Origin of the sequence: Streptomyces sp. NPDC006733, from assembly GCF_040636125.1 — a bacterium.
GTDB lineage: Bacteria > Actinomycetota > Actinomycetes > Streptomycetales > Streptomycetaceae > Actinacidiphila.
Window position 1 is genome coordinate 113,432 of the sequence record NZ_JBEYJD010000014.1, and the last position, 55,062, is coordinate 168,493.

Annotated in this window: 53 protein-coding genes and 2 pseudogenes (2 of these 55 only partly in view); 32 read left to right on the forward strand and 23 right to left on the reverse strand. The window is 71.7% G+C overall.

The window, feature by feature from the left end; all coding sequences use genetic code 11:
* Positions 1-1,082 carry the 5' portion of a glycosyltransferase gene (locus ABZ721_RS15000; RefSeq protein WP_358789034.1) on the reverse strand. It extends 979 nt beyond the left edge of the window, so only the first 1,082 of its 2,061 coding nucleotides appear in the window; the start codon lies at positions 1,080-1,082; its stop codon lies off the left edge, out of view.
* Between the two features lie 217 nt (positions 1,083-1,299).
* Between ABZ721_RS15000 and ABZ721_RS15005 the strand changes: the two genes are divergently transcribed.
* From ABZ721_RS15005 to ABZ721_RS15025, 5 genes are all read left to right on the forward strand, one after another.
* Positions 1,300-2,640, forward strand: a complete 1,341-nt coding sequence (locus tag ABZ721_RS15005) for a glycosyltransferase (protein ID WP_358789035.1) — start codon at positions 1,300-1,302, stop codon at positions 2,638-2,640.
* A gap of 274 nt (positions 2,641-2,914) precedes the next feature.
* A complete protein-coding gene (locus ABZ721_RS15010) occupies positions 2,915-4,180 on the forward strand; it encodes a polyprenyl synthetase family protein (protein ID WP_358789036.1) in 1,266 nt (421 codons plus the stop codon).
* The gene (locus ABZ721_RS15015; RefSeq protein ID WP_358789037.1) at positions 4,177-5,715 is read left to right on the forward strand and encodes a phytoene desaturase; all 1,539 of its coding nucleotides are present in this window, start codon (positions 4,177-4,179) and stop codon (positions 5,713-5,715) included. Before ABZ721_RS15010 ends, ABZ721_RS15015 begins: the two co-directional genes overlap by 4 nt.
* Positions 5,712-6,752 carry a phytoene/squalene synthase family protein gene (locus ABZ721_RS15020; RefSeq protein ID WP_358789038.1) on the forward strand — a complete coding sequence of 347 codons (1,041 nt, stop codon included), beginning with the start codon at positions 5,712-5,714 and terminating at the stop codon, positions 6,750-6,752. The genes ABZ721_RS15015 and ABZ721_RS15020 overlap by 4 nt, the downstream gene beginning before the upstream one ends.
* A complete protein-coding gene (locus ABZ721_RS15025) occupies positions 6,749-7,756 on the forward strand; it encodes a DUF5914 domain-containing protein (RefSeq protein ID WP_358789039.1) in 1,008 nt (335 codons plus the stop codon). The genes ABZ721_RS15020 and ABZ721_RS15025 overlap by 4 nt, the downstream gene beginning before the upstream one ends.
* A 12-nt stretch (positions 7,757-7,768) precedes the next feature.
* Here the strand turns inward: ABZ721_RS15025 and ABZ721_RS15030 are convergent, their stop codons facing one another.
* The 3 genes from ABZ721_RS15030 to ABZ721_RS15040 form a co-directional block, all read right to left on the reverse strand.
* The gene (locus ABZ721_RS15030) at positions 7,769-9,406 is read right to left on the reverse strand and encodes an FAD-dependent oxidoreductase (RefSeq protein ID WP_358789040.1); all 1,638 of its coding nucleotides are present in this window, start codon (positions 9,404-9,406) and stop codon (positions 7,769-7,771) included.
* Positions 9,407-9,453: 47 nt separating this feature from the next.
* Positions 9,454-10,713: a lycopene cyclase family protein gene (locus ABZ721_RS15035; RefSeq protein ID WP_358789041.1), complete on the reverse strand. Its 1,260-nt coding sequence runs from the start codon at positions 10,711-10,713 to the stop codon at positions 9,454-9,456.
* A gap of 121 nt (positions 10,714-10,834) precedes the next feature.
* Positions 10,835-11,830: an alpha/beta hydrolase gene (locus ABZ721_RS15040; RefSeq protein ID WP_358789042.1), complete on the reverse strand. Its 996-nt coding sequence runs from the start codon at positions 11,828-11,830 to the stop codon at positions 10,835-10,837.
* 226 nt (positions 11,831-12,056) lie between these two features.
* Between ABZ721_RS15040 and ABZ721_RS15045 the strand changes: the two genes are divergently transcribed.
* From ABZ721_RS15045 to ABZ721_RS15065, 5 genes are all read left to right on the forward strand, one after another.
* The gene (locus ABZ721_RS15045; protein ID WP_358789043.1) at positions 12,057-12,653 is read left to right on the forward strand and encodes a TetR/AcrR family transcriptional regulator; all 597 of its coding nucleotides are present in this window, start codon (positions 12,057-12,059) and stop codon (positions 12,651-12,653) included.
* A 231-nt stretch (positions 12,654-12,884) separates the two neighbouring features.
* Complete coding sequence (locus ABZ721_RS15050; protein ID WP_358789044.1) at positions 12,885-13,838, forward strand: C45 family peptidase; 954 nt, start codon at positions 12,885-12,887, stop codon at positions 13,836-13,838.
* Positions 13,839-14,078: 240 nt separating this feature from the next.
* The gene (locus tag ABZ721_RS15055) at positions 14,079-14,639 is read left to right on the forward strand and encodes an NAD(P)/FAD-dependent oxidoreductase (protein ID WP_358789045.1); all 561 of its coding nucleotides are present in this window, start codon (positions 14,079-14,081) and stop codon (positions 14,637-14,639) included.
* 111 nt (positions 14,640-14,750) lie between these two features.
* On the forward strand, positions 14,751-15,599 hold the full coding sequence (locus ABZ721_RS15060) for a hypothetical protein (RefSeq protein WP_358789046.1): 849 nt from the start codon (positions 14,751-14,753) through the stop codon (positions 15,597-15,599).
* Between the two features lie 32 nt (positions 15,600-15,631).
* Complete coding sequence (locus ABZ721_RS15065) at positions 15,632-15,937, forward strand: hypothetical protein (RefSeq protein ID WP_358789047.1); 306 nt, start codon at positions 15,632-15,634, stop codon at positions 15,935-15,937.
* A gap of 34 nt (positions 15,938-15,971) precedes the next feature.
* On the opposite strand, the gene ABZ721_RS15070 is transcribed toward ABZ721_RS15065, so the two are convergent.
* Complete coding sequence (locus ABZ721_RS15070; RefSeq protein ID WP_358789048.1) at positions 15,972-16,772, reverse strand: alpha/beta hydrolase; 801 nt, start codon at positions 16,770-16,772, stop codon at positions 15,972-15,974.
* Positions 16,773-16,818: 46 nt separating this feature from the next.
* Here ABZ721_RS15070 and ABZ721_RS15075 point away from each other — a divergent pair, with 46 nt between their 5' ends.
* Positions 16,819-17,709 (forward strand): helix-turn-helix transcriptional regulator, encoded by an 891-nt coding sequence (locus ABZ721_RS15075; protein ID WP_358789049.1) that lies wholly within the window; start codon positions 16,819-16,821, stop codon positions 17,707-17,709.
* 178 nt (positions 17,710-17,887) lie between these two features.
* On the opposite strand, the gene ABZ721_RS15080 is transcribed toward ABZ721_RS15075, so the two are convergent.
* Positions 17,888-18,619 (reverse strand): SDR family oxidoreductase, encoded by a 732-nt coding sequence (locus tag ABZ721_RS15080; RefSeq protein WP_358789087.1) that lies wholly within the window; start codon positions 18,617-18,619, stop codon positions 17,888-17,890.
* 95 nt (positions 18,620-18,714) lie between these two features.
* Here ABZ721_RS15080 and ABZ721_RS15085 point away from each other — a divergent pair, with 95 nt between their 5' ends.
* Entirely contained in the window at positions 18,715-19,566 is an 852-nt protein-coding gene (locus ABZ721_RS15085) for a LysR family transcriptional regulator (protein ID WP_358789050.1), read from the forward strand.
* A gap of 332 nt (positions 19,567-19,898) precedes the next feature.
* Here the strand turns inward: ABZ721_RS15085 and ABZ721_RS15090 are convergent, their stop codons facing one another.
* Positions 19,899-20,393 (reverse strand): helix-turn-helix domain-containing protein, encoded by a 495-nt coding sequence (locus tag ABZ721_RS15090; RefSeq protein ID WP_358789051.1) that lies wholly within the window; start codon positions 20,391-20,393, stop codon positions 19,899-19,901.
* A gap of 1,080 nt (positions 20,394-21,473) precedes the next feature.
* On the opposite strand from ABZ721_RS15090, the gene ABZ721_RS15095 reads away from it, so the two are divergent.
* The 4 genes from ABZ721_RS15095 to ABZ721_RS15110 all read left to right on the forward strand — a co-directional run bounded on the left by ABZ721_RS15095 (position 21,474) and on the right by ABZ721_RS15110 (position 25,851).
* Positions 21,474-23,138 (forward strand): FAD-dependent oxidoreductase, encoded by a 1,665-nt coding sequence (locus ABZ721_RS15095; protein WP_358789052.1) that lies wholly within the window; start codon positions 21,474-21,476, stop codon positions 23,136-23,138.
* A 94-nt stretch (positions 23,139-23,232) separates the two neighbouring features.
* Complete coding sequence (locus tag ABZ721_RS15100; protein WP_358789053.1) at positions 23,233-24,036, forward strand: alpha/beta hydrolase; 804 nt, start codon at positions 23,233-23,235, stop codon at positions 24,034-24,036.
* A gap of 54 nt (positions 24,037-24,090) precedes the next feature.
* Positions 24,091-24,930 (forward strand): enoyl-CoA hydratase/isomerase family protein, encoded by an 840-nt coding sequence (locus ABZ721_RS15105; protein ID WP_358789054.1) that lies wholly within the window; start codon positions 24,091-24,093, stop codon positions 24,928-24,930.
* A 213-nt stretch (positions 24,931-25,143) separates the two neighbouring features.
* Entirely contained in the window at positions 25,144-25,851 is a 708-nt protein-coding gene (locus ABZ721_RS15110; RefSeq protein WP_358789055.1) for an alpha/beta hydrolase, read from the forward strand.
* A 39-nt stretch (positions 25,852-25,890) separates the two neighbouring features.
* Here the strand turns inward: ABZ721_RS15110 and ABZ721_RS15115 are convergent, their stop codons facing one another.
* Positions 25,891-26,499: a helix-turn-helix domain-containing protein gene (locus tag ABZ721_RS15115; RefSeq protein WP_358789056.1), complete on the reverse strand. Its 609-nt coding sequence runs from the start codon at positions 26,497-26,499 to the stop codon at positions 25,891-25,893.
* Between the two features lie 186 nt (positions 26,500-26,685).
* Between ABZ721_RS15115 and ABZ721_RS15120 the strand changes: the two genes are divergently transcribed.
* The 3 genes from ABZ721_RS15120 to ABZ721_RS15130 all read left to right on the forward strand — a co-directional run bounded on the left by ABZ721_RS15120 (position 26,686) and on the right by ABZ721_RS15130 (position 28,914).
* Entirely contained in the window at positions 26,686-27,315 is a 630-nt protein-coding gene (locus tag ABZ721_RS15120; RefSeq protein WP_358789057.1) for a cysteine hydrolase, read from the forward strand.
* 241 nt (positions 27,316-27,556) lie between these two features.
* On the forward strand, positions 27,557-27,982 hold the full coding sequence (locus ABZ721_RS15125; protein WP_358789058.1) for an OsmC family peroxiredoxin: 426 nt from the start codon (positions 27,557-27,559) through the stop codon (positions 27,980-27,982).
* A 71-nt stretch (positions 27,983-28,053) separates the two neighbouring features.
* A complete protein-coding gene (locus ABZ721_RS15130) occupies positions 28,054-28,914 on the forward strand; it encodes an enoyl-CoA hydratase/isomerase family protein (RefSeq protein ID WP_358789059.1) in 861 nt (286 codons plus the stop codon).
* Positions 28,915-29,497: 583 nt separating this feature from the next.
* Here the strand turns inward: ABZ721_RS15130 and map are convergent.
* Positions 29,498-30,280, reverse strand: coding sequence for a type I methionyl aminopeptidase (gene map / locus ABZ721_RS15135; RefSeq protein WP_358789060.1), 783 nt, complete (start codon positions 30,278-30,280; stop codon positions 29,498-29,500).
* 449 nt (positions 30,281-30,729) lie between these two features.
* On the reverse strand, positions 30,730-31,770 hold the full coding sequence (locus ABZ721_RS15140) for an NAD(P)-dependent alcohol dehydrogenase (RefSeq protein ID WP_358789088.1): 1,041 nt from the start codon (positions 31,768-31,770) through the stop codon (positions 30,730-30,732).
* Between the two features lie 519 nt (positions 31,771-32,289).
* On the opposite strand from ABZ721_RS15140, the gene ABZ721_RS15145 reads away from it, so the two are divergent.
* From ABZ721_RS15145 to ABZ721_RS15155, 3 genes are read left to right on the forward strand one after another with little or no spacing between them, the layout of a single operon-like run.
* Positions 32,290-33,966, forward strand: coding sequence for an FAD-dependent oxidoreductase (locus ABZ721_RS15145; RefSeq protein ID WP_358789061.1), 1,677 nt, complete (start codon positions 32,290-32,292; stop codon positions 33,964-33,966).
* A complete protein-coding gene (locus tag ABZ721_RS15150; RefSeq protein WP_358789062.1) occupies positions 33,963-35,474 on the forward strand; it encodes an ATP-binding protein in 1,512 nt (503 codons plus the stop codon). Before ABZ721_RS15145 ends, ABZ721_RS15150 begins: the two co-directional genes overlap by 4 nt.
* Positions 35,471-35,824 carry a UBP-type zinc finger domain-containing protein gene (locus ABZ721_RS15155; RefSeq protein WP_358789063.1) on the forward strand — a complete coding sequence of 118 codons (354 nt, stop codon included), beginning with the start codon at positions 35,471-35,473 and terminating at the stop codon, positions 35,822-35,824. The genes ABZ721_RS15150 and ABZ721_RS15155 overlap by 4 nt, the downstream gene beginning before the upstream one ends.
* Positions 35,825-35,912: 88 nt before the next feature.
* Here the strand turns inward: ABZ721_RS15155 and ABZ721_RS15160 are convergent, their stop codons facing one another.
* The 3 genes and pseudogenes from ABZ721_RS15160 to ABZ721_RS15170 form a co-directional block, all read right to left on the reverse strand.
* A complete protein-coding gene (locus tag ABZ721_RS15160; protein ID WP_358789089.1) occupies positions 35,913-36,491 on the reverse strand; it encodes a hypothetical protein in 579 nt (192 codons plus the stop codon).
* 355 nt (positions 36,492-36,846) lie between these two features.
* Positions 36,847-37,389, reverse strand: a complete 543-nt coding sequence (locus ABZ721_RS15165) for a Scr1 family TA system antitoxin-like transcriptional regulator (RefSeq protein WP_358789064.1) — start codon at positions 37,387-37,389, stop codon at positions 36,847-36,849.
* A 110-nt stretch (positions 37,390-37,499) separates the two neighbouring features.
* Positions 37,500-37,652, reverse strand: a pseudogene (locus ABZ721_RS15170) (helix-turn-helix domain-containing protein); the annotation flags it as partial.
* A gap of 844 nt (positions 37,653-38,496) precedes the next feature.
* Between ABZ721_RS15170 and ABZ721_RS15175 the strand changes: the two are divergent.
* Positions 38,497-38,825 (forward strand): annotated as a pseudogene (locus ABZ721_RS15175) (MerR family transcriptional regulator).
* A gap of 97 nt (positions 38,826-38,922) precedes the next feature.
* Here the strand turns inward: ABZ721_RS15175 and ABZ721_RS15180 are convergent.
* Complete coding sequence (locus tag ABZ721_RS15180; RefSeq protein ID WP_358789065.1) at positions 38,923-39,267, reverse strand: STAS domain-containing protein; 345 nt, start codon at positions 39,265-39,267, stop codon at positions 38,923-38,925.
* A 203-nt stretch (positions 39,268-39,470) separates the two neighbouring features.
* Positions 39,471-39,701, reverse strand: a complete 231-nt coding sequence (locus ABZ721_RS15185; protein ID WP_358789090.1) for a transposase — start codon at positions 39,699-39,701, stop codon at positions 39,471-39,473.
* Positions 39,702-40,638: 937 nt separating this feature from the next.
* Here ABZ721_RS15185 and ABZ721_RS15190 point away from each other — a divergent pair.
* The 4 genes from ABZ721_RS15190 to ABZ721_RS15205 all read left to right on the forward strand — a co-directional run bounded on the left by ABZ721_RS15190 (position 40,639) and on the right by ABZ721_RS15205 (position 43,842).
* Positions 40,639-41,538 carry a GNAT family N-acetyltransferase gene (locus ABZ721_RS15190; RefSeq protein ID WP_358789066.1) on the forward strand — a complete coding sequence of 300 codons (900 nt, stop codon included), beginning with the start codon at positions 40,639-40,641 and terminating at the stop codon, positions 41,536-41,538.
* A 462-nt stretch (positions 41,539-42,000) separates the two neighbouring features.
* On the forward strand, positions 42,001-42,252 hold the full coding sequence (locus ABZ721_RS15195) for a hypothetical protein (RefSeq protein WP_358789067.1): 252 nt from the start codon (positions 42,001-42,003) through the stop codon (positions 42,250-42,252).
* Between the two features lie 406 nt (positions 42,253-42,658).
* A complete protein-coding gene (locus tag ABZ721_RS15200; RefSeq protein ID WP_358789068.1) occupies positions 42,659-43,453 on the forward strand; it encodes a hypothetical protein in 795 nt (264 codons plus the stop codon).
* 113 nt (positions 43,454-43,566) lie between these two features.
* The gene (locus ABZ721_RS15205; RefSeq protein WP_358789069.1) at positions 43,567-43,842 is read left to right on the forward strand and encodes a hypothetical protein; all 276 of its coding nucleotides are present in this window, start codon (positions 43,567-43,569) and stop codon (positions 43,840-43,842) included.
* Here the strand turns inward: ABZ721_RS15205 and ABZ721_RS15210 are convergent.
* From ABZ721_RS15210 to ABZ721_RS15220, 3 genes are all read right to left on the reverse strand, one after another.
* Positions 43,809-44,411: a response regulator transcription factor gene (locus ABZ721_RS15210; protein ID WP_358789091.1), complete on the reverse strand. Its 603-nt coding sequence runs from the start codon at positions 44,409-44,411 to the stop codon at positions 43,809-43,811. The genes ABZ721_RS15205 and ABZ721_RS15210 overlap by 34 nt on opposite strands.
* Complete coding sequence (locus tag ABZ721_RS15215; RefSeq protein ID WP_358789092.1) at positions 44,303-44,851, reverse strand: hypothetical protein; 549 nt, start codon at positions 44,849-44,851, stop codon at positions 44,303-44,305. Before ABZ721_RS15215 ends, ABZ721_RS15210 begins: the two co-directional genes overlap by 109 nt.
* Before the next feature lie 1,345 nt (positions 44,852-46,196).
* Positions 46,197-46,550 (reverse strand): VOC family protein, encoded by a 354-nt coding sequence (locus tag ABZ721_RS15220; RefSeq protein WP_358789070.1) that lies wholly within the window; start codon positions 46,548-46,550, stop codon positions 46,197-46,199.
* Positions 46,551-47,260: 710 nt separating this feature from the next.
* On the opposite strand from ABZ721_RS15220, the gene ABZ721_RS15225 reads away from it, so the two are divergent.
* Both ABZ721_RS15225 and ABZ721_RS15230 read left to right on the forward strand, forming a co-directional pair.
* A complete protein-coding gene (locus ABZ721_RS15225; RefSeq protein ID WP_358789071.1) occupies positions 47,261-48,283 on the forward strand; it encodes an AI-2E family transporter in 1,023 nt (340 codons plus the stop codon).
* A gap of 440 nt (positions 48,284-48,723) precedes the next feature.
* On the forward strand, positions 48,724-49,014 hold the full coding sequence (locus ABZ721_RS15230; RefSeq protein WP_358789072.1) for a hypothetical protein: 291 nt from the start codon (positions 48,724-48,726) through the stop codon (positions 49,012-49,014).
* A 185-nt stretch (positions 49,015-49,199) separates the two neighbouring features.
* On the opposite strand, the gene ABZ721_RS15235 is transcribed toward ABZ721_RS15230, so the two are convergent.
* A complete protein-coding gene (locus tag ABZ721_RS15235; RefSeq protein ID WP_358789073.1) occupies positions 49,200-49,427 on the reverse strand; it encodes a hypothetical protein in 228 nt (75 codons plus the stop codon).
* 94 nt (positions 49,428-49,521) lie between these two features.
* Between ABZ721_RS15235 and ABZ721_RS15240 the strand changes: the two genes are divergently transcribed.
* The gene (locus tag ABZ721_RS15240; RefSeq protein ID WP_358789074.1) at positions 49,522-50,643 is read left to right on the forward strand and encodes a GAF domain-containing SpoIIE family protein phosphatase; all 1,122 of its coding nucleotides are present in this window, start codon (positions 49,522-49,524) and stop codon (positions 50,641-50,643) included.
* Positions 50,644-50,937: 294 nt separating this feature from the next.
* Here the strand turns inward: ABZ721_RS15240 and ABZ721_RS15245 are convergent, their stop codons facing one another.
* Positions 50,938-51,252 carry a hypothetical protein gene (locus ABZ721_RS15245; RefSeq protein WP_358789075.1) on the reverse strand — a complete coding sequence of 105 codons (315 nt, stop codon included), beginning with the start codon at positions 51,250-51,252 and terminating at the stop codon, positions 50,938-50,940.
* A 70-nt stretch (positions 51,253-51,322) separates the two neighbouring features.
* Between ABZ721_RS15245 and ABZ721_RS15250 the strand changes: the two genes are divergently transcribed.
* A complete protein-coding gene (locus ABZ721_RS15250) occupies positions 51,323-51,871 on the forward strand; it encodes a VOC family protein (RefSeq protein ID WP_358789076.1) in 549 nt (182 codons plus the stop codon).
* A gap of 115 nt (positions 51,872-51,986) precedes the next feature.
* Positions 51,987-52,427, forward strand: coding sequence for an SSI family serine proteinase inhibitor (locus tag ABZ721_RS15255; protein ID WP_358789077.1), 441 nt, complete (start codon positions 51,987-51,989; stop codon positions 52,425-52,427).
* 255 nt (positions 52,428-52,682) lie between these two features.
* On the opposite strand, the gene ABZ721_RS15260 is transcribed toward ABZ721_RS15255, so the two are convergent.
* The 3 genes in view from ABZ721_RS15260 to ABZ721_RS15270 are tightly spaced (at most 46 nt apart) and all read right to left on the reverse strand, a layout consistent with a single transcriptional unit that may run on beyond the window.
* Positions 52,683-53,000: a hypothetical protein gene (locus ABZ721_RS15260; RefSeq protein ID WP_358789078.1), complete on the reverse strand. Its 318-nt coding sequence runs from the start codon at positions 52,998-53,000 to the stop codon at positions 52,683-52,685.
* Between the two features lie 46 nt (positions 53,001-53,046).
* Positions 53,047-54,792 carry a nickel transporter gene (locus tag ABZ721_RS15265; protein WP_358789079.1) on the reverse strand — a complete coding sequence of 582 codons (1,746 nt, stop codon included), beginning with the start codon at positions 54,790-54,792 and terminating at the stop codon, positions 53,047-53,049.
* Positions 54,789-55,062, reverse strand: the final stretch of a protein-coding gene (locus ABZ721_RS15270) for a tetratricopeptide repeat protein (RefSeq protein ID WP_358789080.1). The gene runs 1,040 nt beyond the window's last position; 274 of the gene's 1,314 nt are visible here — the last part of the coding sequence; its start codon lies beyond the right edge, outside the window; its stop codon occupies positions 54,789-54,791. Before ABZ721_RS15270 ends, ABZ721_RS15265 begins: the two co-directional genes overlap by 4 nt.

Sequence of the window (55,062 nt, forward strand, 5' to 3'; positions counted from 1 at the left end):
TCCGCGGCCTGGGCCATGGCCAGCGAGCCGTCGTCGGCGTACCGGGCGTGCACGATGTCCAGCGGTGTCCCGAGGCCGCCCAGCAGCCGTGCCGCCCACCAGGCCAGCGCCTGGCGGTGGGCGCCCATCTCGTCCTGGGCGAGCGGTCGATCGGCGTCCACGGGCAGGCGCAGCACCCAGTGACCGGGCCCCCGGGCGGTCAACAGCCCCTCCTCGCGGGCCAGGTCCTGCCGGCAGGCCGTGACCACGGTGACCACGGCTGCGACCTTGCCGGTGGCGGCCAGGGCGTCACCCAGTCCGCTGAGCAGCACGCTCAGCCCGCCGCTCAGCCCCTCTCCGGGACGGTCCAGGGCGCCGAGCAGCATCGACTGGGCGACGAGCAGGCCCGGGCGGTGCGCCGCGGCCGGCAGCACCGGGCCGGCGTCCCTGTCCAGCAGCAGCCGCTCGTAGGGATCGCGCGCCCGGGCGGCGGGGGGCAGGAAGTGCGCGCCGTGCGGCAGGCCGGCCAGGTAGCGCCAGGACGCGTGCCGGGTGGCGCGATCACCGTGCTGTGCCAGGTCGACCGCCTCGTGGGGCTGCAGGGGTTGCAGCTGGAGCGCGGCGGCGAGGTCCAGCAGTTCCGCCTGCCCGCCCGCGGGCGGGCAGCGCAGCAGAGCCTCGCGCAGGGCGGCGCGCCCGCGGTCCGCGCCGTGCACGCGCACCGCGTCGGGCCATGCCTCGGCCACCGCGGTGCGCACCCGGTCCGGGCCGCCGTTATGGCGGACCAGCGCCTCGGGACGGTGGGCCAGCCCCATCCGGCAGACCCGGCGCAGCCGGGCCAGCAGCAGGTCCTGCGCCTCCCAGCGCACCCCGTGCGGGAACGACCAGCCGTACTCCGCCTGGGTCAGGTGCAGCAGTCCGCCCGCGCCGGGGCCCGCGGTCGCCGGCCGGATGCGGCCGGTCCAGAACGCCGACCGCCAAGCGGCGAAGGCGTCGTCCGGTGGCGGCCCCCAGGGCTCTTGCGGCCGCGCGCACGGGGGGTGGTCGGCGGCCTGCTCGGCCGCGGGCCCCGGTGGCTGGTCGATCGGCGGTGCGTCGTTCATGGCGGACTCTCCCGGGCGCAGGGGCTGCAGGTGGGGCACAGTCATCGCTTCGGCTCCGTGGGCCGCGGTGGATGCACCGCCGGCACCGGATCTGCGTCACGGCGCGAACGGCGCTCGGCTGGCAGGATCGGTCGTCCCCGTCGTGCACCGGCCGTCGGGCGCGCCCGGGCCGGCCGGCCCGGGCGCCGCACAGCACCGCCTGCCGTGAAGGAGTCCCATGGCCCGGATCGTGGTGGTCAGTCCGCCGTTCCAGTCCCATGCCCAGCCGCTGTCCGTCCTGGCGGGGGCCCTGCGGCGGGCCGGCGACGCGGTGCACTTCGCGTGCGCGCCGCCGTTCGCGGCGCTGGCGCGCGAGGCAGGCTGCGCGTTCGTGCCGCTGACCGTGACGCGCAACGCCAACACCGGGATCGCGGAGACGACCGAGCAGGAACACCAGGAAGCGGCGCGCCTGCGGGAGTTCCTCGACGCCACCCGGGCCGGCCCGGTGCCCGCGCTGCTGGCGCAGGCCCGGCACCGGGGTGCCGATCTGCTCGCCGACCCGGAGGGGATCTTGACGGCGGTGCGCGACCTGCACGCTTCGCTGCGGCCGGACTGGTACCTGGTGGACCAGCTCAGCTACCCGGTCACGCTCGCCCTGCACGTGCTCGGGCTGCCGTACGCCACGTACTGTCCTGGCCATCCGGGGTACCTGCCGGCGGGTCCCGACGCCTACTTCGGGGAACCCGCCACCTGGCCCCGCGGGATCCAGCCGGACCCGGCCGCCCGGCAGCAGCTGCGCGCGGCCGTCCGCGCGAACGATGCGGCCTTCACCGCCCTGTTCGCGGACTTCGCCGCACGCCACGCCCCGCACCGGCCACCGCCCGGCCGGGCCTTCGCCCTGACCTCCCCCCACGCGGTCGTCTTCTGCTACCCGCCGCTGGAGGAGCTGCCCGTACCGCCGCCCGGGCCGCACGCCCTGTACGCGGGGCACTGCACGGACCCGGCCCCGCCCGTCCTGGACCGGCACTGGCGCGGTGTGCTCGAGCGGCTGCGGCGCGGCGCGGACCGCGTGGTGCTGGTGGCCTTCGGGACGTTTTTGTCCGCCCGCGACGACGTGCTGCGGATCGTCGCCCGCGGCGTGCGGGCGCACAGCCCCGGCACGGCGGTCATCGTGGCGGCCGGGGACCGCACGGCGGCCCTCGCGGACCTCATCGGCCCCCAGGTGTGCGTCGCGGCCTCCGTGCCGCAGCGCGCGCTGCTGAGCGAGATGGACGCGATGGTGCACCACGGCGGCAACAACTCCTTCACCGAGTGCCTGGCGGCCGGCGTCCCCGCGCTCGTGCTGCCGTTCTGCAGCGACCAGTTCGCCATCGCGCACGATGCGGAGCGCGCGGGGGCCGGTGTCGTGCTGGATCCGGCGGATCTGACCGAGCAGGCGGTGGGACACGCCGTGAGCGGGCTGTTCACCGCGCCGCCGGCGGGCCTGGCGCACCTGACCGCCGGCGTGCGGCAGCGCGGGCCGCAGTGGGCGGCGGCGCGGTTGCGGGCCGCGATGGCACCGGGCGGGCGCCGGCCGTAACGGTAGCCGCGTCCGGCGCGCGGCCGGGCTCTGCTGCCGCGCGCCAGGACCCGCCGCCCGCTCGCCGCGGGTGCCGCCGCCCCGGTCGGCGCTCGCGGCGCGCGGCCGGCCGCCGACCCCGGCGCCCGAAGCCCCCGGCGTCCCAAGCCCCCTGGGAGCGGGCGCCGATCGCGGGCCGGCCCGATTGCGGTGGACCAGGTGCATCCGCGGGCCGGTCTTCTACAGAAGGACAGGAGACACCAGCCGAACGACGCGAGGAGAGTGGCAGCACCCGATGAGGCGCATCGCCAACGAGTACCCCTCCACCGGTGAGCAGGCGCCCTGGGCGTCCGCGGACGGCAGCGCGCCGTGCGGCTGTGGCACCGATCCGTTGGATCCGGCGGCCGTGGACGCCGACGTGGCGGCCGCGGTCGGGCGGGTGCTGGGCCAGGAACTGCGCGAGCGGGTCTTCGCCGCCGCGGCGATCGATCCGGTGTTCGCCCAGGACATCGCCGAACGGGTGGCCCGCTTCACCCTCGACGGCGGCAAGCGCACCCGCTCCCAATTCCTGTGGTGGGGCCTGCGGGCCGCCGGCGGCGGGCGGCGTGCGGAGCAGACCCACGCCGCGCTGCGGATCGCCGGAGCGGTGGAACTCCTGCAGACCTGCGCCCTGGTGCACGACGACGTCATGGACGGCTCCGCGCTGCGGCGCGGCCTGCCGGCCGTCCACTGCGCCCTGGACGCCCAGTACGCGTCACCGCCGTCCCCCGGCGCGGCCGAACCCTTCGGCCGTGCGGCGGCCATCTTGGCCGGCGACCTCGCGCTGGCCTGGGCCGACGACATGGTCGCCAACACCATCCTGCCCGCGAACGCCTACCGCCGGGTGCGGGGCGTCTGGCAGGCCATGCGCACCGAGATGGTGGCCGGGCAGTATCTGGACCTGCACGGGCAGGCCACCGGCTCGCGGTCCGCCGCGCGGGCGCTGCGCACCGCGTGCCTCAAGAGCGCGCTGTACTCCGTCGAGCGCCCGCTGGCGCTCGGCGCCGCACTGGCCGAGGCGGATCCGGCCACCACCCAGGCCCTGTGCGCGGCGGGCCGGCAGACCGGCATCGCCTTTCAACTCCGCGACGACCTGCACGGGGTGTTCGGCGACCCCGCGCACACCGGCAAGCCCTCGGGCGAGGACATCCGCGACGGGAAACCCACGTACCTGTTCGCGGTGGCCCGCGACCGCGTCGAGGCGGCGGGCGATCAGCGCGCCGCCCGGTTCCTGGATGCGTCGTTGGGCCGGGCGGACCTGTCGGCGAGCGATCTGGACCGGGTGCGGGACCTGCTGGTCGCCACCGGTGCGCGCGAGGCCGTCGAGGCCCGGATCGCGCAGTTGGCCGACGACAGCGGCCAATACCTGGCGGGCGCGCCCCGCATCGGCCCGGCCGCCCGCGGCCGGCTGCTGGCGCTGTTCCAGCAGGCCGCGGGCACCCACCCGCCCGCCCCGCAGCCGGCGGCGGGCGGGCCGGCCGCACCGGGCCTGCAGGACGCCCCCTTGGGAGGAGACCGATGAGAACCGTCCCTGGACGCACCGACCACGTCGTGGTGGTCGGCGCCGGCCTGGCCGGACTGTCCGCCGCGCTGCACCTGCTGGGCGCCGGCCGGCGGGTGACGGTCGTCGAGCGCGCCGCCCTGCCCGGCGGCCGGGCCGGGAAGATCGAGCGCGGCGGCTACCGGATGGACACCGGCCCGACCGTGCTCACCATGCCCGACCTGGTGGCGGAGGCGTTCGACGCGGTCGGCGAGACCATGACGGACCGCCTGGACCTCATCGCGCTGCACCCCGCTTACCGGGCCCAGTTCGCCGACGGCAGCCAACTCGACGTGCACACCGGCGCCGAGGCGATGGAAGCGGAGATCGAACGCTTCGCGGGACCGGCCGACGCGGCGGGCTACCGGCGGCTGCGCCAGTGGCTCACCGCGCTCTACGCCGTGCAGATGCGACGCTTCATCGACACCAACTTCGACTCACCGCTGCAGCTGCTGCACCCGGACCTGGCCCGGCTGGCGGCCCTGGGCGGCTTCGGCCGGCTCGACAGCCGCATCGGCGCCTTCGTCGCCGACGAGCGCCTGCGCCGGGTCTTCACCTTCCAGTCGCTGTACGCGGGCGTGCCACCGGCCCGCGCGCTGGCCGCCTACGCGGTGATCGCCTATATGGACACCGTCGCCGGCGTGTACTTCCCGCGCGGCGGCATGCACGCCCTCCCGCAGGCCATGGCGGACGCGGCAGCCGCTGCCGGGGCCACATTCCACTACGGGCAGGACGTCACCCGCCTCGAGCGCTCCGGCGGGCGGATCACAGCCGTGGTCACCGATCACGACCGCATCGCCTGCGACGCGGTGGTCCTGACCCCGGACCTGCCGGTGGCCTACCGGCTGCTGGGCCGCACCCCGCGCCGCGCCCCCCGGCTGACGCATTCCCCCTCAGCCGTGGTCCTGCACGCGGGCACCGACCGCACCTGGCCGCAGCTGGCGCACCACACGATCTCCTTCGGCGCCGCGTGGAAGAGCACCTTCCACGAACTGACCCGTACCGGAAGCCTGATGTCCGACCCCTCCTTGCTGATCACCCAGCCCACGGCCACCGACCCGGACCTGGCCCCGCCCGGCAAGCATCTGCACTACGTGCTGGCGCCGTGCCCCAACACCACCATCGGGCCGGACGCCCGCGCGTGGGGGGAGCTGGCGCCGCCTTACCGTGACCGGCTGCTCGCCACCTTGGAGGAGCGCGGCCTGACCGGGATCGCCGCCGCCCTCGAGGAGGACTCCCTGGTGACGCCGGCCGACTGGACGGCGCAGGGCCATGCGGCCGGCACACCGTTCTCCGCGGCGCACACCTTCGCGCAGACCGGGCCGTTCCGCCCGCGCAACGTGGTGCGGGGCACCGACAACGTCGTGCTGGCCGGCTGCGGCACCACCCCCGGCGTCGGCGTGCCGACCGTGCTCCTCTCCGGCAAGCTCGCCGCGGCCCGCATCACCGGGCTGCGCCCGCCGCGGACGTCCCCGGCCGCCGGAGCCCACCGCACGGCACCCGGGCGCACGGCATGACGGCCCGCGAGCTCGACGCCGCCGGTATCACCGAGCCCGCGCTGCGCGCCGCGTACCTGCACTGCCGGCAGCTCAACGCCCGGTATGGCCAGACGTACTTCCTCGCCACCCGGCTGCTGCCGGTCCACCGGCGGCCGGCCGTGCACGCGCTGTACGGCTTCGCCCGCTGGGCCGACGACATCGTCGACACACTCGACCGCACCCGCACCCCCCAGGACCGGGCCACGGCGCTCGACGCGCTCAGCCACGAGCTGGCGGCCGGGCTCCGACACGGCACCAGCACCGAGCCGGTGGTGCACGCGCTCGCGCACACCGCCGCCGTCTACGCCATCGACCACCAGCACTTCACCGACTTCCTGGCGGCGATGCGCAGCGACCTGACGGTGACCGACTACCCGACCTACGCGGACCTGCGCGGCTACATGCACGGGTCCGCGGCGGTGATCGGACTGCAGATGCTGCCGGTGCTGGGCACGGTCGTCCCGCGGGCCGAGGCCGCCCCGCACGCCGCGGCCCTCGGGGTCGCCTTCCAGCTCAGCAACTTCCTGCGGGACGTGGGGGAGGATCTGGACCGGGGCCGGGTCTACCTGCCGGCGGACCTGCTGGCCGCGTACGGCGTCGACCGCGACCTGCTGGTGTGGAGCCGCACGACCGGGGCGCGCGACGGGCGGATCACCCGGGCGCTGCGGGCCGCCGCCGCCTTGAACCGCGAGGTCTACCGCCAGGCCGCCCCCGGCCTGCCGATGCTCGATCCGGTGGCCCGGCCCTGCATCCGCACCGCGCTCGTGCTCTACAGCGGCATCCTCGACGCGATCGCGGACGACGGGTACGCGGTGGTGCACCGGCGGGCGGTGGTGCCCCGCTCACGGCGGGCGGCGGTGGCGCTCGACGGCCTGGTCCGGGTGGGCGCGGCACGCCGCCGCGCCCACCGCGGTACCGCGCCGCCCCCCACCGGCAGCGTGCGGGTCCCAGCGCCCGCACCCCGCCCGCCGGCACAGCGGGCGAGCTCCCGCTCCGCGCGTCAGGACCCGTCATGACCGGCGATCGGCACAGCCGTTTTCCGCTGCGGATGCGCCGCGCCCCGGTGGACTGGGCGCAGCAGCCGCCGACGTGGCGCGCCGCGTCACCCCAGCTGATCGGCGCCGCGCTGCGGCGGGCGCTGGCCAGGCCGTCGGGGAACTGGTTCGTCGTCGGCGCCTCCCACACCGTGCGACCGGGCCGCCCCTACGGACGCATGGTCGGCGGCACCGAAGTGGTGCTGTGGCGCGACGCGACGGGCGCGCTGCGAGCCGGTCCCGGCGCCTGCCCGCACCTGGGCGCACCGCTGCGGGACAGCGCGGTGCGGTGCGGCACGCTGATCTGCCACTGGCACGGCCTGGCCCTGACCGGGGCGCCGTTCGCCGGCTGGCACCCGTACCCCGTGCACGACGACGGGCTGCTGATCTGGGTGCGCCTGGACCAGGTGGGCGGTGAGGAGCCGACGAGCGCGCCGGTACTGCCCGTGCGCCCGGACCTCACCCGGGCGGTGGCGGCCGTCTACACCGGCGTGGGCCGCTGCGCCCCGCAGGACGTGGTCGCCAACCGGCTCGACCCGTGGCACGGCGCGTGGCTGCACCCGTACTCGTTTGTGGACCTGACCGTGGACGACACCCCGTCCGCTGACCCGGCCGTGGCCGACGACGCCTTCGCCGTGACGGTGTCGTTCAAGGTCGCCGGGCGGGCGGTGGTGCCGGTGCGCGCGGTGTTCACCGCGCCGGAGCCGCGCACCGTCGTCATGCACATCACCGAGGGCGAGGGGCGGGGGTCGGTGGTCGAGACGCACGCCACGCCCTTGGGCCTCGACGCGTCCGGGCGGCCGCGCACCGCCGTGGTCGAGGCGGTGGTCGCCGCCTCGGACCGCCGGGGCTTCGCCCTGGCCCGGGCCGCCGCCCCCCTGCTGCGCCCGCTGATGCGGTCCGCGGCCGGGCGGTTGTGGCGCGACGACCTGGCGTACGCGCAGCGCCGGTGGGCGCTGCGCGCCAGCGGGCGCTTCCCGGGCTGACCGGCCGGTCGCTCAGCGCGCCGCCAGGCCGGCCAGCGCCCGCAGGAGCGGGGAGCGGCCGCGCGCGGGGACCGTCCACAGCGTCTGACCGCGCACCCCCCACCGGCCGAGCAGGGCGTTGGAGGCCAGGAACCCGGTGGTCGCCGCGCGCTCCATCAACGCGACCGGCAGGTCGGTGCGGACCGCGTCACCGGCCACCATCACGGTCGGGTGCGGGGTGCGCACGGTGGGCCGGTCCGCGAAGCCGCCCACCGGGAACAGCGGGCAGTCCGCGCGCCATTCGTGCTGCTGGTCGACGATCGCCGCCCGCCCGGTCTCCGGGTACACCCGCCGCAGCTCGTCGACCAGCCGCTGTTGGGTGGTGCGGCGATCGTCGTCGGGGCAGGCGTAGGCGTGCAGTTCGACGACCGAGCCCCCGGTGCGGGCCGTCCACCGGGCCGCCTCGCCCTCCCAGCGCTCCAGCACGCTGACATTGTCCAGCGGGCCGAACCCGCTGGTGCCGAGGAAGCCCGGGCGGTGGGCCGCGACCGGGCGGTCCAGCCAGAGCCGGGAGACGAGGAAGGGCGGTGCGGTCCGCAGCCGGGCCACCCGTGCGCGCCACGCCGGGTCGCACAGGGTCGGGGACGCGGCGGCCAACGCGCGCAGGCCGCCGTTGTCCAGGGCCAGGACGAGCGCGGCGAACCGCTGGGTCTGTCCGTCGGCGGTGACCGTCGGTCCGCGGTCCGCCGACGACGCCACGGCAGTGACCTGGCTCCCGGTGCGGATCTGCACGCCGTGGCTCTGCAGGTAGCGGCCCAGCGGCTCCCACAGCGCCTGCGGATAGGGCTCGTCGGGCACGTCGAACAGCAGGCCCTCGCTGGAGCCGAGGAAGTAGATGTGGAACATCAACACCAGTTCGGCCGCCGACAACTCGCGCGGGTCGGCGAAGAAGCTGCGGGAGAACACCTCGAACGCCAGGTGCTGGGCGGCTGGGGGGAAGCGGATGCGGGCCAGGAAGTCGGCGGCGCTGATCGTGTCGAGGCGGGCGTAGACCTGCGGCACCCGCACGTCCAGCAGCGGCAGGGCCGCGGCCGGGTTCATCCGCAGCAGATCCTGCCAGCCGAACGCGGGACTGCGGGCGACGAAGCCCAGCGCGCTCCACGGCGGGGTGCGCGGGACGCGGGCGAAACTGTCCAGCATGCCGCTGCTGTGCTGCAGCGGGTAGTCGGGCAGGGCGGTGAGCATGCCCAGGCCCGGGTCGGTACGGCGCAGCAGACCGCGCAGGTTGTAGTACTGGCGGAAGAAGGCGTGAAAGCCGCGGCTCATCGTGGCCGGTGAGCCGTCGGCCAAGGTGGTGGACCAGCCGGCCAGGCGCCCACCGAGACCGGCACCCTGCTCGTACACGGTCACGCGGGCACCGCGCTCGGCCAGGCCGGTGGCGGCGGCGAGCCCGGCGATGCCGCCGCCGACCACGGCGACCTCGGGGGCGTCGTCGCCGAAGCGGCGGCGGCCGGGCGGCGCCGGGATCACCTGCGCGCGCCGGTCGCGGCCCCGCCGCGGGGTGCTCGCTCCGCCGCTGACCGCGCGTGCGGCGCGCCGTGCGGCGGAAGGATCGTCGGCGGGGTCGGGGTCGAAGGCGGACGACCGCCGGCCGTCGGGCAGCAGAGGCATGGCACGTGCTCTTCCTGATCAGGGGACAGGGGGCAGGCGTCGGCCGCTCAGGGGCGGGCCGGGGGGTGGCGTTTGCGCAGGAACGGCAGTTCGGCAACCGTGCGCAGCATCGGCACGACGGGGGTGTGCAGGCCGAGGGACACGTCCTCGGCCGGCCGGGAGCGGCCGTCGAGGAAGCGCAGCAGGCGTTCGGGCGGCACCTGGCGCCACAGCGCGGTGAAGAACGCCGCCCCGTCCACCCGCCCGGTGTCCAGCGCCCGCAGCATCACGGCGTCCATCGCCCGCCCCCGGCGCCCGTAGGGAAGGGGCGGGACGGGGGTGCGGCCGCGGCCAGGGCCCAGGAGGGTGTCGGCCACGGCCTGGGTCTGCCGCTGGACGCCGGCGAAGGTGTAGCCGGTCGACGCCCGCGTGGCGCCGCCCGCCGTGCCGATCCGGAAGACCGAGCGCCCGCCGCGCGGGGTGAACCGCCCGTCGGTCATCGGGATCACCCCCTGCTCGACCGCGGTGATCGTGCACCGGCCGAGCTGCAACACCGCGGTGGTGTAGTGCCGCAACGCCGCGTCGTAGCTTCCGCTGTCCAGGGCCGCGGCGGAGAATTCGGTGTACTCCACCAGCGCTTGGCGGGGTCCGAGGGGCAGCACGTAGCCGAAGGACAGCCCGTGCGCGGGCTGGGGGGTGCGGAAGTCCATCACGTCCGCGACGGCCGGGTCGAACCGGTCTTCGGCGGTTTCGACGAACCAGCCCCGAAAGTGTTGCAGGAGTGTGGTGCGGGCCGCCGGCAGGCGTCGCAGCGGGCGGGAGTCGAAGACCCAGCGCGCCGCCAACTCCACGGGCGCTCCCGCCGCGTCGCGTGCCTGGACCCGTGCCCCGTCCGGCCCGTCCAGGACCGCCTCGACGGTCGCCTCGATCCGCTCGCAGCACCCGGACGCCGCCACGTGCGCCCCGACGAACCGGGCGAAGGCATCCGAGCGCAGCATCTTGTAGCGCAGCGGCGCCGGATCCACCACGGTCCCTGCCCCGTCCGCCCCGCGCACCCGCAGCCGGTCCCAGGACGCGGCGAGGACCGCGTCGTACGGTCCGCCGGGCGGCTCCCAGAAGCACCAGGTGCGCTCCGGTGGGCGCAGCGCCCCGGCCGGGGCGTCCACCAGCAGGATGCGGGGTTGGCGCGGTCGGTCCGCGGTCGCGCACAGGCGATGCGCGAGGGAGAGTCCGGCCGCACCGGCCCCCACGATGACCACGTCCGCGTCCCGCAGGCGCGCTCCTGCCGGGGCGACGCGCCCCCGGCTGTCCGTCCTCTGCTGCCGCATGGAGATCATTCGGCGGCAGGGGACCGTTTGGATGCGCTCGGCCGGTGGGAGCGGTGGCGCGCGGGACACAGCACGCTCGGGTGCCGTCCGGCGGGCCCGGAAACCCCACGGCGGACGGCACTCAGGACGTGATCTCGACCCTGCCGCTGCGCAGGGGGCGCCCGTCGGACGGATCCGTGTCGCCCCCGGCCGCGATGAAGCCGGCGATGGCGGCAGCCACTGCTGCGGGCTGCTCATCGGGGATGAAGTGCCCGGCGTCGGGCACGACGACTCCGGTGACGGTGTCGGCCCACGGGCTGAGGGAGGCTGCCATGTCCGGGATGGAGCCGTGGCTGCTGGAGATGCCGAGGACGGGCACGGTCAGGTGCTGGCGGCTGAGCGCCTGGTGGTTCTTGCGGGCAGAGTCGGCGGCGTCCCGGTAGTAGGCGAGCGCGGCGCGGAGGCCGCCGTCGGCGGCGAGGGCCGCTGCGTAGTGGTCGATGTCGGCCTCGTCGAAGGTGCCGGGGGACAGGGCCTTGGTGCGCAGGAACCAGCCGACGTAGTCCCGTTCGCGGCCGCTGAGCAGGGTCTCGGGCAGGTCGGGCACGAGGTGGAACGCGAAGTGCCAGGTCTTCCACGCCCCGGCCGCATCGGTGGGAATCGTTTGCGGCAGGGTGATGCCGGGGATTCCGGCGTCGAGCAGGACGACCCCGTGCAACGGGCGCTCGACGTCGAGGGCGAGGGAGAACGCGACCCAGGCTCCGATGTCGTGGGCGGCCAGCCAGTAGTGCCGCACGCCGAGTGCTTCGACGGCGGCGTGGACGTGGGCGGCGACGGTGTGCGTGTCGTAGCTGCGCTCCGGGCGCTCTGAGTGGCCCTGCCCCGGCAGGTCGATCGCGATGACGCGGAACCGGTCGGCGAGACGGGGCATGACCTTGCGCCAGGCCTGCCAGGTTTGCGGGAATCCGGCGAGCAGCACGACGGCCGGGCCGGTCGCCGAGCCGCCTTCGACGGCGTGCAGGCGGATGCCGTCGGCGTCGACCCAGCGGTGGGTGAACCCGTCCAGATCGTGCAGGGGCAGGCCGCGGACAGGGTTGGCTGGGGAGACCTGCTGCTGGGGGGTCGCGGGGTCGGTCACAAGAATTCTCCCTTGGTGCGCGATGCGCCGGCGGGGTGCTCCGCACGAGGGTGGACCCCGCGAGCGCGATGTCGGAGATCGAGGGACGGCAGGGGCGCGGTCGAGGACACCCACCGGCCGGCGATCGTGTCGGCAACCTAACACATCTTGAACTGGTCAGTTCAAGATAGAGTGGTGTGCAGCGCAGCGCTCAGGGTCAATCGACACCCCGGTGAGGAAGTGCCCCGTGGCAGGCAAGAAGCAGTTCGACTGGGACACGGCACTCGACGCCGCGATGATCCAGTTCTGGCGTGCCGGCTACGCGGACACCTCCTTGGACGACCTGTCCCGGGCCACCGGTCTGAACCGCAGCTCCATCTACTCCTCGCTCGGTGACAAGGACACGCTCTTTGTGCGCTGCCTGGACCGCTACGCCGCGCGCTACGGCCACCAGTACGACGCCGCCCTGTCGTGTGCTGCTGCGGAACCCGTGGCGGCCCTTCGTGCGTTCTTCGACATCACCCTCCAGCGCATCGCCGATCCCCAACTGCCCGATGGATGCCTGGTGGTCCAGTCGGCCATGGCGATGGCGGTGCTCAGCCCCACGGCCGCGGCGCACACCAAGGAGGCGCTCGGCTTCCAGCGTCGTCGCCTGCGCGCCGCGTTGCGGGCCGGGCGCTTGACCGACCCGGACGCCGACGCCTTCGCGGAACACGCAGCGGCCGTGAACCAGTCCCTCGCCGTCATGAGCAGGGCTGGGGCGAGCCCGACGCAACTGCTGGCCATCGTGGGGGTGACCGTGGACGCGCTCGCACAAGCGGTGCGCACGACGAGGCGTGTCTAGGAAGCTGCCTCGGAGCCCGACATGACGAGTTGAGGATGGACGTTGCTACAGGTCGGCCGCTGCGTCCTGGTCCTGCACGGCGAAGGGTTCCGCCGGCACCCTGGCATGCCGTTCGACACGATCCCCGAATACCTCGGCTGTCTCCCACACCAAGCCTGATCTGGTGACTTACCGGCGAAATTAGCTAGGTTGCCCTTGCCTCACTCAACGCCCCCAAGGGAGCGGCAGCCGATGAGTCAGCAGCCGAAGACCTTCCGTGCAATCGAGGTCGGCGACGGAAGCGACGGGCGATGGACCACCCATACACAGGCCCTGTGGCCGCTCGCGGAGGGGTGGATGACCGAGGAGAGCCGGACCGTGAAGAGCGCGGACCGTGCTCGGAAGCTGTTCGAGGCGCACATGCCGGAGCTGGTCCCCGTGCTCGACCGCCTCGCCGGTCAGCTCGACCGGCCCGCAGGGGAGACCTTCCTCACCCTTGCGACCTTTGCGACCTTGCGACCGTTCTTCTCGGGCTGCACCCAAATCGGCGGCAGTGGCACCCTGCTGCGTAACTACGACTTCAGCTCCGACGAGTGTGAGGGCACCATCGTCTCCTCCCACGTCCTGCGGCCAGTGATCGGAATGCAGGATGCCGCCTGGGGCTTGCTGGACGGGATGAACGATGCCGGACTCGCGGTCTCACTCACCTTCGGTGGGCGATTCGTCCATGGCCCGGGCTTCGCCGTCCTCATCGTCCTGCGCTACCTGCTGGAGACGTGTAGCACCGTTGACGAGGCAGTCGGCAAGCTGAAGTCCATACCGATCGCAATCCCGCAGAACGTCACTCTCGTCGACTCCGAGCAGGCGGTGACGGTGTTCGTGGGACCGGACATCTCTCTGATCGAGACACCGGACGCCTGCGCTGCCAACCACCAGCACTTGCCGGTGCCTGACGAACAGGAGCAATTCTCCCGGACGCAAGAGCGACTGGGCGCTATTCGCGCAGCAGGCACGGACGTGGCGGCGATGCTGAAGCCGCCGCTGTATCAATCCGCCTACAACGAGGGACTGGGAACGGTCTACACCGCCCATTACCAGCCTTCGGAGGGCCGAGTGAGCTACTACTGGCCTGGCGAGTCCTGGGAGCAGTCCTTCGACGACTTCGCTCCGGGGCCCCGCACTGTGACCATCGGCCGAGCCAGCTGAGAGCTCGTCGCGGTCATACGCTGGCAAACCGTCACGCTGGTGGAACCCGCCACATCCCGTGATCCGGCATCCAACGTTGCCGAGTGGCCAACGGGACTCCCGGCGGCCCCTTTTGCTTCGTACGGTGGCCGCATGGGCAGGGACAGGGTGCCCCGGCTGAGGCTGGTCGTGGTCACGGACGATGACACGGGACCGAGGTCGTGCCGGGGGTGCGGTGGCCGGACCTGCCGTCTCGATCCGGTGGCCGTCGTCGGCGGCAACTGCGCCAGCCAGGCGGCCCTGTTCCTGGCGCAGGAGTCGCCCGCTGTCCATCTGCTGGCCCGCGGCGGAGATCTGGAACACAGCATGTCCCGTTATCTGATCGACCGGATCGCGCGGCACCCCCGGATCCAGGTGCGGCTGCATACCGAGGTGCGGCAGGTCACCGGCGAGGATCGCGTGGAATCCCTCGTCGCGGAAGACAACCGCACCCACGAGCGGGACGTGCTGGAGGCCGGGGCCTTGTTCATCTTCATCGGCGCGCGCCCCGCCACCGGCTGGCTCGCCGATGCCGTCGCCCTGGACCGTCGCGGTTTCATTCCGACCGGGCCGGACGCGGCCCAGGTGGCGGCGGCGGAGCTCTGGGAGCCCCCGGCTCGGGCCCCGCTCGCGCTGGAGACCGGCCTGCCGGGAGTCTTCGCCGTCGGCGACGTCCGCAGCGGCTCGGTCAAGCGGGTGGCTTCGGCGGTCGACGAGGGCGCCATGACGGTCCGCCTGGCCTATGAGCACCTGGAGGAGACAAGACCCCCCGTCGCTCGGTGAGCCTGGCCGGTCCGGCGCCGGCCGGTGGGGGCCATCGGTCCCTCCGGTCGGCGGGGCCAGCGTGTCACGCCTCGTCGCCGTCGCCCGGGGGAGGATCCTGGGGCCCGTGTGATGACCGAGGCAGTCGACCAGAGGGGTCCGAAGATGCGGGGATCGCCGCACGACGTCACGGTCGTAGCCCTCCTGGCGGATCCGGACGCGCCCACGGAAATCGCCCAGCGCATGGCCGAAGCGCTGCCCCGCCGGCTCGCCGGCAAGGCAGGACAGGGGCGACGGTTCGACGTCGTGGTGGTCAGCGAGCCTTTCACCGCGGAGGCCGAGGACCCCGCCGCGCTGATGCGCCGGATCCTCGACCGCCGACGGTCCGAGGACTGGGGCCTCGTCGTGGCTCTTACCGACCTTCCGCTGCACTTGCACAGGCGCAAGCTCATGATGGATCTGAGCCACGAACACGGCCTGGCGCTGCTGTCCCTTCCTTCACTGGGGGCCTTGCGGCTGCAGGCGAGAGCCCAGCGGGCCGTCGAAGAGGCCGTGCTCAGCCTGGTGGTCCCATCCGGTGCCGCAGCTGGGCGGGCTAGAGGAGGGCGGCTGCGGCCGAAGCCCTTCGCCGGCCGTCACGCCCCCGTCCATCGCGGCCCGGTCGATGAGCAGGAAGCCGCTGATCTCCGGTACGTGGTCAGCGGCCCGCGGGGATACCTGCGCGTGCTCGCGGGCATGGTCCGTGCCAACCGGCCGTGGCGTCTGGTGCCGGGCCTGTCGAAAGCGCTGGCGGCCGCACTCGCCACCGGAGCCATCGCCACCGTCAACGGCTTGCGGGGTGCGGGTGGGGCCGGCGCCCCGGCGGTGGGCGCCGGCGAGCCACACGACCCGGCCCACGATCGCACAACACTCCGGGGCTTCGCCGCGCCGTGTCGCTGGCTTGTCTGCCCTGACCTGCGTGGACCGGCAGTCGTTTGCTGACACTAGGCAAAGATCATCAGTAGCCTGGGGTCATGTCTGTCAACGTCCTCCTCTCGTTCACCGTGACCGGCCTCACCGACGAAGCGCAGGCGCGGGCTGTCGTGAGCACGCTCGCCGAACTCATGCGCGACGAGCGGATCGAGGACGAAGTGGGTCTGGGCTGGTCGCTTGAGGACGGGCGGTACTTCGTGACCGGCGAGACCGACTACCCGCTGTGCGTCAGCCGTTTCTACCGATGGCGCCCGGAGTTCGAAAGCTCCTTCCACCGCCGTGTGGTGGAGGTGGCCCCCGAAGCCGTGAAGGCCGTGGCATGGGGCTACCCCGACGAGGATGACTAGCAGATGCCTGGCACGATGCGGGCGACGTGCGATGTCAGGACGCCTCGTGACGCGCGGGTGGGGTGCCTGGTGCGAAGGCGATGATCGCGTCGGCGAGGGCGGCCGGAGCTTCCAGCGGGATCAGGTGACCCGTGTGGGGGATCACCGTGACGTCGGGTGCTGTGAGGTAGGGCACCAGGTGGGCGAGGAGTACGTCGACGGGTTCGACTCGGTCGTTCTCTCCGGCCACTACCAGGGCGGGGACCGTGATCCTGCGGGTGTGCTCCGTGATGTCCTCCGCGATGCCGTTCAGCGGCCACTCCGTGCGGGCGGCATCGGTGCCGGAGCGCGAGTCGGCCACAATCTGCGTTCTGATCGATTCGGGCAACGCGGTGGCGGTGAGAACGGTGTCCCGTGCGCCGGCGACGGACTCGTCGGAGTCGTAGGCGTGCGAGAGGCCTTCGCGGTACTCGGGAGTGATCTGTGCGGCGGGTCGCGCCGGGCCGGGGCCGACGAGGATCAGTGCGCGCAGGCCGGCGGGCCGGGTCGCCGCGATCAGCTGTGCGACCTTGCCGCCCATGGAGTGGCCGACGAGCACATAGTCGGTGATGCCCGCGTCGGCAATCTGGGCGAGCGTGTCGTCCGCGAGTTGGCGCAGCGTGTAGGGGCCGGACAGGCCGCGTGAGCGGCTCCATCCGCGGAAGTCGACGGTGAGGGCGCCGCGCCCGGCAAGGCGGTCGACCACCAGGTCCCAGGTGCGGGCGGAACCACCCCAATAGTGCAGGAACACCAGGGTCGGTCCGGTCCCCGGGCGGTGGTCGTAAGCGGGCAGCAGCGTCCGTTGTGTCGTGTCCATCGCAGCTCCTCAATGAGCGTTTCTCGGCGGATCCTCCGCGTCTTCAGTGAATCTCGAGGAGCCCGCCGGGGGCATTGGCATCTCTGGTCTCCCGATGGTGAAAACTGGACACATGACCGAGATCCGACAGATGGCGTACCAGCCCGCGGGGGGTGGTTCCGCCGCCGTGGAGATGATGACGTTCGACCGCCTGCGCGAGGTGAACGACGGCGGCACGCAACGCGCCGACTTTCAGGTCCTCGCCCTGATCGACGCCGGGCACGGATCTGTCACGGTGGATTTCCTGCGGCACCCGCTCAGGCGCCGGTCGGCGGTGTGGGTCGCCCCGGGCGCGGTGCACCGATGGGACGACATCGCCGGCGTGGACGGGCACATCGTGCTCTTCGTCCCGACCGCACCAGTCACCCGCGCCACCCGCGAGTGTGTCGCGCTCTCGGACCTGCTCACGCAGTGGAGCATTCCCGACACCGACTGGCCGTTTGTCGACGCCGCGCGCAACCACCTCCTCCTGGAGGCGTCCGCCCCATGCGCCGACCGGGCCGAGGAGCTGTCCGAGATCCTGCTCTCCGCGCTCATCGCCCGGCTCCGGCCACCGCATGGCGATGCGCGGTCGACGAATCCCACGTTTCGACGGTTCCAATCCAGCGTCGAGGCGCACTTTCGCGAACACCACGACGCCGGCTACTACGCCCGGGCTCTCGGCTACGCGCCACGCACCCTGTCCCGAGCAGTGCAGGAGGCCACCGGCCGCACGGCGAAGGCCTACCTCGTCGCTCGGATCGTCCTGGAGGCCCAACGGCTCCTCGCCCACGACCGCCTCAGTGCGGCCGCCTGTGCCGCCGCCCTCGGTTTCCCCGACGCGTCCAACTTCTCGGTGTTCTTCCAGAAGGCGACGGGCCTGCGCCCGGGCGCCTGGCAGGCAACGGTCACCGTTTGAAGGTCCCCGGCACCGCCCGGACGTGCCCTCGGGCCCGTCCGGGCGGCACTCGACCGGGCTCCACCGCGGAGCACCGGTGTCCCGGGCGTACGGCCTGACCACAGCGCTCAGGCCGCAGGCCGGTGCAGCGGTCGACACGCACGGGTTCACCCGAGACGGGACCTGGCCGCCCTGCCCATCACCAGGGCACGACGCCGGCGTCGTCGACGAACGTGCCGGTCGGGCCGCCGTCGGGCAAGGTCGCCAGCGTGATGGCGATCGCCGCGCCCTGCGCGGGGGTGCGCACGCCGCGGAAGCCGTTGAGGTCGGTCGCGACATAGCCGGGGCAGCCCATGTTGATCAGAATGTTCGTGCCGCTCAACTCCCGGGCGTACTGCAGGGTGACGGCGTTCAGCAGCGTCTTCGACGGCGCGTACGCCACAGCCACCGGACCCGTCGTCAGTTCCGCGGCGGTCCCGGACTGCCGGGTCAGAGAGCCGACACTGCTGGACATGTTCACGATCCGCGGTGAGGGCGAGCGGCGCAGCAGTGGCATCATCGCGTTGGTGACGCGGATGACGCCGAGCACGTTGGTCTCCATGACCGCCCGGAAGGTAGCGGGATCGACCTGGGTGGGCTCCTGCGGCATCTCGTCGGCGATGGCGGCGTTGTTGACGAGCACGTCGAGGCGGCCCGTCCGGTCTTCGATCAGTTGCGCGGCGGCGCTCACGCTCGCGTCGTCGGTCACGTCCAGCGGGACGCCGAACGCGTCGACGCCGGCTGCACGCAGCTGTTCCACCGCCTCCTTGCGTCGTCGGTCGTCGCGGGCGCCGACGCCCACACCCCAACCGAGGGCGCCCAGGCCCAGGGCAATCTCGTAGCCGATTCCCTTGTTCGCACCGGTGACCAGCGCAATGGTTCGTTCGCTCATGACGACCATGCTGCCCGCGGACCCTACTGGGGGTCCAAGACCGATCAGTGGGCGATCGATACCGGCCGGGTATGGATGCGGGGTAGCGTGGCGCCATGGAGACCCGGGAACTGCGGTATTTCGTCGCCGTCGCCGAAGAGCTGCACTTCGGCCGCGCAGCGCAGCGGCTCGGCATCGCACAGCCGCCCTTGTCGCGGGCCATCCAGCAGCTCGAACGCCGGCTGGGGGCAGCGCTGCTGGATCGGACCAGCCGCACGGTCACGCTGACCGAGGCCGGCTCCGTGCTGTTGGTCGAGGGCCGGGCGGCCCTGGCGGCGGTCGGCGCCGCCGAGCGGCGGACCCGCCGCGCCGCCCTGTCCGCGACCGGCCGGTCCGGCCTGGTCCTGGTGGCGAAGGCCAGTGCGTCGCGCGACCTGCTGGCGCACCTGCTCGCCGCGTACGCCGCCGAACCGGGCGCCGTCCCCGTCGAGGTCATCTTGTGCGGGCCGGCCGAGCAGGCACGATTCCTGCACGAGGGCCGGGCCGATGTGGCGCTTTTGCACCGGCCGTTCGACGCGACGGCCGAGTTCCACACCGAAGAACTCAGCACGGAGGGCCAGGTGGCGATCCTGCCGGTCGGGCATCCGCTCACGGCCCGGGACCATGTCCTGATGGCCGACATCACCGGACTGCCGGGCCTGCCGCTGCCGCGCTGGCCCGGCCCCGACGGCACCTGCCCGCCCGGCCCTGGCCCCCAAGTGCGCGACCACGCCCAACTGCTGCAGCTCGTCGCGCTCGGCCGGGCCTGCGCCGTCTCCCCTGCCTCGTGCCGAGCCGAACTGCACGCGGACCTCGCCGCCGTGCCCGTGCTGGACGCGCCGACCGTCACCACCGTCATCGCCTGGCCCCCGCACAGCCGGTCGCGAGCCGTGGCCGACCTGGTCCGCGCGGCGACCCGGCTCCCGTAGGCCCAGCCCGCCGGGCGGGGTTCGGCCGATCGCGGCCCCATGCACCGGCGCGGCCCTGTCACAGCGAGCCCGCGGCCCCCGGCGTAGCGGAACGGGACCGGGAATCCCGTGGATTCACGCGAAGTGGAGGTCGTTCTACGGGACTCGAGGATGGGTTGTCGTGCGAGTGGGTTCGGCCTTCGGCTGCGGGCGAACAGGCAACGGGTGGTGCGAACTGCCTGTGCCCGCGAACTGCCAGCGCGCCGACGCTTGGTCGGCGCCGCCGCAGGAGTCGAACCCCGGGGGTGGACGACCATTCTTGCGTGGGATGCCCGGGCCGCCTCGGGGGTTGGTCAGTTGGCGACCTGGCTGGGTGCCTCGGGCGCCTCGTCCTTGGGGTAGGCATCCGTGCGCACCGTCGCGACGTCCCCCCACGGCACCTCGTATCCCAGGTTGTCGACGAAGGCCACGTGCACCGGGCGATCCGTGCGCAGCGCGCGTCGCTCGATGCTGGGGCCCTCGGCCCGCGGCAGGTGTCGGTCCCCCCATTGCTGCAGGGCTCCGAGCACGACCTCGAGCTCGCGGCCTGCGTCGGTGAGGTGGTATTCGTAGCGGGTGCGGCTGCCGGGCTCGCGGTACGGCTCCTGGGACATCACGCCGTACTGCACGAGCGTCGTGAGCCGACGGCTCAGCACGTCGGCGGCCAGCCCGAGAGCGGTGCGGAAGTCGGCGAACCGCGTGGTCCCCGTCAGCGCCTCGCGCAGGATGAGGAAGGTCCAATTCTCGCCCAGTACCCCCAGACTCCTCGAGACGGAGCAGCTCGAGTCGTGCATCCATGATTGTCCCATGCATGCATCTTAGCTGAGTCGCGGGAAAGGATCCAGGAGATCCCAAGGCCGAATTTACATTATGGCCATCATGAAAAGAACTCGGCGCGTCGGCTCGGACACACCCCCGGGGGGCTTACTTCTTCCGGGGGTGCGGTGGGGTTGCCCGGAGTATCCGCCGCGCGCGGGGCAAGGGTGGGGCATTCCTGAGGCCGAAGGCCTTTCCGGTCGGCCGATAGGCCCCTCTTGGCATTCCGCGGGGCGCGACGATGCCCCTCGGTTCGAGCGTCGTGGGTGCGGCCGGCGCCTGTGCGGTCCGGAGGATCGACCCGGGGGCCGTGAGGTCGATGCGCCAGGCGTGCCGGGTGGTCCTGCGCCTCCCCGTGGCCCACCGCGCCCCTTCCTGGGGTTGTCCGAGGAAGCCCGGGTTCCGGGAGCGAGGCCGGCCGGCGTTCATGAACCCCTTTTCCGCTGGGCAGCGACTCGGGCGGCTGCCTCAAAGGCGCGGCAATGAACTGCATGGGGTCAGTCGGGGGTGCAACCCCCGTGGGCGATGGTGTCGAAGTGGTGACCGCAGCAGTTTCCGCGCGGTCCGATGCTATTCGCGGCACGGCGTCCCGGAGATGGGGTTTCTGCGTCTTCACGTCACCGGCGGAGTGGCCGCCACCCATTCCGCATCGGGGAGGCCGCCGCGCCCGCTCCGGATATGCCCCGGCAAGCCGTGTGTGCGACCGGGATTTCGCCGACGCCGCTGTGAAGTGGCGTGGGAACGGGCTGTACCGGCCGCCTTGGGGGGTCGGCGAGCGGTGAGCGGGGTGAAGGCGGTGCGGCGGCATCCTTGCGAGCCGATGGGGGTGTCGCGAAAGCTGAGTCGCCCGTGCCTACTCAGCCATGCTAGGTTGTTCAAACCAACACAGGAGTGAGAGATGGAGTTCGCCAGTGCGGACCGGGGCGCGACGCAGCGGTCCGGGACAGGGCCCCGGGTACGGACGCATCCGGACTCTGCCGTCCAGGGCGTGCCCGCTCTCGCGGTCAGGTTCGTCGCTCCGGCCGCGACCCACGCGATGCCGACAATGCGCTGCAACCAGTAGGGACAGGACCATGGCGACACCAGCAGCAACCGAAGCACGGCCGAAGCTGAGCGACGAGCAGTGGACCCGACTGCGGGCGTACGGCACACGGCAGGCCACCCAGGCGGGCGACGTGCTGTTCCACGCGGGCGAGCCGGACGGGCCGATGATCCTCATCGAGACGGGCGGGCTCGAGATCGTACGGCCGCACACCTCCGACGGGCAGGAGGCCGTCGTCGCCCGCTACGGAGCACGGGAGTTCAGCGGCGAACTGAACCTGCTCACCGAGCAGAGCACCTACCTCAGCGCCCGGGTGTCCCAGCCGGGCGTGGTCCACCGGCTGACGCCGCGGTCCTTCCGCCGGCTGATGGATGAGGATCCGGAGCTGTCCGACATCGTCCTGCGGGCGCTGCTCGCCCGGCGCGAGGACCTGCGCGCCAATGCCGCCGCCGGCAGCGTGGTCATCGTCGGCCACGACCTGTCGGCCGACGCCATGGCGCTGCGGACGTACGCGGCACGCCAGCGGCAACCGCACCTGTGGGTCGAGGCGGACACGCCGGCCGGGCAGACCCTGGCGCGGGTAGCCGGCGCCACCGCGGAGGACTTTCCGCTGGTCATCACGCCCACCGCGGCGCTGCGCCGGGCGACCCCGACGCACCTGGCCACGCACCTGGGCCTGTCCTACCAGCCGCTGCCCGGACAGACCCTGGACCTGGTGGTCATCGGCGGCGGACCGGCGGGGCTCGCCGCTGCCGTGTACGGGGCTTCGGAGGGTCTGAAGACGCTGGTCCTGGATGCGGTGGCGGCCGGCGGACAGGCCGCGGCCAGCTCCCGGATCGAGAACTACCTCGGTTTCACCTCCGGTATCAGCGGCGCGGACCTGACCGGCCGCGCGGTGGTGCAGGCACAGAAGTTCGGCGCCCGCATCGCCAGTCCCAGCGCGGTCGCCGCGCTGGACGCGACCGGCGACACGTTGCGGGTGCTGCTGCAGGACGGCACGCACATCAGCAGCCGCGCGGCCGTGATCGCCACCGGTGCCAGCTACCGGGCCCTGCCACTGGAGCGGTGGGCCGACTTCGAGGGCGCGGGCATCTACTACGCGGCCACCGAACTGGAGGCCCGCACCTGCGGCCCGCACGCGGTGACCGTGGTCGGCGGCGCCAACTCGGCCGGTCAGGCGGCGCTGTACCTCGCCGGGCGGGGCTGCAGCGTGCACTTGGTGGTGCGCGGCGCGGACCTCGGGGCGGGCATGTCCTCCTACCTCGCGGACCGCATCCTGGCCCACCCCGCGGTGACCGTGCGCACCTCCAGCGAGGTCACCGCACTGCACGGCACCGACCACCTCGAAGCGATCACCGTACGCGGCAACGCCAGAGGCGACGAGCACGGGACCGACCTGCCCTGCCGGGGCCTGTTCTGCTTCATCGGTGCGAGCCCCGCCACGGACTGGCTCAGCGGCCTGGCGACGGACGGCCACGGGTTCATCCTCACCGATGTCGCGATCGGCGACGCCGTGCTCGGCGCCGCGTGGGCTGAGCTGGGCCGCCGTCCGCTGCCGTTCGAGACCAGCGTGCCGCGCGTGTTCGCGGCCGGGGATGTGCGCGCGGGATCCATGAAGCGCGTCGCCGCGGCGGTCGGCGAGGGCGCCAGCGCGATCCGGTCGGTGCACATGTCCCTGAGCGCGGTGCCGGTCTGACGCGCCCGCCGTCGACGCGGCCGAGAGCAGCCGGCCCGCGCACGGCCGCACCCCGAGCATCCGCCACCTTCCACTTCCACCCAGAGGAAACGTCATGACTGCAACCGGACGCACCCCCGTCGTGTTCATCCACGGCCTGTGGCTGCACGCCTCCAGCTGGGGCCCCTGGCTGGACCTGTTCCGCGACGCGGGCTACGCGCCCCTCGCCCCGGGCTGGCCGGGTGAGCCGGACACCGTCCAGGAGGCACGACGCCATCCCGAAGTGGTGGCCGACACCGGCCTCCACGACGCCACCGAGCACTTCGGAAGGATCCTCGCGTCCGTCGACGGCAACGCCATCGTCATCGGGCACTCCTTCGGGGGACTGATCGCCCAGCAGCTGCTCGGTCAGGGACGGGCCGCCGCCGCGGTCGCCATCGACCCGGCCCAGATGAAGGGCGTCCTGCCGCTGCCGCTCGCGCAGATCCGCTCGGCGCTGCCCGCCCTGCGCAACCCCGCCAACCTGCACCGCTCGGTGTCCTTGACCCGGCAGGCCTTTCGCTACGGCTTCGGCAACGCCCTGCCGCAGGAGGAATCGGACCAGCTCTACGACACGTGGACGATCCCCGCCCCGGCCCGACCGGTCTTCCAGGCGGCCACCGCCAACTTCGCCCCGCGCTCCGCGGCGAAGGTCGACACCGGCAACGCTGCCCGCGGACCACTGCTGATCGTCTCCGGCACCCAGGACCACACCGTCCCGGACGTCACCACCCGCGCCACGTTCAAGCAGTACCGCCGCTCGCCCGCGGTGACCGAACTGCGGCAGTTCGAGAACCGCGGCCACTCCCTGACCGTCGACAGCGGCTGGCAGGAGATCGCCCAGGACGTTCTGCAGTGGCTCCGCGGACGCGGCCTGTGAACACGGTGGACCCAGCGCACCGCACCCGTGACGACCGCTGACAGGGAGACGACGATGACCAGCTCCTACGACACCATCACCACCCGCCTGGACGGCAGGGTTCTGTATGCCACCTTCAGCGCACCGCCGATCAACCTCATCGGCCCCGAGGTCGTCCGTGACCTGGTCCAGCTCCTGGACGACCTCACCCAGCCGGGAGCAGCCCGTGTCGTGGTCTTCGACAGCGCGGACCGGGACTTCTTCTTCCCGCACGTCGACATGACCAAAGTCCCCGAGTACACCGCGGAAGCCGCCAAAGGCGGCGGCCCGGGGGACGCCTCGTTGGGCATGCTGTTCCGCAAGCTCAGCCAGACATCCACGGTCACCCTCGTCAAGCTCCGCGGCCGGGCGCGCGGGGCCGGCAGCGAGTTCGCGCTCGCCTGCGACATGCGCTTTGCCTCCCGAGAGAACGCCGTCCTGGGCCAGCCCGAAGTGGGCATCGGCGCGCCTCCCGGCGCCGGCGCGGTCCAGCACCTGGCGCGGCTGCTGGGCCGGGGCCGGGCACTGGAGGCGATCTTGACCTCCGCCGACTTCGACGCGGAACTCGCCGAGCGCTACGGGTGGATCAACCGGGCCCTGCCCGACGCCGACCTGGACGCCTTCGTGGCGCAGACCGCCCACCGCATCGCTGCCTTCCCCCGCGACGCCCTGATCGCGGCCAAGGCCGCCGTCAACGCCATCACCCTGCCGGCACCGGACGCCGTGCGCGCCGACGCTGCCCTGTTCCAGCAACTGGTGCGCAGCGACAGTGTCCAGCAGCGGGCCGGTGACCTGTTCCAGCGCGGATTCCAGACCCGCGGACCGGTGGAGCTGGAGCTGGGCCAGGCGCTGGGCGACCTGAAAGCCGCCGATTGATGGCCCGAACCCCGTACCGCGATCGCGACCGGCACACCGACCCCGCCGGCGCCCGCGAGCGCCCGTTTCGACGGCCGCCGAGGGGTGCGGGGTGGCGCGGCGGCCCGGCCGCCACCTCGCGCACCACCGCGCCGGCGCACGCCGCCCCGGTGACCGCGATCCCTGCGCACACTCCGACCACCCGTTCTGCCAACCAAGCTTAGGGAACTCACCATGACTGCCACCGTCCTGCTGGTCCACGGCGCCTTCGCCGACGGCTCCGCCTGGAACAAGGTCATCGCCCACCTGCACGCCGCAGGGATCACGGCCCGGGCCGTACCCAACCCGCTGCGCGGCCTGAGCGCCGACGGCCAGTACGTCGCCTCCTCCGCCGCCCAGACCGAGACCGACGTCGTCCTGGTCGGCCACAGCTACGGCGGGCCCGTCATCACCTACGCCGGCAGCTCGGCCGACAACGTCAAGGCCCTGGTCCTCGTCGCCGCCTTCGGCCTGGACAAGGACGAAAACGCGCAGGACGCGCCGAGCGCCTACCCCGCGTCCGAACTCGCCGGCGCGCTGCAGCCCTGGAGCTACCCGGGCAGCGACCTTCCCGAGTTCACCATCCAGGCCGACCGGTACCGCTCGGTGTTCGCCGCCGACGTGAGCGACGACCAGGCCGCGGCGGGCGCCGCCAACCAGCGACCGGCCGCCGCGATCGCCTTCGGCGAGCCCCTGGCGGTCGAACCCGCCTGGAAGCGCCTGCCCACCTGGTGGGTCATCCCCGGCGCTGACAACGCCATCAACCCCGACTACCAGAAGGCGACCGCCGAACGGATCGGGGCCACGGCGACCGTCCTGGAAGGCGGCTCGCACTCCATCGCCGTCTCGCGCTCGCGCGAGGTCGCCGACGTGATCATCGAAGCCGTGCGCTCCCTGTCCTGAACCCCCGTGGCCGCGGCCGCGACCGGGGACACCGACACGTCAGCGATCGGCCAGGCGCTCCTTGGTCTCGGCCAGGATCCGGTCCGACAAAGCGGCGTCTGCGGCGTGGACCGCCCGGGACAGGACGACGGCACCGACCATGGCAGCCAGCAGCGGCAGGTCCAGCGGAGCGGCCTCGTCATCGGCCGGAAGCCCGCTCTCCACCGAGCCCAGCGCCCGGGCCATGTCCAGGACACCGGCCGCGAAAACGCCCTGCAACTGCGGCGAGCCCCGCCCGGCGTCGCCGGCGAGGGCGGCCAGAGTGCAGCCCTCCTGGGGCCGGTCGCGACGCTCGGCGGACAGGTAGGCGTCCAGGACACGTCGCAGTGCGGTGCGCTGCTCGGTCCGCGAGTCCTCGGCGGCGTCGGGTGGTTCGGCGGCTGACGCGCAGATGGCGGCCACGCTGCGGCGCACCCCGTCGGCACAGGCCTCTTCCGCCAGAACCTCCTTGGAGGTGAACTGACCGTAGAAGCCGCCGTGGGTCAGACCCGCGGAGCGCATGATGTCGGCGATCGACACGCCGTCGAGACCATGCACACGGAACAGTTCGGCCGCCGCGCCCACCACTCGTTCACGGTTGGCCGCCGCCTGCCGGCGCGAGACGCGCATCGCAACCTCCGGGGGCGAAGGACTGCCTGTCCGGACCTTCCAGGCCGCCTGCTTCGACCGCACAGAGGCTACAGGCGATCATCACCTCCCTCTAGGACAAATGGCATGCAAGCTGCGATTTATGGACCCGACGACCTCACCACGGCGAACAGCCCTCCGGCGAACGACCCTGACAAGGGAGCCACCATGAGCACACCTCCGTACCGCGCCGACCGCACCGCCCTGGTCCTGGTCGACCTCCTCAACGACTTCTTCGCAGACGACGGCAAGCTGAACGGGCACATCGCCCCGATGCTGAAGGCGACGGACCTCACCGCGCGGCTGGCCCACCTGATCGAGAAGTCCCGCCAAGCGGGCGTGACCCTCCTCTACTGCCCGCACGGGCTCGACGAGCACAGCTTCGACGACGTCACCTCCGTGCCCCCGGTCTTCCAGGCCGGCCTGGACAACCACGTGTTCTGGAAAGGCTCCTACGGCGGCGCCTTCTACGAGCCGCTCAAGCCGCAGCAAGGCGACATCGTCATCAGCCACCACCGGATGTTCGACTCCTTCACCGCGACCGACCTCGACCACCAGCTCCAGGCCCACGGCATCGAGCGCGTGGTCCTGGCCGGCCTGACCGCGCAGACCTGCGTCGAGGGCACCGGCCGACACGCGCTGGAGGCCGGATACCACGTCACCTACCTCACCGACGCCGTCGCAGACTTCACCGAGGCCGCCCAGCGGGCAGCCCTCGACGTCTCCTATCCGACCTTTGGTCACACGGTCACCACGATCGACGAGTTCATCGCCGCGATCGCCGCAGCGACGGCCTGAACACCCGGGCCCACCCGCACTGGCCGCTACCCGCAGAACAAGGCGCCGGCGGGCCGATCCAACGTGCCATAAATGGGCGGTATCTCTGCGAACTCTGTCGCCCGCATAAAAGACGGGTGCCGGACGGCGGGAAAGAGAAATGCGAACCAATAAGTTGCCCGAAAATACAGGACTTGCTAGGTTGGTTGGAACAACTCAGCTATCGCAGTAATTGACTGCTGCAGACACGAGAGGGAGAACGATGCTCGCCATCGGGACATCGCAGTGGCGCGGGGCCTTCCAGGACGGCGAGGGAACGATCTCGACCGCCACCGACACCCTGCCCAGCGCCGTCTACACGTTCGCCAGCCGATTCGAAGGCGCCCCCGGGGCGATCCCCGAGGAACTGCTCGCCGCGGGGCATGCAGGATGCTTCAACCACGCCCTGGCCAATATCTCGGGCCAGCACAACCTGCAGGTGGAATCCGCCCGCACCTCCGTCGAACTCACCATGGGAACCGACGATCACGGGCCGGCCATCACCAAAATCCACGTGACCACGGACGCGACAATCCCGGGCGCGACCGAGGAGAAATTCCAACACATCGCCGAAGGCGCACGGGCCCGGTGCTCGATCTCCAAGGCACTGTCCGTCCCGATCACCATGACCGCGACCCTTTCGAACTAGGGCCGCCTGCACCGGCACGAGCAGCACCCCTACACGCCGATTACCCAGAACAGCCGCACCAGGGAGCCACCATGCCTTTCGCCAACAACTACCAGCCCACGCACTTCACACTCACCGAGACCACCCCGGCACTGTGGCGAGTGACCTTCAACAACCCGCCCGTCAACGTCATCGGCCCGGACCTCATGCGCGACCTGAAGGAGCTGCTGGCCGAGCTGGAGAGCAACGACACCGTCAACGTGGTCGTCTTCGACAGCGCCAATCCGGAGTTCTTCCTGGCGCACTACGATCTGGCGGCCGACCCGGCGATCGCCGAAGCCCTCCCCGGCACCACCGGCTACGCCGCGTGGGTCGACATCCTCGTGCGCCTGAGCAAGGTGCCCGCGGTCACCATCAGCGCCATCCGGGGCATCGCCCGCGGCGCCGGCAGCGAGTTCGTCCTGGCCACCGACATCCGGTTCGCCAGCCTCGAGAAGGCCATCCTGGGGCAGATGGAGGTCGGCTTCACCGCGGTGGCCGGCGGCGGCGCCACCGCGCGCCTGGCCGGTCTGGTCGGCCGCGGCCGCACCTTCGAGATCATGCTCGGTGGTGAGGACTTCAACGGCGAACTGGCCGAGCGGTACGGCTACGTGAACCGGGCCATTCCCGACGCGTCGTTCGAGACCTTCGTCGACGCGTACGCCACGCGCGTCTCCCGGTGGGACCGCCGCGTCATCACCGACCTCAAGGGTTTCGTCAACGAGTTCACCCTCCCCGCCGACGAGGTGTTCCCCCGGCAGTCCGACGCCTTCTGGGCGGCCGCCGCCCGCCCGGAGTTCCAGTCCATCAACACGCAGCTGTTCGCCCGCGGGCTGCAACAGAACACCCACATCGAGCGCAACCTCGGCGCGGAGATGGGGCGTACCTTCCCCAAGGCCCCGTCCCCGTCCTGAGCGGCACCGCCGGCTCGGGACGGCAAGGGCCGCAGGCCCAGATCGTGCGGGGGCCGCCCACGGGTCCGGCGGATGCGGGCACGGCAGGACACTGATGCACGGTGCCGGTCGGCGACGTGAGCAAGCTTCGCACCGGCAAGACCGGGCAGGACGTGGAGCGGTACGCCCGTGGGCCACAGGGCCCACCCGGTTTCGCCGACGGGCACTGCACGAGACGTGCGGGCGGAAGGGGTAAGCCGCCCTGGCGCGGGCGGCCCGCGAACGCCATCTCGACTGGCGGTGTCGCCCGACTCGGCCGCGGTCCGCGCTCACCCGCCCGGTGCGGGCCGGCGGGGGTCACCGTCGCGTCCCTGGTGCCGACCGGGAGGTGCCGGGCGCCGGCTCCGCTTTTCGGCTCGGCCATGGGACGCCAAGCGGCCCTGCCCGTGCTGGTGTTCGGCCGATCCGCGATCAGCGCCTTCGCCGAGCCCGTGCACCGCACAACCACAGCCGTCCCGGCGGACGGGCACACCGGGGAGACGGGCAGCTGGGCTCCGACGAGGACGGCGTGGTGTCGGGAGTGACGACCTCGTACAGCGCCCTCCTACGGTCGTGCGTGCGGGGGCAGAGTGAGGATTTCGGCTCCGGTGTCGGTGATGGCGATGGTGTGCTCGCTGTGCGCGGTTCGGCAGCCGGTCGCGCTGCGCAGTGTCCACCCGTCGGTGTCGGTGACGAGGGTGGCCGTGTCCTGCATGACCCAGGGCTCCAGGGCGAGCAGCAGTCCGGGGCGCAGCTGGTATCCGCGGCCGGGCCGTCCGGTGTTCGCGATGTGGGGGTCCTGATGCATGGTCGAGCCGATGCCGTGGCCACCGAACTCGGTGTTGATCGGGTAGCCCGCCTCGCTGAGAACCGTGCCGATGGCGTGGGAGAGATCACCGATGCGTGCCCCCGGCTGGGCGGCGGCGATGCCGGCGGCCAGCGCCCGTTCGGTCGTCTCGATCATCGCAACGCTTTCCGCCGGCCGGGCGGTGCCCACCAGGAAGCTGATCGCGGCGTCGGCGGCCACCCCGCGCGTGGACACCGCGAGGTCGAGCGTCAGCAGATCCCCGTCCGCCAGAGCGTAGTTGTGAGGCCGCCCGTGGAGCACGCGGTCGTTGACGGCCGTGCAGATGTAGTGCCCGAACGGGCCGCGCCCGAAGGACGGCGCGTAGTCGACGTAGCAGGACTGTGCTCCCGCCTCGGTGATCATCTCTTTGGCCCACTGGTCGATGTCCAGCAGGTTCGTCCCGACCGTGCTGCGCTGCTTGAGTGTGTGCAGGATGTCTCCGACCAGAGCGCCGGTGCCCCGCGCCCGCTCGAGCCGCGCAGAGTTCAGGATCTCAATCATGGGGGGCCTCTCCCGTGTGTCCAATAACTATCACGGTCTAACTATACCGGTATGAGAATGGGGCCGTGGTCGGGTTGCCGCTCCCGGCCGCCGCATACCCGTCGACGTTCGCGAGGACCGCCGCAGCCGACGGCCGAGCCGGGGTATCGCCGTGCGCAGGGGTGCGTCGCCGGTCGGGGCGGGGGGCGCGCCGTGGCTCTGCCCGGGGGCCACCCGCAGTGCGCGGGCAACGGCCCGACAGTGTCGAGCGGGCCGACGGGACAGCGTCGGCCGGGTTGATGGGCTGGTCCCGCAGACGCAGGGAACAGCGAGGCGACACCCGAACGCGCAGAGCGGCCGCCGACCTGGCACAGCCACTCACCAGGCTGCTGCCGGCCCCACACGGGTCCGGATCGGCCTCGCCCATCATGGGCAGGAGGTCGCGGGGAGTGAGACGCAACGCACCGCGGTCAGCCGTTGGGGAGGATCACGGCGCGTCCGTTGATCTGCCCGGCGTGCAGCCGCTCGTAGGCCTTCGGCGCGTCATCCAACGCGTACGTCTCGACCTGTACGCCGATGGCGCCCGAGCGGGCCAGGTCCAGCACCTCGATCAGTTCGGCCCGGGTGCCCCAGTACGGAGCACGGACGGCAGCGTCGTAGGGGGTGACGCCGAAGCCGACGGAGGCTGCGCCACCGCCGATGCCGACGATGGTGACATCGGATTCCACGGCTGCGCAGGCCATGGCGGTGGCGACGGTGGGCGCGGCGCCCACGAAGTCGAACACGGCCTGGGCCCCCAGACCCTGCGTCAGCTCGCGGACCGTGTCGGCCGCGTGCTCGTCGGACAGCAGGGTCTCGTGCGCGCCGGACTTACGGGCCAGCGCCAGTTTCTCGTCGTTGACGTCCAAGGCGATCACCCTGGCCGGGCACAGCGCCCGCAGCAGCTGGATGGCGACATGGCCCAGGCCGCCCGTGCCGATGACCACGGCGGTACTGCCGGGGATCAGCTTGGGCAGCGACATTTTGATCGCGTGGTACGGGGTCAGCCCGGCGTCGGTCAGCGGCACGGCGGTCACGGGATCCAAGGCGCCCAACGGCACCAGGTGGCGCGGGTCGTCCACGATCATGTACTCCGCGATCGCGCCGGGCGCGCCGAGTCCGGGCGGGCGGATCCCGAGCTCTTCGGCGCGCAGGCAGTAGTTCTCCTTGCCCTGGGCGCACATCAAGCAGCCGCCACAGCCCCAGGGCCCGTACACGGCCACCGCGTCGCCGACGCTGAATCCGCTGACGCCCTCGCCCAGCACCGCGACGGTGCCGGCACCTTCATGGCCCAAGGTCAGCGGCAGCGGAAAGGGGAGCGCCTCGGCGGGCCAGCTCATGACGGCGATGTCCGAGTGGCACACTCCGGCGGCAGTGACCTTCAAGAGCACCTGGCCGGGACCGGGCTCGGGGCGGTCAATGCTGACCACTTCCGGAGCCGATCCGACGGAGCGGTACTGGACGGCCTTCATGACGGCCGGAATGGCGGACAACGACATCGGACTGCCCCTCTCCTTGCAGCTGCCTTCCATACTGCAAGCCGGGGCGGCAGGGCGCGATACCAACCGCTCTGCCCCAGATGAGCGGCCGGCCGCTCAGGGACCAGCAGGTCAGGCGCCGTCAGGGATGGCACTACTCGGACCGTCGCCGACGCCTGGCTCCGCGGAGCCAGGGAGGTGAGCAGGGGGTGGGGACACGCGCACCGTGCACGTCCGGCCCGGCACCGTTCCATCCTGTGCCAGTGCCCGGTGCCCAAGCATCCTTGGCGGGCCCGCCCCCGGCGCGGCGGGCCTGCGCCCGCCGGGCAGCCGCGGGCGGCCGCCCGCCCGGTCCTGCCTACCCACCTGACGCCGGCCGCCCGGTGCGAGGACCCACGGCCGGGTGGGGGTCCCGGGCGAGCCCGGGCGATCGAACTTATGATGGGCACGAACCGTGCGCGGGCGGCTTGCCGCGCCGCGCCGCTGGACCAGGCCACTCGGGGCGGGAGAGGTATGACAGAGGGCGCCGACACCGCGCGGACCGTGATCCTGACCGTGGACGACGATCCGGGAGTCTCCCGCGCCATCGCCCGCGACCTGCGGCGACGCTACGGAGCCGGGTACCGGATCGTGCGCGCCGAATCCGGCGAGTCCGCACTGGAGGCCCTGCGGGAGCTGAAGCTGCGGGGCGATCTGGTCGCGGTGATCCTCGCCGACTACCGCATGCCGCAGATGAACGGCATCGAGTTCCTCGAACAGGCCCTGGCCGTGTACCCGGGCGCGCGGCGGGTGCTGCTGACCGCGTACGCCGACACCAACGCGGCGATCGACGCCATCAACGTCGTCGACCTCGACCACTACCTCCTCAAGCCGTGGGACCCGCCGGAGGAGAAGCTCTACCCGGTCATCGACGACCTCCTGGCCGCCTGGCGCGCCAGCGACCACCGGCCCGTGCCCGCCACCAAGGTGATCGGCCACCGCTGGTCGGCCCGCTCCTCGGCCGTACGGGAGTTCCTGGCCCGCAACCAGGTGCCCTACCGCTGGTACTCCTCCGAGGAGCCGGAAGGGCAGCGGCTGCTGCAGGCGGCCGACGCCGACGGACAGCGGCTGCCCGTGGTCATCGCCCCGGGAGGCGGCGTCCTGGTCGAGCCGGACACCCCCGAGCTGGCCGCGCACGTGGGGCTCGCGACCACGCCCACCGCCGAGTTCTACGACCTCATCGTGATCGGCGGCGGGCCGGCCGGGCTCGGCTCGGCCCTGTACGGGGCCTCCGAAGGGCTGCGGACCGTGCTGGTCGAGCGGTCGGCGACCGGCGGGCAGGCCGGGCAGAGCTCCCGCATCGAGAACTACCTCGGCTTCCCCGACGGCGTCTCGGGCGCCCAGCTCACCGACCGGGCCCGCCGCCAGGCCGGCCGGTTCGGCGCCGAGATCCTCACCGCCCGCGAAGTCACGGGGCTGGAGGCCAACGGCGCGGCGCGCGTGGTCCGCTTCTCCGACGGCTCGGCGATCGCCGCGCACAGCGTCATCCTGGCCACCGGCGTCTCCTACCGGCAGCTGCAGGCCACGGGCTGCGAGGACCTGACCGGCTGCGGGGTGTACTACGGCTCCTCGCTCACCGAGGCCGCCTCCTGTCTGGGGCAGGACGTGTACATCGTGGGCGGGGCCAACTCCGCCGGGCAGGCGGCGATGTACCTGGCGCGGGGCGCGAAGTCCGTGACGCTGCTGGTGCGCGGGGACTCCCTGACCGCCTCCATGTCGTACTACCTGATCCAGCAGATCGAGGACGCGCCGAACATCACGGTGCGCACCCGCACCGTGGTCGAGGCGGCGCACGGCGACGGGCACCTGGAGCAGCTCACGCTGCGGGACGTGGACACCGGCGTGAGCGAACTCGTCGACACCCAGTGGATGTTCGTCTTCATCGGCGCGGCCCCGCTCACCGACTGGCTGGACGGTGAGGTGCTGCGCGACGACCACGGGTTCATCCTGGCCGGGCCGGACCTCACCGCGGACGGCACGCCGCCGGCCGAGTGGGCGCTGGACCGGCCGCCCTACCACCTGGAGACCAACGTGCCCGGCGTGTTCGTGGCGGGCGACGCGCGCGCCCGGTCGGCCAAGCGCGTCGCGTCCGCCGTCGGAGAGGGAGCCATGGCCGTCATGCTCGTCCACCGCTACCTGGAGCAGTCATGAGCGGGCGGGTCCTGCCCTGCAGCCCGCAGGAGATCGCCTCGCTGTTCCTGTTCGAGAAGCTCTCCCCGGAGCAGCTGGGCCGGCTGTGCGCCGAGGGGCGCGTGGAGCGGTTCGACGCCGGTCCCGTCTACGCCGAGGGCGCCCCGGCGAGCTGCTTCTACGTCATGATCGAGGGCACCGTCGTGCTGTCGCGCCGGGTCGGCGGCGACGACGTGGAGGTGGGCCGGACCTCGCAGCGCGGGGTGTACGCGGGGGCGATGCAGGCCTATCTGGGCGACCAGGTGCCCCAGGTGTACAACAACTCGATGCGGGTGACGGAGTCGACGCGGTTCTTCGTGCTGCCCGCGCAGTCGTTCGCCGACATCATGCAGGAGTGGTTCCCGATGGCCGCCCACCTGCTGGAGGGACTGTTCTTCGGTTCGCGCAGCACCCAGCAGGTCATCGGCCAGCGCGAACGGCTGCTGGCGCTGGGCTCGTTGTCCGCCGGGCTCACCCACGAGCTCAACAACCCGGCCGCCGCGGCGGTCCGGGCCACCGCGACGCTGCGCGAACGGGTCGGCAAGATGCGGCACAAGCTGGCCGTCATCACCCAGGGCCCCTACTCCCGCGAGGCGCTCGCCGAACTCATCGAGATCCAGGAGCGCACCGCCGAACTGGTCGCCAAGGCACCGGTGCTCAGCCCCATGGAGGCGTCCGACCGGGAGGACGAACTCACCGACTGGCTGGAGGACCACGGCATCGCGGAGGGTTGGCGGATCGCACCCGTCTTCGTCCAGGCCGGCCTGGACACGGACTGGCTGGACCATGTCGCGGCGATCGTGGCCGACGACGTCCTGCCGGGGGCCATCGGCTGGCTCAGCTACACGGTGGAGACCGAGCTGTTGATGGACGAGATCGACGACTCCACCACCCGCATCTCGCACCTCGTGGACGCCGCCAAGCAGTACTCGCAGCTCGACCGCGCCGCGCACCGGGTCGTCGACGTCCACGAACTCCTCGACAGCACCCTGCTGATGCTCTCCGGCAAGATCGGCCGCGGGATCCGGGTGGTCAAGGAGTACGACCGCTCGGTGCCGGACGTGCCCGCGTACCCGGCGGAGCTCAACCAGGTGTGGACCAACCTCATCGACAACGCCGTCTTCGCCATCGGGAGCACGGGCGGCGAGGGCACGCTCACCGTCCGCACAGCCCGGGTGGGGGACCGGTTGCTGGTGGAGTTCCGGGACACCGGGCCCGGCATCCCGGCGGACATCCGCAGCCGCATCTTCGACCCCTTCTTCACCACCAAACCGGTCGGCGAGGGCACCGGGCTCGGCCTGGACATCTCCTGGCGGATCGTCGTCAGCAAGCACCACGGCAGCCTCCAGGTCGAATCCGTCCCCGGAGACACCCGCTTCCAGGTCCTGCTGCCGCTGACCGCCCCGGTGACCGACACCGCACCGGACACCGAACCGCCCGCCGCATCGGACACCGCGCCGGGAACCCCGACCCCTGAGGAGTCGTCATGAGTGCCATCGACGGAGTCGACCCGAGCACCGCGCCCAGCGGCCCCGGCTGTGCGGACTGCGAAGCGGCCGGCGGCTGGTGGTTCCACCTGCGCCGCTGCGCCCAGTGCGGGCACATCGGCTGCTGCGACTCCTCGCCCGGCCAGCACGCCACCGCCCACTGGAAGACCTCCGGCCATCCGGTGGTGCAGAGCTACGAACCAGGCGAGGACTGGTTCTGGGACTACGCCGCCGACGCACTGTACGAGACCGGCCCCGCGCTGACCCCGCCGTCCGGGCACCCGGCGGACCAGCCGGTCCCGGGCCCGGCCGGCCGCGTCCCGCAGGACTGGACGCGCCAGCTCCACTCCTGAACAGGCGGCCCCGCGCGGGTCCCGGCGCGGGCTCTACCGGATGCCCGTGCCGGCCTGTCGAACCCCGCGCGGCGGCAGCGGCACGCAGTCAGGCCGTCGGCGCGAAGGTGATGGTGTGCTCGCGTCCGGACCGGCCCGGACCGATGCTCTGATAGAGGTCGGCGAGGTGGCGGCGGTTGGCTTCGACCTGTTCGTGGTCGAGCCAGTACCGGGCCGGGGGCTCGCCCCACGCCACGGTGTAGCACCGGTGGGTGTAGTCGCCGGGCCGGTAGTCGGTGTGCTCCTGGTCGGTCTGGTGGATGATGGTGACCGCGTGGCAGTCCGCGATGCGGTGCAGGAGCTGGGGCTGCGCGAGCATCGCGTGCGTCATCTCGTCGACCGGGACGGCGATGGCGATCTCCGCCGCCTGCTCGTCCTCGGTCAGCGCGTAGACGGCGGCCTTGAGCGCCAGGGCCCGCAGGGCTTCGGTGAACAGCCGCGGGGCATCGTCCTCCAGCTTCCAGTGGGAGATGACGGGGAAGCCGGTGAAGCACTGCCTCGCGTCGGCGCCCGTCAGGCTCGCCTGGTGGAAGGCGGAGAACTCGGTGTCGTCCTCCAGACGCTGGAGGATGTTCACGGCGAGGTCAGCCACCAGGTGGGGGTGGGGCAGAACGGTCGGGGTGGGCATGGTCGTGCCTTTCTGGGTGGTGTTCGGGGCGGGGAATGTGCGCCCGAAGGGGTCAGAGTGGTCGGGCACCGGTCCCGCCCAGGGATCCCTCGGTGGGGGAGCCGTGGTTCTCCTGTGGGCGGGACCGGCGATCTGGGGCACTGCGGCGGGCGGAACGCCGCAGACATGGGACGGCGGAGCGGGTGCGAGCCGGTCCTCGAAGGCGATCAGGCGCTGCATCGGCGGTTCGGTCGGCCGTGCGGATCGCTGTCGGGCGACCGCGGTGGTCGCCAGGTGAAGGGCGAGGCGCAGCAGGAGGCAGGTCACGGTGCCTGCCGGGATCGGGGCGGGCTCGCGGGCCTGCCGGCGGCCGCGCTCATCGGGCGCGCTGCTGTTGGAAGGCCCTTTGGGCGGCCTCGAGAAGGTCCAGACTGCGGGTGGCGGAGCAGGCGCCGTTGGCGGCGGGCTCAAGGTACTGCCGCCAGACCCGAGCCGCGTCATCGCCGATGGAGTACACCGCGCCGAAGGACTCCTCGACGAGCAGCTCCTGTCCGTGCAGTTCCAGCATCGACAAGGGCGCCGAGGGACCCAGGACCGCGGCCTCGTCGGGCACGATGCGGATCTCGGCGTCGCCGCATTGGGCAACGCGCAGCAGGTGGGCGAGTTGCTGGGCCATGGTGGCCGGCCCGCCGTAGGGCAGGGTGAGGACGCGCTGATCGAGGTAGACGGTGACGTCCTTGCCGTGGCCCGCCGGCAGGGACCGCGCGATAGCCGCGACGCGCCCGGCACGCGCCGGGCTTTGCGGCAGCGCCCGTTGATACGCCAGCGCATAGGCGGAGGTCTGGAAGAGACCCGGCACGGCGTGGCTGCACAGAGCGATGCGTTCGGCGATCTGCTCACACGCGCTGAGCCGGGCCACCCACCCCGGCCCCGCGTCGCGGCAGCCGTCCCCCGGGCCGCTCCGGCCGCCTGCAGTAGCTGCAGGGTCCCGTCTCGGACCGGCAGCGGGCAGGCGGACCGGTACACGTCCAGCAGATGTCGCAGCTCGTCGGGGCGGAGCGGGGGCAGGCCGGACTCGATGCGGTTCAGTCGGCTGCCGGTCATACCGACCCGGCTGGCAGCTTGCGACAACCCCAACGCCTGGGCCCGGCGCAGCCCTTCCAGGAAGCCGCCGATCACCATGCCCGCCGCCGTCGGAGGACTGTCGCTGCGCTGGGCGAGGAGGGACGGCAGCGCATGTCGAGGTCGGGACAAGATGCCTCCGACGACACGAACCGGAAATCTATTCTCTCTGGAGTAGACATTCGCTTCTGCTTGTGGGTAGTGTTCCTGTCGTAGCCCAGAGAGACAGCAGGGCCTGGCAGGGACGAACTGCCGGGCAGCAGTATCCGCAGTACCGGTAGTTGCAGTGTGCAGGGCGGTGCGGTGGTGGAGTTGCGAAGCCAGAGCGTTAGCAGGACGGCGACGGGACTGACCATCGGACCGGGCAGCCCGCAGTGATCAGGGGCCGCCGCCGCAGGACCGCAGTTCACGCAGTGGCAGTACCTGTAGGTGCAGTACGCGGTATCCAGCAGTGGTATGTGTGCGTGGTACCTCGGTGAAGGCGTTGGCTGCGGGCGCGCGCACCGGGAGGTTCGGCAGTGGGGTTCTAAGCCAGAGCAGATGCAGGATGGGCGACGGGGCTGGCTGTCGAAGGTGGCGCCATGGTGGGCCACCGAGCAGTACGCGTCACCAGCGGTATCAGCAGTAGGTACGTGATTGATCGCAGAGGGAAGAAACGGAGGGACTAGGCGCCATCAGGATCGCCCGGGCGGAAGGTATGGGCCCGGGTACCGCAGGACATCGAGCGTGAGGTGGTCTGAGGTCAAGCAACCGCGATCCCCGCACCCGCTCTCATCACCTTTGAGCTGGTGCGGAACAAGTAGGTCGGCGCAGTACCAGGGCCGGCAGATGGTGTAACCCGTTCCTTCGGGGCCCTGGTGCCATTGGCGCCAGGGCCCCTCCACGCGTTCTACGACGAGGTGCAATGACAGGAGACGACTCCTTCGCCCGCCTCAACGATGACGACTACCCCGCCTACACCATCGGCCGCGCCGCCGACATGATCGGCAGCACACAGGGCTTCCTGCGCGCCATCGGCGACGCCCGTCTGATCACCCCGCTGCGCTCCGAGGGCGGCCGCCGCCGCTACTCCCGCTACCAGCTGCAGTCGCTTCCCGGGTCCGGGACTTCGTCGACCAGGGCACGCCGATCGAGGTTGCATGCCGGATTGTCGCGCTGCAGGGCCAGCTCGAACAGGCCCTCGCACGCAACGAACAGCTCCGCACCCGCGCCGCCCACGGACCTGCCGCCTGAGCCACGCGCTGAGCGCGGCAGGTAGTCTGCCGCGCAGCGCGTTGTGGTTACCTCAGGCGTGTGGGGTTCTGGCGGGCATTTCGTCAGCGACAGGTGATCACGGGCGGCTACGCAGGTCGGCCAAGGGGACGGCTTGTGGCAGGCCGGCGATGCCCAGCAGGTGCAGGGTTCGTGGGTCGGTGCAGATCAGTGTCAGGGTGCCGTCGCGCTCTCGGCAGCGACGCCCGGCCCGGCACAACAGGCCCAGGGTGCTGCAGTCGATGAAGGTGACCGTTCGCAGGTCGACGACAACCTCGGGTCGGGGGCCGGCGGTAGCGTCATCCAGGTGTGCGGTCAGCACGGGGGTGACGGCGATGTCGAACTCTCCGTGCAAAGTGACCGTGGTTCGGTATCCGGTAGTGACGCTGCGAACCGTCCCATCCGGATAGTGCTCGCTGGACATCAGGCTCCTGGTCGTGAGGACACAACCTGGTGCGCGCGGTCCCCAGGCGGCGTGAGTGCGGTGCTGTCAGCCACCGGGGATCGGGGTGGAGAATTTGAGCCTACGAGGACCCACCCGGCGCTCAGCGGGAGCTCGCGAATCCGATAGCCCGATTGAGTGAATCGGCCCGGTTCCAGGTTGACGCAGCTGCCGAGAGCGCTCCGCTACTGAGCTTTCGTGCTGGATGTCGTGAGGGTGAGTCCAGCTGCGGCGAGGCATCCGTCGATGAGCTCGCTGCGGTATTGGATCTGGCGGAGGGTTCGGCGAAGGACGCGCAGCAGATGGTCGGCGTCGGTGAAAGCGATGTTGTTCTGGCCCGCGCGGCGTGCCAGCGACCAAATGCCCTCGACGGGGTTCAGGTCGGGCGCATAGGCGGGCAGTTGGACAGAGGCAATTCAGCCGTGCGCGTCGATGTAGGCGCGCAGATGGGCGTCCAGGTGCACGTTCAGGTTGTCCCAGATCCGCCCGTCGACGAAGGGACGATCGCAATTGGCGACTACGGGCGCTACTCAGCGATCCGCGATTGGAACCTGGGCGACGTGGACCGGCGCGACCTCCGGCCGGCGCCCGACGAGGAGCTCTCGGGTGTCGGCCAGTGGATGCACGAGATGGCCAGGCGGGATGGGGAATTCGGACTTGCCGAGGGAATCGCCCACCTTTTCGGCAAAGCAGAGTGCCCGAGATGTGCCAGCGTCTTCACCGTCTCGGGTGAGTACGAGGAGGTTAACTGCCCGGTCCTGCGGTAGCCCCGCGCGGCACTGGCGCTTGGCCCTTCTGGGCCGGCAGAAACAGTCTTGCCCTGCCTCACGCCGCCTGCGAGATCTGGGTGACCGAGGCTGGGGAAACCGGGGGGCTTCACCGAACTGTTTGTGGTGCTGGAGCAGTGGTAGAGCTGTCCGATCAGACTGTTGAAGACGTTGCGCAGGGCGGAGGCGTGCCAGTCTCCGCGTTGTCTCCAGGAGCATGCTGCTCCGGTCTACCTGGGGATCGCCTGTTCCTCCCGCCATCGCGCGCAGCCCGCGCGACCAGCCGTTTCGGCAGGGCAGAGCCCTTCCACCAAGCACGTTGCTGCAGGTCAGACCAGCTGAGCAGGAGGAAGGCCGCGCGCTCTGGGAGACACAACTTTACGAATACGTCCTGCACGGGGCGCGGAAATCCGTGGACGGACCCGCGGAAGATCACGTAGCGTGTGGCTTCACGCCCTGAGACGGACGGAAGGAGGCGAGTGCCATGCAGTTCACAACTTTCCAGCGCTCCCTCTTTCGTTGTCCCGGTGTGGTTGGTCAGTTCTGACCGGGAGCGCTCCAAGCAGCCTGTATCCCGGAGGAATCCATGACCGATCTGGTCATCCGCGCGCTCACCGCGAGCGACGCTCATCTGTTCAACGCACTTCCCGACCCCCTGGGCGCCCGTGAGGCCCATCGGCGTACCCAGTTCCGCCCCGACTGGAAGCGCGTGGCCCTGCGCGACGGCGAGGTCGTCGCCCGCGGCGCATGGTGGGGCGGCCCCGACGACTCGCAGCCCGTCAACATCAACTGGTTCGATGTGGCCGAGGGCGAAGAGGAGGCCGGAGCCGAACTCCTGCGCTCGGCTCCGTGGCAGGTAGAACTCGAGATCAACCTGCCCGGTGGCTGGCGGGACACGACCGACCTGCGCGCCGACGCCGAGGCGCGTTTCGCCGCTGCCCGAGCCGCAGGGTACGAACTCCTGGTGGAACGCTTCCTGTACCGCTGGACGCCGGAGCGCGGTCTGCCCGAGCGGCCCGGACGCCTGCACTTCAGCGCCGAACCCGACGACATCGTGTTCTTCGACGCGTTGCGTCGCATCCACTCCGCCACCCTGGACGCCCACGCGCTCAAAGCCATCGAGGAGGGCGGCCTCGACCAGGCCGCTCAGGAGGAACTCGACTTCTTCCACTGGTGCCCCTCACCGCGGGAGTGGTGGCAGCTCGCACGCACACCGACGGGCGAGCTGGCGGGCATCCACATCCCGGCCCACAACCCCTCGGGCCCCACCATCGGCTTCATCGGAGTGCTCCCGGAACAACGCGGCCACGGCTACGCCTACGATCTCCTCGCCGAGTGCACCCACCTCCTCGTAGAGCAGGGCGCCGAGTTCGTCAGCGGAGCCACGGACCGCGGCAACTTTCCCATGGCTGCGAACTTTGCCAAGGCCGGTTTCCCCGTCATCAGTGAACGCATCAACTTCCACCCGGCGGGTCAAGCAACATAGCGCGGAGTAGCACGTGGTGGGTGGTCCGGGCCGCAGGAAGGTCCGGACCACTTGCCCAGTGCCTGGCGCAGCAGCGGGGTGCAGGCCTGGCTTATCAGTGTGACCTCGTCGCCGGTGGCGCCTGTACTCCGGGCATGAGCGGGATGGCCGCGGCGAAGGTCGTGAGGACGAGGCCGGAGTCGGTCCTGCGCATGAGCCGGTCAGCCCCGGGACATCGACGGCTCAGCGGTGCTGTGTTGCAGGAGGGCCGCCAGGGCGCCCGCGGTGAGGGCGAGGACCTCGGCTTGATTGGCTTGCACGGATCCACCCGGCGGGCGCTATCGGCTCCCGTACGAGATCCAGGCCGCCCAGCACGGAGTCAGCCGCTCGCTCACTGGGGTACTGCGCGCCACCCGTCACGCTCCCGCGGACTCCTCTCACAAGGGGCGGCCGGTGGACGCACACGCCCCTGAAGGGCCGGCCATGACCGTCTACCGAAGCGGCGGACAGCCGACCTGCACCACGCTGGAAATGCTGTTCACGGGGACGGGGCCCATGACCCAGACCGAAGAACGCAGCCAGGCTACCGGTGTGCTCGTCACTTCCCTCGGCGCCCGGCACGCCACCGTGGAGTGGTTCGTTTCCATTACGGCCCGCACTGCAGCCGCCCGCGCGCAGACCGAAAGCCTTGCCGACGACCGCGCCGTGCTGTTGCACCGCACCTTGCGAAGCTAGACGGACTGCCTCAGCGGCGTCCTGCAGGAACTGGGCTACACGCGGAAGCGGACCACAAATGGCGCGGTCCAGGGGTCGACGGCAACCCCGGGGTGGGATCGGTGTCGAAACCGCCCGGAGCCTTGCCGAGTTCATCAGCTCCAACCTCGACCACCTCGACGAGGCCCGGCCTCGTCGGCACCGTGGGGGAGACGAGGCGAACCCTAGCGCTGCCGTACGCCAATGACGGATTTTGACTGATGCCTAACTAGTTTCGACACCTTTTGCGAAATTCGACGTTGTCGTCGCCGGGGCGGCGCTCCCATCGCTAACTTGGCGGCAGAAGAAGTTTTAACGAACATCCTCAGGCTGTGTCGTGAGGTGTCCCATAGTTCCCACGGAAATGCACGCAACGGGAGGGGATTCGATGCCTCCGAGCTCGACCCAGCCTTCCAGCGGGGCGCCCTTCACGCCTGAGCGCCTCTTCACCTTCTTTGCTCCCTTGGCGGCTATCGCCACGATCGCAACCATTATCGGCTGGATTCGGACCGAATTCATGGTCGTTATTGCGGCCGCTGTCATCTTTTTCACTTTGGCCGCCTTCTTTTACATTGCAAAGAGCGCGGATCGCAAGATCCAGATTGCCTGCGGGTTGTCCTGTCTCTTGCTCGCTGGAATGAGCGGAGCAATTGGTTTCAAATGGGGGAGATCTCATGCATTGCAGCCGTCGGTGGCGGCGCCCGGCCCGACGGCTAGTAAGAAGGCGGGGGAGTCGCCTGGTGCAGCCGAGGTACCTCCCCCAGCGGCGAGCACTGGAAGTCAGAAGAGTGAATCGCCTTACTTCTCCTTCTCTCGGCCAGTGGAGGGATCTAGCGTCGACGGCACTTTTGAAGTGAGCGGAGAAGTCAGAGGTATCGGCACAGATAACCTCTGGCTGTTGGACTACTCCGGTTCTGCCAATTCTCCAGGGAATGTCTATTACCGCACCAGCGACCATCCGGTCGCGGTCCGGGAAGGGACATGGTCCACCACTGACGGCCCCCTCGGCGGACCATCCGATATTGGCGCAGTGTTCGCCATTGCCATCGTGAGGGCAACGCCGCACTGCTCGGCCACCATCGGTGCGGTGAAGGAGAACGCTGCCGGAGATTTCATTGTGGGTAGCGAACTGCCCGAGGGATGCTCACTGATGGGAACCCGTCACGTAAAGAAGAAGTCCTAGCGACCTGTCCTACGGCGAGGACTGCGACCTGGCCGCTGCGGACACGAAGTCCCCGGAGGCCAGCCTGCTCCCGCTGCACCTGCTCCAGCGCTTGTCCAGCGCGCGCCAACGGATTGGCGACGCGGGAGGTACTGGCCGACCTGAAGCGGGCGGACAAGCTCACCGACGCAGGCCGCCGGGCACTGTCACCGCTGTTCTGGATCCATCGCAGTCCGTGCAGCCAGTTCGCGCCGGACAGGAACCGCCGCCTCGATCTGGACCTGTTCCTCCGTGAGATGGTGCCCCGCCCGCGCACCCTGCTGGGGGAGGCAGCAAACATCACGGTTCTGGGGGCAGTCGAGACCGCGGTGCTTGCTCAGCTGGACAGCGTGACCAGCCCCATCTCGTAGGCGGTGATCACCAACTGGACCCGGTCCCGGGCGCCCAGCTCGGTGAGCAGGCGTGATACGTGCGACTTGGCGGTGGCCACGCTGATGAAGAGGTCCTTCGCGATCTCGGTGTTCGTCCGGCCGCGCCCGATGAGGGTCAGGACTTCCTGATCCCGCTCGGTGATGCCCGCGACCGGACGGGGGGAGCGCTGCGGGGGCCGCCCGGCGAAGTCGGCGATCAGGCGGCGCGTGATCCCTGGCGCGATCAGCGCATCGCCGACGGCGACCACGCGGATCGCCGCGAGGATGTCGTTCAGCGCCATGTCCTTGACCACGAAGCCGCTCGCTCCGGCCCGCAGCGCGCCGTAGACGTAGTCGTCCTCGTCGAACGTGGTCAGGACGAGGACGCGCGTCGCGGCCGGACCGGCGGTGATCAGGCGGGTGGCCTCGATCCCGTCCATGCCGGGAATCCGGATGTCCATCACCACGACGTCGGGGCTGATGTCCCTGACCAGTGGGACCGCCTCGGCACCGATTGCTGCTTCTCCGACGACCTCCAGGTCGGGGTGGTCGGCCTCGACCAGGCGCAGGCCGGACCGTACCAGTGGCTGGTCGTCGGCGAGAACGACGCGTACTGGAGCGGCGGCCATCGGGCCTTCACCGCCACTCCCGCGGGTACGGGCAGCGGCAGCCGGGCCGTTACCCGGAAACCCCCTCGGGACGCTCCGGCGCTGAGGTCGCCGGAGAGCAGGGCGACCCGCTCGCGCATGCCCACGAGACCCAAGCCGTGGGCCGGGCCCTTCCCGGTCATGCCGGGCGGGAGCAGGCGGGTGTTCGCGGCGTTCTGGCCGGCGCCGCCGAGGGTGTAGCCCACCAGCGCGGACGCGGAGTCGAACTGCGCCTGTTCGGGGACGCCGAGCGCCGGGAGCGGTCCACCGAAGCCCTCGAACAACTGCGGCATCGCGACCGGCGACGGGGTGCGGGAGAGATGGGCGCCCAGCCACGGGTGTGCGTCGATCGCGTCGAACACTCCCTGGGCGACCGTCCCGGTAGTCGGGTGATCACGTGCCCGCCGCCGTGGCGCCTGCTTCTCGTGCCCACCGAGCGTCCGTAGGGCGGTGGCGGGTGAGGGGCGTTGGGCCGAATGCCGCTCACCGCCGAGCAGATCGCCCTGCGCCATCGGTTCAGTCCCGGTCCCGCCCGAATGCCGAGCCGGGGCAGGGCCTCTTCGCCTTACGAGGTCGTCGCCTACGGGGAAGGCCGCCGCTCCACAGTGTGCCAAGGGGCGTGCGTAGACAGCAGGTCGAGAATAACAAGCCCTGTGGAATGCTCTCAGCTGGCAGACCCGTCCTGGCTGGCCCTCGCTCCGTTGGGAACCTTAGCGAGCCGATGCTGGAGGCGAAGCCAGAAGCGCTCGGGGCGGGGGGCGGACCACTCCGTCGGCCGGAGGCTTGGGCCGGATCCGATGGAACGAGAGCCTTACGGCTCCGACGGGCGGACCCCAGGGGGCGCGTGTGGGTCGGCGAGCTGGGCAACAGAAGAGTTATGACTTCACTCATGGTGGTTGCCTCCGAGTTGGCCCAGGGCAGTAGGCCGGACGGGCCTCCGTGGTTGAAGTGGGCGTTCTTGGCCGTGTGGGTTGCTCTGGCGCCTTGGATTATCTACAAACTGCATCGGAACAGACATTTCAGAAGACGGCGCTGACCGGTCCACGCTGCTGGAGGCCGTGGAGCGGGCGGTTGGGCAGAGTGCCGGGGATGCCCGCCGCGGCGGCACGGGCTGCCGGGGCCGGATGAGCGGTGCGGTCCGGATGGCCTCGGCCTTGCGGAGGGCGCTTTCCTGGCAGAGCACGGCCGTGCCATGGAGGAGTGCGGTGAACGCGTGAGCGAGGGTCTCAGGGGGTGTGAAGCAGCCGGCACGAGAAAGTGGGCCATCCGTCGTGCTGGCTTGTCTGGCCCTGCGCTCTCTGGGCCCATCGCCTCAACCCCTTGGGGTCACCTGGCTGTCCCGTTCAGGTCGGCACGGCGGTCGCCCGCTCCCACAGCCCGCAGGTGCAGAGCGTAGGCACGGAGCCAGGCGGAGGAAGGCCCACGGCCCCGTGGGCGATGAGGGTGATGCGTCGTCCGCCTGTGGTGTCATCCAGGCCGCGCAGAAGACCGACGCCGATGTTCTGGGTGCAGTCGAAGAACTGCAGGAGGACGTCACGATCAGCAGGTGGCTGGCGATGGTGAGAGCCTGGGGGAGTCGGCGTCCACGAAGGGATCGGGCCGAGGGTGGGCACGGTGGGGTAGGCGATGCCCACGACCGTCCGGGGCGGCGGTGACTGCGGGCGGGGTCGGGCAGCAGTGCCGAGGGGCTGGGTGCCGGCGGGTGGGTCAGTCCCGATGCTGCACGATGTTGAAAACGTTGCCGTCGGGGGCCCGGACGAAGAACCGGCGCACACCCCAGGGTTCGGCCGTCAGGGGGTGCACGATCTCGTAGCCGCGCTGCTGGGCCTGTGCGAGGGCGGCCTCGACGTCGTCGACCTTGAGGGTGGCGACCGGATTGTGCGGAGCGGTCGCGTCGTGGGTGACGAGCTGGATGTGCGCGCCGGTCTCGGGTGAGGTGTAGCGGGCCACCCACCCCATGTTGAACTCCTCGGTGCCCATGCCGAGGTAGTCCGCGTAGAAGCCGTGCGCCGACGCAATATCCGGCACCTGCACATCGGTGATGACGCCGATAACCCGCATAGCATTCCCCTTCACGCTGCGACTGTCCCGGGCAGTGTGGCAGGAGCCGGATGGTTCGCGGGAGGACACACCCTCCGTGCCTACGCTCGATCGCACCTGTCGGAAACCGGCGGTCGCTCCGCGACCCCCAGGCGGCGACATGGGTAAGAGCGAACGCTTCCAGCGCACGCGGCGGGAGAGGGCGCTCGAGCACGCCACCTCGTTCGCGTGGCCGGCCCGCAGTCCAAGAAGTCGTTGGCGGCTGGTGGCACCCTTACCGCCGCCAACGGCCCCATCAGGCAACCTCTGCCGCCGGCGTCCAGGCTCACGCAGCCAGCAACGACAGGGTGCCGAGCCCGGCGACGGGCGGAGGTGTGGCGAGCGCCCCGTCCCTCGAGGGGTGTTCCACGACGCCGCCGATCCCCTTGCCGGTGTGCCGGGTGGGGTGGCGGTGATGCGCAGCCTGTGTCCGTCGTGGGTGTTCTCGTGGCTTGGCCAGGGGGCCCGTCGGGCCCTCCGGCGGTGATCCGTCCGCTGTTGGGCCCGGCCGTCCCTGCGGGAGCAGGGCTGGACCGGCCCCCAGCGGGAAGCCGACCGTTGAGGCAGGGCGTGTGGGGTTGTGGGAAGCGGAGGAACGCATCGTGTCGTCGACGTACGGGCCCGTGGAGGGCCCCGTGGGGATACCCGCGGAAGGGGTGGCACCGGAACCGTCCGCGCGGAGCGTGCGGGGTATGCGCCGCAGGTCCTGGTTCGTGGCCGGGTTCACCTTCACGCTGGGGGCGTTCTTGGCCTGGCAGGTCGCCCAGGCGGTCCTGCGGGCCAGTCAGGTGCTCCTGCTGGTGCTTCTCGCGTTCCTGATAGCCGTGAGCCTGGAGCCGTTGGTGGGGTGGCTGGTGGATCGGGGTATCCGTCGGGTGCGCGCGGTCCTGATCGTGGTCGCCGCGTTCTGCCTGCTCGTCGCGGGCCTCCTCGCGGTCGTGGTTCCGCCGGTGATCACCGAGGCGGACGCGCTGATCCGCGCGATCCCCGGCTGGTTGCAGCAACTGCATGACCACCACTCGACGTTGGGTCGTCTGGAGGACCGCTACCACCTGACCGACAAGGCCAAGTCCCAGCTGGGTTCGGGTGGCACCAGTGTGTTCGGCGGCCTGTTGGGCGCGGGCCTGTACGTCGTCAGTGCTATCACGGCCACGGTCGTGGTCGTGACGCTGACCATCTATTTCATGGCCAGCATGCCCGCCATCAAACGGTTCGCCTACCAACTGGTCCCTGGCAGTAGGCGGCCCCGCACGCAGGAGATCACCGAGGAGATTCTGGTACGGATCGGCCGCTTCATGCTCGGCAACGTGGTCACGTCCGCGATCGCGGGTGTGGCGACCTTCGCGTGGTGCGCGCCGATGGGTGTTCCCTATGCGGCGGCCTTGGGGATCTTCACCGCGCTCATGGACATGATCCCGATGGTGGGTTCGACGATCGCCGGGGTCGTGGTGAGCTTGGTCGCCCTGTCGGTCTCCTGGCCGGTCGCGGCGGCGACTGCGGGCTTCTACGTGGCCTTCCGCCTGCTGGAGGACTACCTGATCATGCCGCGGGCGATGCGCTTCGCGGTCGATGTCCACCCGGTCGTCACGGTGGTGGCGGTCCTCGCCGGGGGAGCGCTGCTGGGGATCATCGGAGCACTGGTGGCGGTTCCGGTCGCGGTGGCGATCAACCTGGTACTCGATGAGGTCGCTTTCCCCAAGCTCGACGCCGCCTGACCGCACGTCCCCACGGCCGTTTGCTGCGGTGACGAGCCACGCACCGGTTCGCGTCGCCCTGGTGTCGGCGAGCGGTCCGCTCTTTCCTGCCGCAGACGCGGCGGCCCGGGTAATCGGCGGGGTGCAGCACTGGGTACGGGGAGTGGAGGTGGCCTCTGACAACGACGCACTCCCGCTGCCGAGCCGATAGGCCTTCGCCATGTCCGTCCTGTGCTGGGAAGGTTGGAGGCCCGGTCGATGGCGGCTCGGCCAGGTTCTGAGGAGGCGCACTCGCTGCGATCCGCACCAGCACACGGTTGGGATCGTGCCCCCTCGCATCTCCACGGCGGTTCGGCACCTCATTCTGATCCGCGAGGACGGCTTCTCGGGCACCGAAAGCGTGATCGTGCTTTCGGGTGAAGGGCCGTGTCGTGCTCTGTACGAGAGCCGTTGGGTCGGACATGAAGAAGATCATCACCAGTGGCCTGCTCGCCGCTGCCGCGCTGGCGGCCGGCACCCCGGCGGCATTCGCTGACAACGACAGCAACTTCGGACCGGGCGTGAACGCCGCGAACAACTGGAACTTCACCGCCGCCGCGGTCTGCTTCCAGGAGCTTGCGGTCGTGCCGGTGGCCGGTCCCTGGGCGACCAATGCCAACAACTGCACCAACGGCAACGTTCTCGATCACGCCGCACAACAGGGGGCGGAGCGTGCGGGCAGCGTAGCCGGCACCCTGACTGGCGGTCACTGACCCGGCGCCGGGCGCTGCACCGCCAGCGCGGCTGGCCGCGCCCTCTCGTCCCGCAGTGATCAGAGCACGGTGGTACGGCGCAGGACCCGTGGAGGCGTTTACTCGCCGCCGTCAGCTGCGCCGGATCGTGCGGGACATGCCTGCTCAGTGGGGGCGGTCGGCGAGTATGCCGTCGCGCAGCCGGGTCAGGACCTTGGTCCGCAGGCGGGGAGGCGCATCAGGAACACGCCGAGTTCGGCGCCGACCGGAGCCGGGGTCATTGCGTCGCCGAAGCGCAACTGCAGGATCTGCAGGTCGCGCTCGTCGACGTGGGCCATCAGCGGCTTGCGGGCAGTCCATCGGGCGCCCGCCGCCGGTGTCGGGGCCCTGCACGCGCCGACCGACCGTCCCGCCGCCACCGCCGCGACAGCCATGGGTGCTCTCGGCGGGCCCGGGCGGATCTGCGGGTGTTCGAGGGGACCCCGTACGCTGGGCGCCACGTCAGTTGACGCTTGTGGGTGCCGGTAGGTGTGGCGGTGGAATCGAGGTAGCCATGGCTGTTCAGCCGCGGCGCAGTGCTGGGGAGCCGGCGCTGCCGTCGGAGCTGCCGACGACCTGCTGATCGGAACCGGCCAACCGCTGATCGCCGAGGACGCGGTCACCGACGCCCGGATCAAGGATCTGGCCGCGGTCGGCGCCCTGGGGATCGGCGCCTGGGCGGGGTATCCGGTGGTCTCCCCGAGCGGGCACGTCCTGGGCGGCCTCTGCGTGATCGACGACCACGCGCGGCCGTTCACCGACACGCAGCGCGAGGCTCTGCAAACTTTGGCCCGCTCGGTCTCCTCCGAGATCGCCCTGCGCCAGGCCCTGCGCCAGGCGCTGGCCTCGGGAGCGGCCGCGGTCGAGCTGGCGCGCACCTTGCAGGAGTCACTGCTGCCGCCGAGCCTGCCGCGGGTGCCGGGGCTGGATGTCGCCGCGGTGCACCTGCCCGCCGACGCCACGCACGCCGACGTCCTGGGCGACTTCTACGACCTGTTCCGCACACCGGGCGACACCTGGTGCGCGGTGCTCGGCGACGTGTGCGGCAAGGGCATCGAAGCCGCGAAGGTCACCGCGCTGGCCCGCTACACCGTGCGCACCGAGGCCACCCAGCACCCCCACCCCGCGACCGTGCTGCGCCGGCTGCACCACGCCCTGGTCGACCAGACGGTCAGCAACCGCTTCTTGACCGCAGCCCTGACCACCTTCACCGTGCGGGCCGACGGCAGCGTGGTCGGCCGATACTCCAGCGCCGGGCACCCCCCGGCCCTGATCCGCCGCGCGGACGGCACCGTGCAAGAGCTCCACATCCGCGGCACCCTGCTCAGCACCTTCTTCACGCCCGAGCAGGTCCACCTGGACGAGACCACGTTCACCCTGGAGGTGGGGGACGCGCTGCTGCTGTACAGCGACGGCATCACCGAAGCCCGCACCCGTCGGCGCGGACCGCTGTTCGGCGAGGACGCCCTGGCCGCCGCGCTGGCCGCGACCGCCACCATGGACGCCTCCACCACCCTGGCTCACCTGTGCAAAGTGGTCACGGCCCACAGCGGCGGCTACGCCGTCGACGACACCGCCCTGCTCGTGCTCCGTGTCCCCGCCCACCCCTGACACCGCCGGAGCCCGCCCTGCCCCGCCAGGCGGTACGGCCCGTCGGCCGGCAGGCCGACCAGGCCTGCGACCAGTTGCTCCAGGCCCTGGCCTCGTGCCCTGCCGCGGAGCGGCCGGTCACCGGCACGCAGTGCGCAGCTCCTGCGCCGGCTCCTGCCGGCGGGGCAGCGGCCGCGCCCGGGGTCCGTGTGCTGGAGCGGAGACAGCCGGGCGGCCGCTGCCTCCCGGATCGCGTGGCGTTCGGCGCGGAGCCGGCCGACCGCGGCATCGCGCGCACGGCGGCCGCCGGCGGCGTCACACGCTCGCCGGCTCCGCGGGGGACAGGAGCCGCAGGCAGCGGGCGGCCTCGTCCAGGGCATCGGCCAGGTACCGCACGGTCAGCGGATCGTCGAGATCGGCGTCCCGGAGGTGGTGCGCGATCTTCTGGTAGAGGGTGATGGTGTCCCTGATCATGATCAGGGAGTGGGGGCGAGTGGATGCGGGCCCGGTTGCCGTCCGCCGGGCGGCGGCCCGTTCCAGCGGGCGCAGCAGCGCATCGCCGCGCTCCACGAGCTGCAGCAGGCGGATCCGCGGATCGGGGTCGGTGCAACCTGGGACAGGGTGAGGCATACCGGAAGGTTAGGGGCTGGTGCGCAAGCACCGTCGGGCGGGTGCCCCGGCGTAGCCGGATGGATGCCTCATGGACCGGGTGTGCGAGCGCCGCACGCCTTTCGGCGGGCATGGCAGCGGCGCCGCCGCCCCCGGCGGGTACACGACGCGCGGCAGTGTCGCGGTCACGGGCGCGGGCATGCTGGTGGGGCAGCATGGCGGCATGAAGATCACCCCTCGTTCCTTCGCGCACGTCCGTCTGACCGTCACCGATATCGAGCGGTCTCGGGCGTTCTACGACGCGGTCTTCGGCCTGCCGGTGGCGTTCGAAGTGCCGGCCGACGCCGACGAGGCGACGCGCGAGCAACTCGCGTTCCTCTTCGGGGGTGTGATCTACCAGCTGGGTGATTCCCTGCTCGGACTGCGTCCGGTCGCCAAGGACCGGTTCGACGAGGACCGGGTCGGCTTGGACCACCTCAGCCTGGCCGTGGCCGGGCGCGACGAGCTGGAATCGGCGGTGGCGGTGCTCGACGGCCAGGGTGTCGCCCATGAGGGCATCAAGGACATCGGCGCGGGCTACATCCTCGAGTTCCGCGACCCCGACAACATCGCCCTCGAGCTGTTCGCTCCCCAGCCCTGACGGACCCGTGCTCCGGGCCTGAGCAGGCGGGACGCGCTGTGGCCGGTACCCGTGACCGGGCGCTGTCGTTGAGCTCCGATGGGGGTGCTCCGCACCCGTTGCTCAGGAGGCATGCATGCTCGTCCGTCCCCTTCCTGCCGTGGCGCTCGGCGCACTGGCCCTCGCCGTCCTCGCGTCGGCGGCCGCCGCGTCGGCCGTGCCGAGCGGTCCGACGGACACCGTCCGCGGTGACCATCTGCGGGTCGCCGTCTCCGATGCCGGCCGGGCGGGCGCCGAAGGCGTCTACGACGTCTCCTGCCACCCGGCCGCGGGCCGACGCCCCGACGCGCAGGCCGCCTGTGACGGCCTGGACCAGTTGTCCGCCTCCGGCACGGATCTGTTCGCGCCCGTTCCGCCGGACGCGCTGTGCACGCTGCAGTACGGAGGTCCAGCTGCCGCGCGGGTGACCGGAACCTGGCACGGACGCCCGGTCGACGCGGTCTTCAGCCGGGCCAATGGATGCGAGATCGCTCGGTGGAACGCTCACCTGCCGCTGCTGCCCGCGGTCGCGTCCTGAACCGGAACCGGTCAGCGCGGTCGGCTGCTCCGAGCTGGTGGACAAAGCGGCGAAGCGGGTGCGCACTTTGGGGCGGGCAGCGGGTGGAGGCGGGGGTTGATGGCCAGGGCCGGCCGCGGATCCTCGCTCGCCGAGGACGTAGAGGGAATCATCCGGCCCGCGGGGTCGCGTCATCGGACGGGCCCGGGCTGGGGGCGGCATCGCGGGTTGAAGCCAACGCGCCCCCCGCAACGCGAGCGGGTAAGAACCCTGCGGTCAGGGCTTGATGAGGCGGGTATAGAGCTGGGTCCAGGCGGTGTCTTGTGCGGTGGCGGGCTGGGCGTCGCAGAAGGGCAGGGCGCCCTTCGCGGTGTAGTACTTCATCATGCGCAGGACCGCCAGGGTATTGGCGTCGCTTCCCCCGGTGTAGTCCTTGCCGGGCAGCACGCTTTGGTGGCTGCGGCAGGTGGGCTTCTTGCTGTCGGAGGTGGCGTCGAGTGCGCCGGTGCGGGGTGCGGAGGAGCCGCAGCCGGTGGTGACGAGTGAACCGACCAGGAACAAGGTGGTCCAGAGGGTGCGGGCACGGAATGCCATGGGTCTCTTCCTGTAGTGCGACGGGGGAGGGGAGAACGGCGGCTGCCTACAAGGGCATCGCGCGCAGTGCGGTGCCCAGACCTACGACCAGGATGAGCAGGGCCGTGCCGACTGGGGTGACGCGTGCCCCCCACGCCGCGAACCGGCCGACGGCTCGGCCGTTGAGGGCCGGGATCCGGTCGCGCAGTTTGAGCAGGAGCAAGCCGGCGGCGGCCAGGGTGGCGGCCATGCCCAGGCCGTAGCAGACGACGAGGGCGATGCCGAAGACGGTCCTGCCCAGGGCGATGGAGCCCAGCAGAACGATCAGCGCGGAGGGGCTGGGAACCAGCCCGCCGGCGATACCGATGCCGATCAGGCCGCCCTTCTTGCGGTCGGTTGCGGTGCCGTGATGGTGGTGGCCGAAGAGCCCGTGGCTGTGTCCGTGAGCTTCGTGGTGGTGGAGGCTGGCCTCCTGCCCGTGGGGCGGGTGCGGTGCGATGTGCGGGGCCGTCGGGCCGTGCTGCGCTGCGTATCCCGGGGCGAGTGCCACGTCGGTGGTCGTCCCGGCCGCAGCGACGGTCCGGTTCCCGATGGTGGCTGCGACGAGCTCGCCAGGACCGGCGTGCTCGGCAACCGCACCCTCGCGGCCGTGCGGATGGTCGTGGACGTGCCCGTGCTCCCCGTGGGTGTGGCCGTCATGGGCGTGGCGATGGTGCGCGGGCTGTGGTTGCGGCCGGGCGCGCAGCGTGCGCAGGGCGGCCGGCAGGAGCCAGAGCCCGGCCGCGATGATGACCAGGCCACTGATGCTGCCGAGCCAGGCGAGCGCCTGCTCGCCGGCGAGTGCGGAGGACACGCTCAACGCGGTTCCCAGGACCAGGACGGACGCGGTGTGGGTGAGGGTGACGGTCGACGCGACGGTCACCGCGTCGCGCGGCCTGCCCTGCCGTCCGGCGAGGTACGCGGCCATGATGGTCTTGCCGTGTCCCGGCAGCGCGGCGTGCCCGGCGCCCAGGACGAGGGCCAGCAGCACGGCCAGCAGGCCGACGGGCAGGGTGAGCCGGTCCCGGTCGGTGAGCGAGCCCAGCCGGGCCTCCAGGGCCGCGTACCAGCCGCCCAGCAGGCCCGAGCCCGGCGCGGTGGCGGTGGCGGCTCCGGGGCCGCCGCCGAGGGTGATGTGGGTGTGGCGGGTGTCGGGCGGGTTGGACAGCAGATCGGCTGGATAGGTGCGCAGTGCGCGGGAGATGGAGACGGCGGGGACGTCCGAGGAGCCGATCCGGGTGCCCTCACCGCGAGCGGTGATCTCGTGCCAACCGATCCGGGACGGGTCGACGCCGGTGCTGAAGTCGAGGATGCCGGCCGCGCCCAGGTCCGCGGGGGCGCTGAGCCGGCACTCCAGCCGACCGGTGTCCAGCCCGGCCTGTCCGCGCACGAGTTGGTAGCCGCTCGAAAGGACCCGCAGGCGGATGGTCTCGCCGGGTGTGGGTCCAGTGCCTTGCGGTCGCACGGTCGCGGAGACGCCGTGGGCGAGCGTGGCACAGGTGGTCCGGGCGTGGGCGGCGGCCTCGGCGGCGCTCAGCCGGCCGTCGTGGTCACTGTCCAAGGCGGGCTTGGCCTGCAGCGTCGGGATTTCGGCGGTGTCGACCACCACCAGGTCGTCGACGCGGTCCGGGTGCAGGGTCAGCCCGTCGTAGCGGTTGACGGTGAAGTTGCCGAGCGGGTGGGCGGACGCGGTCGGCGCGGCCAGGCAGAGCAGCACCGGGAGGCCGAGCAGGAGCAGTGCGGCACGGCGTGTGCGCGTGAGATGGTGGGTCATTGGTGTCCTTGGAGGCGGGCGAGGCGCGCTTGGGCGTCGGGGGCGTGCAGCGGTGAGAAGGCGGGGTTGGCGGCCAGGGCGGCCGTCAGGTCGGTGCGTGCGGCCTGGTCGTCGCCGAGTGTCTGCTCGATGACGCTGCGGTGGTAGCGCACGGTGGCGTCGCGCCAGCCGAGCCGGCCCGCCTCCCGCGCCAGCGGCAGCGCTTCGGGGTCGCGGCCGGCGCGGTGCAGGGCCCAGCCCAGGGCGTCGGCGACCTGCACAGGGTGGCGG

Excerpts from the sequence above, each read along its gene's own strand:
- ABZ721_RS15005 (WP_358789035.1), top strand. The coding sequence starts at position 1,300 with ATGGCCCGGATCGTGGTGGTCAGTCCGCCGTTCCAGTCCCATGCCCAG.
- ABZ721_RS15010 (WP_358789036.1), top strand. The coding sequence starts at position 2,915 with ATGAGGCGCATCGCCAACGAGTACCCCTCCACCGGTGAGCAGGCGCCC.
- ABZ721_RS15015 (WP_358789037.1), top strand. The coding sequence starts at position 4,177 with ATGAGAACCGTCCCTGGACGCACCGACCACGTCGTGGTGGTCGGCGCC.
- ABZ721_RS15020 (WP_358789038.1), top strand. The coding sequence starts at position 5,712 with ATGACGGCCCGCGAGCTCGACGCCGCCGGTATCACCGAGCCCGCGCTG.
- ABZ721_RS15025 (WP_358789039.1), top strand. The coding sequence starts at position 6,749 with ATGACCGGCGATCGGCACAGCCGTTTTCCGCTGCGGATGCGCCGCGCC.
- ABZ721_RS15030 (WP_358789040.1), bottom strand. The coding sequence starts at position 9,406 with ATGCCTCTGCTGCCCGACGGCCGGCGGTCGTCCGCCTTCGACCCCGAC.
- ABZ721_RS15035 (WP_358789041.1), bottom strand. The coding sequence starts at position 10,713 with ATGCGGCAGCAGAGGACGGACAGCCGGGGGCGCGTCGCCCCGGCAGGA.
- ABZ721_RS15050 (WP_358789044.1), top strand. The coding sequence starts at position 12,885 with ATGAGTCAGCAGCCGAAGACCTTCCGTGCAATCGAGGTCGGCGACGGA.
- ABZ721_RS15060 (WP_358789046.1), top strand. The coding sequence starts at position 14,751 with ATGACCGAGGCAGTCGACCAGAGGGGTCCGAAGATGCGGGGATCGCCG.
- ABZ721_RS15065 (WP_358789047.1), top strand. The coding sequence starts at position 15,632 with ATGTCTGTCAACGTCCTCCTCTCGTTCACCGTGACCGGCCTCACCGAC.
- ABZ721_RS15070 (WP_358789048.1), bottom strand. The coding sequence starts at position 16,772 with ATGGACACGACACAACGGACGCTGCTGCCCGCTTACGACCACCGCCCG.
- ABZ721_RS15080 (WP_358789087.1), bottom strand. The coding sequence starts at position 18,619 with ATGAGCGAACGAACCATTGCGCTGGTCACCGGTGCGAACAAGGGAATC.
- ABZ721_RS15085 (WP_358789050.1), top strand. The coding sequence starts at position 18,715 with ATGGAGACCCGGGAACTGCGGTATTTCGTCGCCGTCGCCGAAGAGCTG.
- ABZ721_RS15090 (WP_358789051.1), bottom strand. The coding sequence starts at position 20,393 with ATGGGACAATCATGGATGCACGACTCGAGCTGCTCCGTCTCGAGGAGT.
- ABZ721_RS15095 (WP_358789052.1), top strand. The coding sequence starts at position 21,474 with ATGGCGACACCAGCAGCAACCGAAGCACGGCCGAAGCTGAGCGACGAG.
- ABZ721_RS15100 (WP_358789053.1), top strand. The coding sequence starts at position 23,233 with ATGACTGCAACCGGACGCACCCCCGTCGTGTTCATCCACGGCCTGTGG.
- ABZ721_RS15105 (WP_358789054.1), top strand. The coding sequence starts at position 24,091 with ATGACCAGCTCCTACGACACCATCACCACCCGCCTGGACGGCAGGGTT.
- ABZ721_RS15110 (WP_358789055.1), top strand. The coding sequence starts at position 25,144 with ATGACTGCCACCGTCCTGCTGGTCCACGGCGCCTTCGCCGACGGCTCC.
- ABZ721_RS15115 (WP_358789056.1), bottom strand. The coding sequence starts at position 26,499 with ATGCGCGTCTCGCGCCGGCAGGCGGCGGCCAACCGTGAACGAGTGGTG.
- ABZ721_RS15120 (WP_358789057.1), top strand. The coding sequence starts at position 26,686 with ATGAGCACACCTCCGTACCGCGCCGACCGCACCGCCCTGGTCCTGGTC.
- ABZ721_RS15125 (WP_358789058.1), top strand. The coding sequence starts at position 27,557 with ATGCTCGCCATCGGGACATCGCAGTGGCGCGGGGCCTTCCAGGACGGC.
- ABZ721_RS15130 (WP_358789059.1), top strand. The coding sequence starts at position 28,054 with ATGCCTTTCGCCAACAACTACCAGCCCACGCACTTCACACTCACCGAG.
- map (WP_358789060.1), bottom strand. The coding sequence starts at position 30,280 with ATGATTGAGATCCTGAACTCTGCGCGGCTCGAGCGGGCGCGGGGCACC.
- ABZ721_RS15140 (WP_358789088.1), bottom strand. The coding sequence starts at position 31,770 with ATGAAGGCCGTCCAGTACCGCTCCGTCGGATCGGCTCCGGAAGTGGTC.
- ABZ721_RS15145 (WP_358789061.1), top strand. The coding sequence starts at position 32,290 with ATGACAGAGGGCGCCGACACCGCGCGGACCGTGATCCTGACCGTGGAC.
- ABZ721_RS15150 (WP_358789062.1), top strand. The coding sequence starts at position 33,963 with ATGAGCGGGCGGGTCCTGCCCTGCAGCCCGCAGGAGATCGCCTCGCTG.
- ABZ721_RS15155 (WP_358789063.1), top strand. The coding sequence starts at position 35,471 with ATGAGTGCCATCGACGGAGTCGACCCGAGCACCGCGCCCAGCGGCCCC.
- ABZ721_RS15160 (WP_358789089.1), bottom strand. The coding sequence starts at position 36,491 with ATGCCCACCCCGACCGTTCTGCCCCACCCCCACCTGGTGGCTGACCTC.
- ABZ721_RS15180 (WP_358789065.1), bottom strand. The coding sequence starts at position 39,267 with ATGTCCAGCGAGCACTATCCGGATGGGACGGTTCGCAGCGTCACTACC.
- ABZ721_RS15190 (WP_358789066.1), top strand. The coding sequence starts at position 40,639 with ATGACCGATCTGGTCATCCGCGCGCTCACCGCGAGCGACGCTCATCTG.
- ABZ721_RS15195 (WP_358789067.1), top strand. The coding sequence starts at position 42,001 with ATGACCGTCTACCGAAGCGGCGGACAGCCGACCTGCACCACGCTGGAA.
- ABZ721_RS15200 (WP_358789068.1), top strand. The coding sequence starts at position 42,659 with ATGCCTCCGAGCTCGACCCAGCCTTCCAGCGGGGCGCCCTTCACGCCT.
- ABZ721_RS15220 (WP_358789070.1), bottom strand. The coding sequence starts at position 46,550 with ATGCGGGTTATCGGCGTCATCACCGATGTGCAGGTGCCGGATATTGCG.
- ABZ721_RS15225 (WP_358789071.1), top strand. The coding sequence starts at position 47,261 with ATGCGCCGCAGGTCCTGGTTCGTGGCCGGGTTCACCTTCACGCTGGGG.
- ABZ721_RS15230 (WP_358789072.1), top strand. The coding sequence starts at position 48,724 with ATGAAGAAGATCATCACCAGTGGCCTGCTCGCCGCTGCCGCGCTGGCG.
- ABZ721_RS15235 (WP_358789073.1), bottom strand. The coding sequence starts at position 49,427 with ATGGCTGTCGCGGCGGTGGCGGCGGGACGGTCGGTCGGCGCGTGCAGG.
- ABZ721_RS15245 (WP_358789075.1), bottom strand. The coding sequence starts at position 51,252 with ATGCCTCACCCTGTCCCAGGTTGCACCGACCCCGATCCGCGGATCCGC.
- ABZ721_RS15250 (WP_358789076.1), top strand. The coding sequence starts at position 51,323 with ATGGACCGGGTGTGCGAGCGCCGCACGCCTTTCGGCGGGCATGGCAGC.
- ABZ721_RS15255 (WP_358789077.1), top strand. The coding sequence starts at position 51,987 with ATGCTCGTCCGTCCCCTTCCTGCCGTGGCGCTCGGCGCACTGGCCCTC.
- ABZ721_RS15260 (WP_358789078.1), bottom strand. The coding sequence starts at position 53,000 with ATGGCATTCCGTGCCCGCACCCTCTGGACCACCTTGTTCCTGGTCGGT.
- ABZ721_RS15265 (WP_358789079.1), bottom strand. The coding sequence starts at position 54,792 with ATGACCCACCATCTCACGCGCACACGCCGTGCCGCACTGCTCCTGCTC.